Consider the following 53,089-nt stretch of genomic DNA (forward strand, 5'->3'; position numbering starts at 1 on the left):
CCGCGGGGAGAGGGGGTGCTGCTGCGCGTTGAGGGGCAGAGCGGCCTGGAGCGGGAACGCTGGCTGGATCCGGCGGCTTACGGCCTCTGTGGTGCTGCCGAGCCGGTGGACATGGCGTCTGGACTGCCCGGCGACGCGGGGGGCAGCAAAGAGGCCCTCGATCTGGATGCCGTCGAGCCGAGCAGCATCGGGTCTGGCGGTGAGGCTCCTCTGCAGGAGGTCTCCATGGAGCCTGGCTCCGCCCCAAAGCCGCTGAGCGGTGCGGACGCTTCTGGAGGATCCAGTGATGGCCAGCCCTGAGACAAGCTCCGGTCAGGTGGCCGGTTACACCCTGGTGGAGGCGCTGCTGGCGGTGGCGATCCTGGCGCTGATGGCCGCGTTGGTGCTCGGTACTGGCCGGCAGCAGCTGGCTGCTGGCCGGGTGGAGGCGGCGGCAAGGCGGCTGGGCAGTGAGCTGGAGCGCAGCCGCCAGCAGGCCGAGCGGAGCGGCACCCCGCTGCTGCGGGCCCTGGAGGGCCCGGGTGGGCTGGTGGAGGAGATCCGTAGCGGCGACGCCAGCCTGGAGCTGCACCACAACCTGCCGGCCCAGCTGCGCTTCACCGCGAATGGCCTGGTGATCGATGGCGGCACCGTGGTGATCAGCAGTCCTGGAACGACGTTGCGCCGCTGCCTGGTGATGGCGCTGCCGCTGGGTTTCACGCGCGTCGGCCGCTACGGCGCTGATCCCGGGGCCGGTCTGAGCAGCAGCCTCTGCCGCCCCGACCCCACACTCTGATTCCGATGCGCAAGGCCATGGCCCCACAACGGTTGCGTTGCTCTCGTGCCGGAGGCTTCACGCTGGTGGAGCTGCTGTTGGCCCTGGTGCTGGGAGGCATGCTCAGCGCGCTGATGCTGCAATGCCTGCTGGCGGAGGGTCGTGGCGGCCAGCGATTGGCGCGGTTGCTGCGGGAACGCCAGGCTTCGCAACGGGTGCTGGAGCTGGTGCGCTCCGAGCTGCAGCTGGCCAGCGTGGTGGAGCTGGGAGATTCTGGTGGGGGTGTGTTGGTGCCGGCCTGCAATCTTGGTGGGCGGACCCTGGTGATGCAGTTCCAGACCCCTGCCGGGGTGATCAGCTACACCCAGGGGGCGGCGCCGGATCCGATCTGGCGGGGGGAAGTGCTGATGCGCTGTGGGCCGGCCTATGGTCTAGACGGGACTTGGAGCGGCGGCTCGCCGCTGACGCGGGTAGTCATCGATGCGTTGCCGTCCGATGGGGGATTGATGGTCAACTCAAGCCCAAATGCTGGGTTTCTGCAACTGGAGCTTGTACGTCGATTCGCAGATGGGACTCTCCTCCGTCAGCGTCAGGGGGTTACAGCTAGGGCAGCGTTTGCAGGGAATTGAAACCGTCGCTGATAAGAAGTGGCTGTTAAGCGTCAAAGTTGTGATATAGGAATGAGCCGTCTGGGCGCCTCACTAAATTTCCTTGGTAAGCGCCGGTTCTAGAGATGCGGTCCCAGTACTGCATCTTATCGGTTCCAAAGGTGAAGGAGAGTAGTTCTACGGGAGGGGCGCAGATTCCAGGCTCGGTTGAGTGCACAAATTTGTCGCCGAAGATAATACCTTTGCCAAGCTTATAGGGATATCGCCCTTCCGATCCGTCTGTCTTCCGGTAAAGAAGTGCCGCAGGAGGCTCGCCGAGTTGTAGGGGTGTGATCAGGGTGAAGGCCTGCTGATAGGTGTCGACCCAGTCTTCATGGAAGGTGGGCGCTGAACAATGACCTCGCCTAACTAGGAATCCCGAATAAAGGCGTGGTCCCTGTTCAAGGTCGAGAAGGGGCCTGACGGTGTCGGCAATGTGCAGAGCCTCGAAAAGATCTCTAAAGGCTTTGAACATCGTCAATGTATTGGGAGAAATCCACTGGATATCGCTTTGCCAGGGAGGATGCTCAACGTGAAAATCCGCAGTGTTGAGATTGGAAGCCAGGGAGGGTTTGAACTTGTTAATGTGTCGCAAGTCGATATCGACTTCCAGCACATTAAGTGCATCGAGTTTGGCGTTGTGGAAGGGAAACACGATTTTGCAGCTGTCAACACTGGGATGATGATTTATTGTACATGCCCAGTGACCTCAGATATCCAAAGCGCTGGCTGATAAAACGATCAATACCCTCTTGCAGTGTGTTGATCTGGGTGGCGGTTTTCTTGATAGGATGACCGTCTTGATCTGTGATCTGGATTCCTCTAGAGGCAAGTTCCATAAGCAAGCAGCTTGCTAGGAGTTCGCCTTCCAAGCCCTCGGCCAAGCCTTGTGCCATCAGCTGCTCTTGGGTGCTCACGAATACTGCTTGCCCAATACAAGAAGCGAGCCTCCACTCGAAGATTATTCCTTCCTCTCGCAGCTGCTCGAGTTCTCGGTTGACTTGCTCACAGATCTGGCTTGCAGCTCGTCCGGGTTGGCCTCGGTCCAGCCCAAGTCTGCCTCCATGCAGCAGCAAACCGATCTGAGTGAAGAGATTCTCCGGGTTGCTTTCCCACTCTGGTAGGGAGGAGAGGGATCTTGGACCATCCGCAAAGTGCGCTTCAATGGTTTTGTAAACTTCAAGATCACCGGTGAGCTTTCCATAGCTGGTACGAAATTCGTAGTTTTCCGTTTCAGGCGCTTCTTGCTGCCTCACTGCAAGACGGGCCAAAAGACGAGCTCTTTGGCCCGGCGGAAGCGGGCATGGGCCGCGGGAAAAGATGTCGTATCGAAATCCTTTGTTGGTAGCCAAATCCACCATGAGCTCTCGCAGAAAGGGGCTGGGCTCCTCTTGGAGCAACTTCTTAAGCTGATTGGAGAGCAGCTGCGGAAAGAGTTCGCTGAAATTTGCGGGGCCGATGTAACTCAGTTTCTCTGCATGGCAGCGCTCATGGAACTCATCAACGTAGAGGGGCTGCCAGCCATCGTTGGCATACTCCTGGCTCAGATATGTGGGATCCTGTTTCTGAAGGTAAGTGAGTTCATCCCGCAACAAGGGAAGTGCATTTGCCAGAAGACTTGGTTCTTCAGGAGTGCTGAGCAATGACTCCAGGGTCGCAGCTGCACGCCGGGTTGCTAAAAGAGCTGAGCTTGGGTCACTTCGTCGGCGCTCATGGGTAATAAGTCTGTGAAGACTTGTTCTTCCTAGCCAACCTGGTAGGCAGTTGTAAGAGCAGTAAAAAAGTCCGCCCGGTCGAAGAGCAGCCGCTGCAGTGGAAAGCAGCGCCCGCTGCACAGGATGTACCACCCAGGTTGCGACACCATGAGAAACGACATAGTCGAAGCGTGGCGATGTAGTATGATTAGAACTTACTGTGGAGAGATCGCCGGCCAAGGCGAGGAAATCAGCTTCGAGAAAGCGGATGTTGCTCAGTCCCAGCCGCTTGGCTAGGGCTTCAGCCTCGGCTATGTGTACCGGTAGGAAGTCTACGCCGACGAATGTGCCCTCTGGGTATAAGGCTGCGAGCATGCAAAGGCCGTAACCAGTGCCGCAGCCCAGATCGAGATAGCTAAAAGGCAGGCCTTCCTCTAAGCGGCCTGGAGTCACCCCCTTGACTAGAGCCGCAAAATCTATCCAAGAAGGGGTTGTCTCACGGAAGTAGCCTCGAATATAGGAGGCGTGGGAAAAATACCCGTGATCCCAGCTCATGGAAGTAAGAATCGGATTGTGATGCTAAAGGTGATTGGGGAGATATTTGAACTCAAGTCTCCATGTGCCGAAAGAAGCTCAATAAGCGGATTGGTTATCATTGCATCCAACTCCGGCATATTGCAAGCGCAGGGCAATGATGTCGCTTGTGGGGCTTGCCTTATGGATTTTATGGCATTGAAGGCGGACGGCGCAGCTTTTAAGGCGCATTGCTCCATGCTCGAATGCGGATTTGTCTTATTCTACATTCTGCCGACTTCAAAACAAAAAAGCAGCCGATTGGCTGCTTTGGAACGGTGTGGTTGAAAGAAGCGTGTCTTCGGGGTTTGAACACCAGGGTAGGGGAGCTTATCCCCTTGCTGGCTGGCAGCCGTCGGTAAGCACACCCTTGGTCCATCCAGTAGCCGTGGCGCATGTGGTTAGTTCCACGGAACCGTCAGACCCCAATTCAGCAATGGGGGCTGTAATCAGGCCAAACGATGTGATAGGGGTACTGTACTTTGCACCGGTCCCTGCAGCAGGGCATCCAGGGGCTGCAGCAGTGGAGGTGATATTTTTCGCAAGTTTATATGAGGCTTCTTCGCCTGTGATCTGCAATGCAGTGCAAGCTCTGGCAGCATCCACTACGGCAGTCTGGGCTGAACTTACCCTCGCCCGGCCTTGCTGGTTCAGGAAGGCCGGGATGGCGATCGCTGCGAGCACCCCAATGATGATCACAACGATCAGCAGTTCAATCAGGGTGAAACCTTGATCGCCTTGCATCTTGTTGAGCTTATGCAGAAGGCTGCGCTTGAGAAGCAGTGCGCTGCGGTCGGGTCTGGCCATGGTGCGGGGGGGCGCTTCCAAATGGTATCTCGATCAAGTATGAAGCACATGCAGGGGGTTTGCCAGTCGGTTCCAGGAGACTTGTCTGAGAATTCCCTGAAGATGTGGCCATTAGATGTCTACCCAGTCGCTGAGGGTGTGGTTGCAGAGCGGTTTGGTGCTGGCGGTGCTGGCCGGTTACGGGCTGCTGCTCCTGCTGAACCAGGCCGTGGCGAGGCAGCAGCGTCAGTCGGCCCATCAGCAACTGGTCGCCGGGTTGGCCGCCAACCTCCAGGAGCGTCTTGACGCCGGCGAAAGCTGGGCCCACCTGCGGGAAGTCACGCCGATCCCAGGCCTGGAGCTGGAGCTGCTTGCTGATCCAGTGCCCGAGCACCCTGCCGCGCCATGGCTGGAGCAGCGTGGCGTCGACACCTGGATGGTGAGTCGCGTGCCCCTGTCTCTTCCACAGGGCCGAGCCGGCGAGTTGGTCGTTGCTCAGGACATCAGCCTGTCGCTGCTAGGAGAGCAGCTGGCCTTCTGGGTGACGGTGATTGGGGCCGGCACGTCCACGTTGATCACCAGCAGCCTGATGCGCCTTGTCCTGCGTCAGGGGCTGGTGCAACCCCTGCGCCATTTCACCCGCCTGCTGGATGCGATCCAGCCGCCGCCCGCCCAGCTGCAGCTCATCCGTCTGCAGGAGCAACCGGTGGAGCTGAGGCCCATTGCCCATGCCTTCAACAGGATGCAGACCCGTCTTCTCGACTCCTGGGAGCATGAACGCCTGTTCGTGGATGGGGTGGCCCATGAGCTGCGCACTCCGCTCACTCTGATCAGCGGCCACGTGGAGAGGCTTCAGCGTCAACTGGCTACCACTCCCCAGGAGGCGGAGCTTCGGCTGATTCGCACTGAGGCTGATCGCATGGTGCGGATGGTCAAGGATTTGCTCGACCTCGCACGCCACGATGGCAATCGGCTGTCACTCGCCTGCCGTGAAATCGTGGGAGAGGAGGCGCTTCTGGCCGTTTTTGAGCGCATGATGTCTGTGGCTCCAGGCCGACTGCGCCTTCAGGGGCCGTCTCCGGAAAACGACCCCCCTGCCACTGGTTTCGGGGATCCGGAACGGCTGGAGCAGTGCCTGATATGCCTGGTCGATAACGCCCTCCGCTACAGCCCTTCCTCCTCTTCAGTGACGCTGGCCTGCGAGCCAGCCGCCGGGGGGGGGCTGCTCCTGCACGTGCTGGATCGTGGACCCGGCGTGGCTCCAGCCGAACGGGACCTCATCTTCGGACGTTTCGTGCGTGGGTCGGCAGCAGCTGCCGCAGGGGCTCGCAGCAATGGCATCGGACTGGCCCTGGCGAAGACTCTGATCGAGGCGATGGGCGGAACCGTGAGGGTGGTGGGGCGTCCTGGCGGTGGAGCGGACTTCCAGCTGGAGCTGCCACCACCGGTCAGGACTTGGGTGGCCCCTCCTGCAGCATGAAGCCCACCCCGCGCACTGTCTGAATCAACGTGGGTTCACCTGCGGGTTCCAGCTTGCGGCGCAATGTCCGGATGTAGACATCGAGCACGTTGTCGTCGCCGACCCAGCACTCGCCCCAGATCTCTTCCATGATCGCGCTGCGTTCATGCACCTGCTCTGGCTGTCGCAGCAAGTAGAGCAACAGTACATACTCCGTGTTGGTGAGGTGCACCGATTGGCCCCCACGGCTCACCGATCGACTGGGCAAGTGGAGTTCCAGATCGGCCAGCCCCAGGGTCGCATCAGCCTTGTTTTCGCTCCCATCCCGCCCGGTGCGCCGCAGCCGGGCCCGCACCCGGGCCAGCAGTTCCTCGATCGAGAAGGGCTTGGTGAGGTAGTCGTCGGCGCCGGCATCGAGCGCCTCCACCCGTTCACGCACGTCATCACGGGCGGTGACCATCATCACGGCGGTGTCGTCGCCGGTGGCGCGCAGCCGGCGGCAGATCTCCACCCCGCTGAAATCCGGCAAAGACCAGTCCAGCAGCACCAGATCCCAGCGTTCGGCACGGATCAGGCTCAGGGCCCGCTGGCCGGTGGCCGCCTCGCAGCACTGGTGGCCATCCAGTTCCAGTTCGGTGCGCAGGAACTCCCTCAGCTCGGCGTCGTCATCGACGATCAGCAGTCGGGCTGTAGACACGGCGGCGGACTGGGGCTCCTCGGCCTCCAGTCTGGCGGTGAGGTTGACGGTTGAATGGGCCAAGCTTCTTTGCCCCCGTGCTCCTGAGCTGGCGCCCCACCACCCTCTCGGCCCGCATGGCCCGCTGGGGCGTGCTGATCGTGGTGAGCTATGCCCTCGTGGCGGTGCTGACGCCGCTGCTGGTGCAGGCCGGCTGGCTGCCGGATCCCAACGCCGGTCTGCATAACCCCATCTATGCCCCGCCCTCGCTGCAGCACTGGTGCGGCACCGACCGGCTCGGGCGTGATGTGTGTGTGCGCACCCTGGCCGCCAGCGGTGTGGCCCTCCAGGTGGTGGTGCTGGCGCTGGTGGTGGCCCTGCTGGTGGGGGTGCCGCTGGGGATGGTGAGCGGCTATCTGGGCGGCTGGGTGGACCGGCTGCTGGTGCTGCTGATGGACACCCTCTACACCCTGCCGGTGCTGCTGCTCTCGGTGGTGCTCGCCTTCCTGCTGGGCCGGGGCCTGCCCAATGCGGCCGCGGCCCTGTGCGTGGTCTACATCCCCCAGTACTTCCGGGTGGTGCGCAACCAGAGCGCCCAGGTGAAGGCGGAGCTGTTCATCGAGGCGGCCCGCTCGCTCGGGGCCGGGCCGGTGTGGATCCTGCGCCGCTACCTGCTGCGCAACGTGATCACCTCGGTGCCGGTGCTGCTCACCCTCAACGCCGCCGACGCGGTGCTGGTGCTCGGCGGCCTCGGCTTCCTGGGCCTGGGGCTCCCTGAAACCATCCCCGAGTGGGGCGGGGATCTGCAGCAGGCCCTCACCGCCCTCCCCACCGGCATCTGGTGGACCGCCCTCTATCCCGGCCTGGCCATGTTCGTGCTGGTGCTGGGCCTCTCCTTCCTGGGCGAGGGGCTGGAGAGCTGGCTGAGTGGCAACGCCCAGGCCGGCCGGGCTGCCAGCTGAGGGTTGCCGCGCCAGAATCGAGTTCTGCAGCAGGCTCCGGCGGAGCCCTTCGCCATGCCCTGGTGGTTGGATCTGGTTCTGCTCTCCGCCGCCGTGATCCTCTGGTTCAGCGGCAGCGCCGATCAGGATGACGTCTGGAGCCTGCTCCAGCGGATGCTCGCAGTCGTCGCCCTCGCCGTGGTGCTGCTCGGCGGCCGGCAGATCCCCCTCGAGCTGCTGGCCCTGGGGGTGGCCCTGTGGTTGCCCAGTGCCGGCAGCCGCCGGCTCTCCAGCGGCGGCCTCATCCCCACCGATACCGCCGCCGAAGAGCATCCCGAGCAGCACGGTGGCGGGCGGTTCAATGGCGGAGCCGCACGGTCCGCGGCAGCGCCTCGCTGATCGCCCCTTCGGCGTCCAGCGGCGGATAGGCCCGTCCCTCGCGACGGCACCAGGCCGCCACCTCCGGGTAGGCCCACTCGAACAGCCGCCGCTGGTAGTGCTCCGGCGCCAGCCCCTCCCCCTGGCACGGCACCAGGCCGGCGGCCTGGCGCTGGCGCAGGGCCTCGAACAACAGCGTCGCGGTGGCCACGCTCACATTCAGCGACTGCACCATGCCGCTCATCGGGATCACGATCGCCTGGTCCACCAGGGCGGTGGCCTCGGGGCTCAGGCCCCACTTCTCCGCCCCCAGCACGAAGGCGGTGGGGCCGGTGAAGTCGCACTGGCGGTAATCCACGGCGTCGGCGCTCAGGTGCGTGCCGTAGAGGCGGAAGCCCTGCCGCTTGAGGGCCGCCACGGCGTCGGCCGCGCTGGGGTGCCGGTGCAACGGCACCCACTTCTGGCTCCCCTGGGCGGTGCTGTTGAAGGTGGGCAGCCGCCCCTCCAGCCACACCGCATGGGCTTCCAGCACGCCCACGGCATCGCAGCTGCGCAGGATCGCCGAGAGGTTGTGGGGCTTTTCCACGTGCTCCAGCAGCACGGTGAGGTCGGCCATGCGGCGATCCAGCACCGCCTTGAGGCGCTCGAAGCGGCGGGGCAGCAGGGGCATGGCCAGGATGCGGGCATGGAGCTTCCCAGCTTCGATCAGCGCGTCTACGCCATGGTCCGGCGCATCCCCCGCGCCCGGCTGGCCACCTATGGCCAGGTCGCCGAGGCGATCGGGGCCTATGGCTGCGCCCGCCAGGTGGGCTGGGCGCTGCGCCGCCTGCCCCTGCCTTCGCCGGTGCCCTGGCACCGGGTGGTCAATGCCCGCGGGCAGATCAGCTTCACCCCCAGCCGTGAGGGCAGCGACTGGATCCAGCGCGAGCTGCTGCTGGCCGAAGGCATCCCGGTGGATGCCGAGGGGCGTCTGCCGCTGGGGCGCTATCTGTGGGTGCCGCCCCTGGACCCGCCGCCGCTTGGCTGAATCCGCTTCCATCGGCCTGGAGCCGCGCCAGCTGGCCTGGCAGGTGCTGCAGGCGGTCGCCGCTGGCGCCTATGCCGATGTGGCCCTGGAGCGGGCCCTGCAGCGCAGTCCGCTGGAGGGGGCGGACCGGGCCCTGGCCACCGAGCTGGCCTACGGGGCCATCCGCCAGCGGCGGCTGCTCGACGCCTGGCTCGATGCCCTCGGCCGGGTGCCGGCCGAGCGCCAGCCGCCGCGGCTGCGCTGGCTGCTGCATCTGGGCCTGTACCAGCTGCTGTTCAGCCAGCGGGTGCCCGCCTCCGCGGCGGTGAGCACCACGGTGGAGCTGGCCAAGCGGGCGGGGCTGGGACGGCTGGCCCCCGTGGCCAACGGCCTGTTGCGCCAGGCCCAGCGCCGTCGCGAGGGGCTGGCCGCCTCCGCCGGCAGCCTGGGCCTGCGCCACTCCCTGCCGGACTGGCTGGCACGGCTGCTGCTGCAGTGGCGCCCGGCCGATCAGGCCGAGGCCTTCGCCATGGCCTGCAACCAGGCTCCGGCCCTGGATCTGCGGGTCAACCCGCTGCGCACCAGCCGCGCGGCCCTGCTGGAGGCCCTGCCGGCGGCCGGGGTGGAGGCCACGCCCCTCCCCGATCTGCCCCAGGGCATTGCCCTCTCGGGACGGGTGGGAGAGCTGCGCCGTCTGCCGGGCTATGCGGAGGGGCACTGGAGCGTGCAGGACCGCACCGCCCAGCGGGTGGTGCCCCTGCTGGATCCCCGGCCCGGCGACTGGGTGCTGGACGCCTGCGCCGCCCCCGGCGGCAAGAGCACCCACCTGGCCGAATGGATCGGGGACAGCGGCGTGGTGTGGGCGGTCGACCGTTCCGCGGCGCGCCTGCAGCGGGTGGAGCGCAACGCCGCCAGGCTGGGCCTCGGCAGCATCCAGACCCTGGCCGCGGACGCGACGCGGCTGGCCGAGCTGCAGCCCGGCTGGCGGGGCCGCTTCGATCGCATCCTGCTGGATGCCCCCTGCTCCGGCCTCGGCACCCTGGCCCGCCATGCCGATGCCCGCTGGCGGCTCCAGCCGTCGGCCATCGACGAGCTGGTGGTCCTGCAGCGTCAGCTGCTGGACGCGCTGATGGCGCTGCTGAAGCCGGGCGGCTCCCTGGTGTACGCCACCTGCACCGTGCATCCGGCCGAGAACGGCGAGCTGGTCGACGCCGTGCAGGCGGCCAACCCCGGCTGGACCCTGATCAGCCGCTGGCAGGTCTGGCCGTCGCCCGGCAGCGGCGATGGATTCTTCGCGGCGCTGCTGCGGGCCCCCGGCTAGCCAGCCGGGGCTGGTGCCGGTGGAGGGGGTGGCGGCGGCGGTGGGGCGGCAGGAGCTGGTGCCGCAGGGGCCGGGGCGGATGGGGCCGGAGCCTCGGGGCGGGGACTGGCGCTGGGCCGGGGCGTGCTGCCCGGTTTGGGCAGCGGTCCCGTGGCCCCGGAGCTCGGCCGTGCTGGCTCGGGGGAGGAGGGGCTGGGGGGAGCGGGAACTTCACCCTCACCTGGCTCGGCATCCACGGCGGGTTGAGGGATCGGATCCTCTCTGGGGGGTGGTGCCGCCGGACGGGGGGCGGGGGCTGGCGTGGCAGGGCTGGAAGCGCGGCTGGGCTTGGCCGGCTTGGCGGGTTTGTAGCTGCCCGTGAGCGTGGGTTTGGGCGGGAACGGCAGCACCGGCATGTCCTTGGTGATCGCTGCCATGAAGCGCCGCCAGGCATAGGTCGCCACGACGCTGGTGCTCTTGGTTTCGCGGCTGTTGTCGTAGCCGAGCCACACCCCGGTGGTGAGCTGGGGGATCGAGCCGATGAACCACAGGTCGCGGCCCCCTTCCGAGGTGCCGGTCTTGCCCGCCACCGGCCGGTCCCCCAGCGCGGCGCCCCCACCGGTGCCGTTGAGCACCACCTGCTGGAGCATCCAGAGCATGGCGTCGGCGATGTCGCTGTTCACGGCCCGGCGGCCCTGCTCCCCATCGACCCGGCGGCTCCAGAGCAGCTCGCCGTCGGGGCCGAGGATCTCCTCGAACGGGGTGGGTTTCACGTACACGCCGCGGTTGGTGATGGCGGCATAGGCGGCGGTCATGTCGAGCACGGTCTGCTCCTCGGATCCCAGCGCCATGGGGTAGAAGCGACCCAGTTCCCGCGTGATCCCGAGGCTGCGGGCGGTGGCGATCACCTTCTCGAAGCCAAGCTCCTGCAGGAGGCTCACGGCGACAGTGTTGAGCGAGTTCTGCAGCGCCTTCACCATCGTGACGGTGCCGTAGTAGCGGTTGCCGAAGTTGCGGGGGCAGTAGCCGCCGAAGCAGCGGGCCTTGTCCACCACCGTGCGCTCCGGCAGCATCCCCTCCTTGAGCGCCGTGAGGTAGACGAACAGCTTGAAGGTGGAGCCCGGCGAGCGCAGCGCCTGGGTGGCCCGGTTGAACTGGCTGCTCTCGTAGTCCTTCCCCCCCGACATGGCCCGCACCAGGCCCGTGCCCGGTTCCATGGCCACCAGGGCCCCTTCCAGGCTCCCCGGGGTGGAGGCCTCGACCGTCTTCTGGGCCTGCTCCTGCCAGGCCAGGTTGACGCTGCTGCGCACCGTCACCCCCCCCACCTCGAGCTGCTCGGGAGTGAGCACCTCGGCCAGCTCCTGCTGCACCCAGCTGCTGAAGTAGGGCGCCCGGCTCACCCAGTACTTGGGCTCGGCAGGCTTGAGGGCCAGGGGAGCCGCCTCGGCCTCCAGCCGCTGCCCCTCGGAGATGTAGCCGGCTTCCTGCATGCGGCGCAGCACCACGGCGCGGCGCTGCAGGGCCAGATCGGGATTCACCAGGGGCGAATAGACCGACGGCGCCGGCGGCAGTCCCGCGATCAGGGCGGCCTCGGGCAGGGTGAGCTGGCTGGGATTCTTGGAGAAGTAGATCCAGGCCGCGTCGGCGACGCCGTAGGCGCTGGAGCCCAGATACACCAGATTGAGGTACTCGGTGAGGATCTGGCGCTTGGTGAGCTGCCGCTCCAGCTTCCCTGCCAGGGCAGCTTCCTTGAGCTTCCGCACCACCGTGCGGTCCTGGCTGAGAAACACCGTGCGGGCCAGCTGCTGGGTGATCGTGCTGGCGCCTTCCTCCACCGAACCCTGGGAGATGTTGCGCACCATGGCCCGGGCGATGCCCAGGGGATCGATTCCGTCGTGCTGGTAGAAGCGGCGGTCCTCGGCGGCGATGAAGGCCTGCTCCACCAGGGGCGGGATGGAGCTGCTGGAGAGCTTTTCGCGTGAGACGGGCCCCACCTTGTGGACCACCTGGCCATCCGCCGAGAGGATGGTGAGGGTGCCGGGCCGGTTGTAGTGGTTGATGCCGCGGGCATCCGGGAGCATCCCGTCGAGGCCCGCGAAGATCGCCGCCTGTCCCACCGCGACGCCGCTGCCGAGCACCGCCGCCACCAGGCCGGTGAGCACGAGCCTGCCCTTGCCGCCGCGGTTCTGGCGCTGGCGGTCGTCCTGGGTTCTGGCGGGAACGGTGCGGCTCACATCACGCCACCAGGGCGCTGTGACCGACCGCCAGGGCCGTCACCAGCATGCCGAGCACCAGAAAGGGCTGGGCACTGGCCTGGTACTTGACGTCGTAGGTAACAGGATCGCGCAGCAGCCAGATGTCCTGGAAGGTGATCTGGGGCACGATCAGCAGCACCAGGAGCACGGCAGCGAAATGCTGCCCGATCGCGACCAGCACCGCAACCATGGCCAGCTGGAAGAGGTCGATCATGGCGGCGCTGATCCAGCTGGCCCGGCTGACACCGAACACCACGGGGAGCGACTGGAGGCCCAGGGCCCGGTCGCCTTCGACGCTCTTGAAGTCGTTGACCACCGCAATGCCCAGCCCGGCGAGGGAGTAGGCCAGGGTCAGCAGGGCCGTGGTCCAGGTGAGGTGGCCGAAGAGGGCCTGACCGGCCCACCAGGGCAGGGCGATGTAGCTGGCCCCGAGGGCGTAGTTGCCCAGCCAGCCGTTCTGCTTGAGCTTGAGCGGTGGGGCGGAGTAGATGAAGCTCACGAACGATCCCCCCAGGGCCAGCAGCAGCAGCACCGGGGTGGTGTGAGCGGCCCAGCGGTCGAGGCCATAGGCCACCCCCAGCCCCGCCAGCAGCAGCACCCAGATCTGGATCTTCACCTGGCCCAGCGGGATGGCCCCGGAGGGGATGGGCCGGTAGGGCTCGTTGATCGCGTCGATCTCGCGGTCGTAGTAATCGTTGATCGTCTGGGTGTAACCGGCCAGCAGCGGGCCGCTCATCAGCATGCAGGCGATCGAGGCCCCCACGTTCGGCAGGGTCCAGCTGAACTGGCCGGACGCAGCGGCACCACAGAGGACACCCCAGATCAGGGGGATCCAGGTGACCGGCTTCATCAGCTGCAGCCGGATCTTCCAGATGTTGGTGGTGCCCGAGGCACCTTTCATGCCCAGCAGCTGGCGGGCGGCGGAGCCGCTGGCCGCCTCGGGGTTGGGGCTGTTGGTCAAGGCCGGGGGGTCAGGCGAGGGTGACTTCGTCGTCGAAGAACCAGGCGCCCTTGCCGGCGCCCAGGTCCACCTCCAGGCCGATGCCCTGGCCGTCCACCGTGCGGAAGCCGGTCACCGTGCCGGTCGGGTCGGCCTTCAGGGCCTCGACCAGATCGGCAGGGATGCGGTCGCGGACCCGCAGCACGCGAACCTTGGAGCCGATGGTGATCGTGGCAGCCTGGGCCATGGCCATCGCGACGGGGAAAAAGTGGCGCAACCCTAACAGCGCCTGCCTGCGCTCCCGGCAGGCCTGCCCCTGCCCCAGCCACCACTGACCTCCTCCCTGCCCCCGAGCGCCCATGGTTGCCAAACGGATCATTCCCTGCCTCGACGTGGCCGATGGCCGGGTGGTGAAGGGGGTGAACTTCGTCGGGCTGCGTGACGCCGGCGATCCGGTGGAGCTGGCCTGCCGCTACAGCGCCTGCGGCGCCGATGAGCTGGTGTTCCTCGACATCGCCGCCAGCCACCAGGGCCGCTCCACCCTGGTGGACCTGGTGCGCCGCACGGCCGAGGCGGTCACCATCCCCTTCACCGTCGGCGGGGGGATCGCCAGCGTCGAGGGCATCACCGAGCTGCTGCGGGCCGGTGCCGACAAGGTGAGCCTCAATTCCTCCGCCGTGCGGGATCCCGACCTGGTGGCCCGCGGCGCCGAGCGCTTCGGTTGCCAGTGCATCGTGGTGGCCATCGATGCACGGCGGCGCCCGGAGGGCGACGGCTGGGACGTGTTCGTCAAGGGGGGTCGGGAGAACACCGGCCTCGATGCCGTGGCCTGGGCCCGCCGCGTGGCGGCCCTCGGGGCCGGCGAGATCCTGCTGACCTCGATGGACGGTGACGGGACCCAGGCGGGCTACGACCTGGCCCTCACCCGCGCCGTGGCCGAGGCCGTGGAGATGCCGGTGATCGCCTCGGGTGGTGCCGGCTGCATCGACCACATCGCCGCGGCCCTCAGCCGTGAGCCCGGCGGCGGGGCGGCTTCCGCGGCGCTGCTGGCCTCCCTGCTCCATGACGGGGTGCTCACGGTGGAGGCCATCAAGGCCGAGCTGCTGGCCCGGGGGCTGCCGATCCGGCCGCTTGACTGATCGCGGTCGGTTGTTACGCCTCGTTACCTTGGAAGCGGTTCCGGTGCCGCAGACCTCTCTCCTCGGCCGGCCTCTTGCGGTGTCTGCTTTTCATTCCCTGTCGCCGACCCTGGCCACCGGCCTGGCCCTGTTGATGGTGGTGGCCGTGGTGGCACTGGTGGCGTGGGCCCTGCAGCTGATGCAGGCCGCCAATGACCGTCAGGAATTTTCCCTGATGCTGGCCGGCTGCATGGTGTGCTCCGCCGCGGTCGGGCTGGCCACGGTGATGGTGATCACCTTCACGGCCCCCGACCGGCTCCAGGCCAGTGGGCTGCGCTTCGCTCCCGATGCCGGTGTGAGTCTCGATTCGATCTCCCTGCCCGACCAGCTTCCAGACTCCCTCGTGCTGCCCTGGGATGGGCAGTTTTAAGCCGGGGGATCCCGACCAGGTTCAGCGCCTGTTCGAGCAGATCGCACCGCGCTACGACCTGTTCAACGATCTGCTCAGCCTGGGACTCCACCGCGTCTGGAAGCGTCAGGCCGTCGCCTGGCTGCGTCCCCGCCCGGGCCAGACCCTGCTGGATCTCTGCTGCGGCACCGGCGATCTGGCCCTGGTGCTGGCGGCGCGGGTGCGGCCGGCCGGGCGGCTGATCGGCATCGACGCGGCCGCCGCTCCCCTGGCGATCGCCGCCGCCCGCTCGGCCCGCCAGCCCTGGCTGGCCGTGGAGTGGCGCCAGGGCGATGCCCTGGCCTCCGGTCTCGGGGCCGGCAGCGCCCACGGGGTGTCCATGGCCTACGGACTGCGCAACCTGGCCGACCCGGCGGAGGCCCTGGCCGAGGTGCATCGCCTGCTGCGGCCCGGCGGCCGGGCGGCGTTGCTCGATTTCAACCGACCTGCGCCGGGAACGCTCCCCGCTGTCCTGCAGCGGTTGTGCCTGCGCCGGGTGGTGGTGCCGGCCGCCGGCCTGGCCGGCCTGCGGGAGCATTACGCCTACCTCGAGGCGAGCCTGGAGCGCTTTCCGACCGGGGCCGAGCAGGTCCGCCTGGCGGGCAGGGCCGGCTTCCGGCAGGTGCGCCACCGTCCCCTGGCCGCCGGGCTGATGGGGCTGCTGGAGCTCGAGGCCTGAAGCCGCCCTCCCCCGGACCCCCAGGAGGACAATGGGGTCCAGGTCAGACCCCTCCCGCAGGGCGCGTTGCGTGCACTTCCAGGACATCATCAGCACCCTCAACGGCTACTGGGCGGCGCAGGGTTGCCTGATCCTGCAGCCCTACGACACCGAGAAGGGCGCCGGCACCATGAGCCCCCATACGGTGCTGCGGGCGATCGGCCCGGAGCCCTGGGCCGTGGCCTACCCGGAGCCCTGCCGCCGCCCCACCGACGGCCGCTACGGCGACAACCCCAACCGGGCCCAGCACTATTTCCAGTACCAGGTGCTGATCAAGCCCAGCCCCGACGGCATCCAGGAGACCTACCTGGCCTCCCTCGAGGCCCTGGGCATCAGGGCGGCCGAGCACGACATCCGCTTCGTGGAGGACAACTGGGAGTCCCCCACCCTCGGCGCCTGGGGCGTGGGCTGGGAGGTGTGGCTCGACGGCATGGAGGTCACCCAGTTCACCTACTTCCAGCAGTGCGGCGGGCTCGACTGCCGGCCGGTGTCGATCGAGATCACCTACGGCCTCGAGCGCCTGGCGATGTACCTGCAGGATGTCGAGAGCATCTGGGACCTCAGCTGGAACGCCGAGCGCAGCTACGGCGATCTCTGGCTGCCCTTCGAGAAGGGGCAGTGCACCTACAACTTCGAGGCCTCCAATCCCGAGCGGCTGCAGCAGCTGTTCGCGCTCTACGAGGCCGAAGCCGCGGATCTGGTGGCCCGTGGGCTGCCGGCTCCGGCCCTCGATTTCGTGCTCAAGTGCAGCCACACCTTCAACCTGCTGGAGGCCCGCGGCGTCATCTCCGTGACCGAGCGCACCGCCACGATCGGACGGATCCGAGCCCTTGCCCGCCAGGTGGCGGAGGCCTGGCTGGCCGAGCGGGAGGCCCTCGGCTTCCCGTTGCTGAGCCCGGAGCGGCGGGAGACCCTGGCCGCCGCGGCATGAACCCCCTGCGCGCGCGGCTGCTCACGGCGGTGCTGGTGCTCGGTGCCTTCCAGCTGGGCCGCCTGAGTGAACGCCAGATCTGGCCCTGCCGGCTGCGGCCCCTGGCCGCCCTGGTGGCCCCCCTGCTGGATGGGGCGCTGCCGAGCGAGCAACTCTGCGATCTGCTCCTGAGGATCCCGGGCGCCTGAGCTGGCGGGCCTTGCCCCCGCAGCGGCTGGTGCCCGCTGTGGCAACGCTGCCGGCATGGAGCATGTGGCGGCCAGGGCCCCGGAGCCGCGGGGAGCGGCAGGACCCGCCGGACGGCTGGTCTGGAGCCGGCGGCTGGTCTGGGCCGGCCTGCTGGCGCTGATCCTGCTGCGGGCCTTTTGGCTGGGGATCGCCCCGCCGCCGCCCGTGGCGGGGGATCCGCTCGAGCGCCTGGCCGCTGCGGCCTCGGCCGGAAGCCGCGACAGCCGCCTGGAAGTGACCCTGCGGGGCACCCTGCTCGGCGATCCCCAGCCGACTGGTCCGGACGGTGCCTGCCGGGCTCTGCTCCAGCTGCCGGCGGGGCGGACCGAACTGCGCTTTGCGCACTGTCCGTCCCTGCACCAGGGCTGGCGGCTGGCCGTTTCCGGGCTTTTGCGCCGGCCTGAACCTGCCCCCCATCCCCTGCTGGCGGGGCCGGCGGAGCGCCTCCAGCGCCAGGGCGCCACGACCCAGCTTCAGGTGGCGCGTCACGAGGTCCGCTGGAGTCCGGCCACGCCGATCGCCGACCTGCGCCGCCGCATGGCCCGGCAGCTGGTGCAGCGGGCCGGGGCGGACCGGGGCGGGGTGCTGGCGGCGCTGGTGCTCGGCAGTGCCCGGGTGCCGTTGCCGGCGGAGGTGCGGGAGGCCTTCCGTGCCGCCGGGCTCTCCCATGCCCTGGCGGCTTCCGGCTTCCATCTCAGCGTCCTGCTCGGGGTGGTGCTTCCCCTGGGGCGGCGTCTGCCCTGTCTCCCCCGGCTGGGCCTGGCGGCGGGGGCGATGACCCTGTTCGTGCTCCTGGCGGGGCCCCAGCCCTCGGTGCTGCGCGCCGTTCTGATGGGCGCCCTGGCCCTGGCGGTGCTGGAGAGCGGCCAGCGGGGCCGTCCCTTCGGCATCCTGATGGCCAGTGCCCTGCTGCTGCTGCTGCTCCGGCCGGACTGGCTGGCCGACGTGGGCTTCCAGCTGAGCGTCGTGGCCACGGCGGCCCTGGTGCTCGCCGCGACTCCCCTGGAGCAGGGGCTGCGCGGGCTCCTGCCCGGCTGGTGCCCCGGCTGGCTGGCGGCCGCCACCGCCGTTCCCCTGGCGGCCTCGCTCTGGACCCTCCCCCTGCAGCTGTTCCACTTCGGGGTGGTGCCGCTCTATGCGGTGCCGGCCAATCTGGTGGTGGCCCCGTTGCTCACGCCCCTGACGCTCGGGGCGATGGCCATGGCAGCGGTGGCGGCGCTGCTGCCCGGGTTGCTGGCCTGGCTGCTGCCCCCGCTGGCCTGGCTGTGCGGCGTGCTGCTGGCGGTCGTGCAGGGTTTCGCCGCCCTGCCGATGGCCCAGATGCAGCTGGGGCGGCCGACCCCCCTGCTGGTGCTGCTGCTGGCCGGGGGGCTGCTGGGCCTTTCACTGCCGGGGCTGTGGGGGCGGCTGCGGTGGCGCGGGCTGGCACTGGCCCTGGTGGGCGCGGCGGTGGTCGGCCATCTGGCCCTGCTGCGGGCGGATCGGCTGCTGCTGGTGCACCAGGGCAGCCGCGACCTGCTGGTGGCACGCCATCAGGGTCGGGCGGCTCTGGTGAGTCTCCAGGCGGACCCGTTCAGCTGCAGCCGCGCCCGTCAGCTGGCCACGGGCCTTGGGGTTCGGCGCTTCGACTGGGTGCTGCTGCTCGATCCGGTGGCTCCCGAACAGCCGGCCTGCTGGGGCGAGCTGGGCGGCGTGGTGCTGGCCAGCGAGGACGGCAGCCTGCCGCTTCAGCCCGGCCAGCGGCTCCACAGTCCCGGGCTTTCGGCCGAGGCCCTGAGCCTCGACAGCCGCGCCATCCGGCTTGGGGTCGGGGGGCGGCCCTGGCTGTTGCTGCCCGATCGCCAGGCCCTGTGGGCCTGGCGGGATCAGCCCGGGGCGGGCCGGGCCGAGGGGATCTGGCTGGGTTTTGTGCCCCGGCGTTCCGAGGGGCACTGGCTGCACGCCACCGGCGTGGCTCCCGTCTGGCTGAGCGGCAACCGCTCCACCCAGCTGCCCGCGGCCTGGCACGCCAGCGGAGCCAGTGGCTGGTTGGAGCGGGGATGGGGCTGAGGCTTCCTTACAGTGCGCCAGGCCCGCAGGGCCACCACCTGGAGAGGTGGCTGAGTGGTCGAAAGCGAACGACTCGAAATCGTTTGAAGGGCAACCTTCCGTGGGTTCGAATCCCACCCTCTCCGTTTCCGTTGCATCCGTTCCGGTCGCACGCTGCTGCGGCAGGCCTTCCGGCCGGTTCCGGTGGGCTCAGTTCCGGTTGCGCCGAAACAGGTTGCTCCGGAACAGGTCGCTCCGGGACAGGTTGCGCCGGAACAGGGCCCAACAGGGCTAACCCGTGCCAAAGGCCAAAAAAAAGCGAACACCGAGGGGTGTCCGCCGAGGAACGTCTTAATGAAAATCTTATTACAGACCGTGAACCCCCGTCCTCAGGGTTCTGCTGCCGCTGCGCCACCCCGACAGCGTGCCTAGTCTCATTGGAGAACCACGCAACAGGGGGCGGTGATGCGGATCACCCGGTGCGATGGGGAGTTCCTGGTCTCCCTCAACGCTCAGGAGGCCTCGCGTCTGATGGATGCCTGCGCCATGGTCGTGCTGGCGGCCGACTCGGTGCCCACCGCCACCCTGCCCAGCGCCATGGCCACCGTTCTGGGCGATCTCTTCGAGGGGCTGCGCGGCACCGGCACCTGTCCCGCCACCCCCGATCCCCTGGCCGTCGATCCCATGGCCGTCGACCATCCTGACGCCTGACGGCCTCCCCCTGCGTTCGGCCCATGCCCTGGTTCGTCAAGCTGGAGGAAGGCATCGTGCCGAAGCCGAGCTTCGATGTGGTGGTGCCGGAGCACCTCTCCTGGCTGGCGGAGCTCGAGCGCCGGGGTCACCGCCCGATGAGTGGCTACTGGGCTGATCGCCGCGGCTGCTCAGGCGATGGAGCCGGTGGCATGCTGCTGTTCTGGGCCGGCGACTGGGCGGAGGCCGAGGCCCTGGTGCGCCACGACCCCCTGATCCTGGCGGGATGTGTGCGCTGGACCCTGCACGAATGGGCCACGGTGTTCGGCGCAGGCCACCTCGACTCCCCCTGAGGCTGCCGGGTTCGAGCCCGGCCGGATCAGGAATGGAACAGGAGCACCAGTCCGGAACTGATCTGATGGAATTCCCGCTCCTCGCGGCTCAGGTCCAGGCCGACCTGCAGGGCTTCCTTGAGGGCGTCGTCGTAGGGGGGAGCGGTGGGGGCCTGGCCCGCATGCCACAGGGCCGCTATCCCCACCGGCGTGGCGTGCCAGCGAAAGCGAGGGGTGGTCCCGATGTCGGGCTCCTTCATCGCTTCTTCGAGGAGTTCGCGAATCGGCATGGGCCCATGGACGTGGGAAAAGCTTCGGCAGATCCGCCCTGCTGGGCAATCAGCTGAGAGCTTTCGTGATGAACGTCGCGCCGATCGCTGCCAGCACCGCCACCGCCAGCCAGAGCAGTTCGAGTCTTCGGCTGAGCCGGAGCATGGTGTCCACCGCTGCCCGCTCCGGCCTTGGGCATCCCGCCGCCAGCAGCGGTTTGCGGCTCCGCACTCCCCCATAGCTGTTGCTCCCGCCCAGCTGCACCTGCACGGCATGGGCATAGGCGGCCTGGGAGACCCCCGCGTTCGGCGAGGGGTCGGGTGCGCCGTCCTGAAGGGCTCGCTTCAGCAGGGCCAGGCCAGCGGGGAGGCCATGGCCCTGCACCAGCGGCAGGCTGAGGGCCACCAGCCGGCACGGAAGCCAGACCAGCAGGTCATCCAGGCGTGCCCCGGCGGTACCCAGCCAGGTGAGGCGTCCCCGCCGGTAGCCCAGCATGGAATCGAGCGTGCTGGCGGCCTTGAAGGCCCAGGCCAGGCTCAGGGGGCCGGGGGCCAGGGGCCAGAGGCCCATCACCCCTGCGCCCACCAGCATCCAGAACAGGGGGGCGAACAGTCCGTCCACGGCGTTCTCGCTGGCGGTCTCCGCCAGGGCGCGCAGGATCTCGCCCCGCCCCAGGCCCGCCGTGTCCCGACCCACGATCCAGCCGAGCGTCCGGCGGGCCGGTTCGAGCTGCGGCCCGCGCTCGTCGGGGGGGGCGGCGGCCGGGGGGAGGGCGTTCAGTACGGTCTGCACGCCCTGCTCCAGGCTGCGCCCGGCCAGGGCGCTCGCCAGGGCCACCACGAGCACGACGCGCCCGAGCGTGCCGACCAGGGACAGGCGCTCCACCATCCAGCCGGCCGTCGCGCTGAGGCCCACCACCGCCAGGGTGATGCCGATGCCGGCCAGCCGTAGCCGGCCGGGGCGATCGCCTGCCCAGTGCTCGGCGGCCCGGCGCAGGCCGCCGATCCACCAGCCCATCACCTGCACTGGATGCAGCCAGGCGCGGGGGTCACCGAGGACGCGGTCCAGGGCTGCGGCCGCCAGCACCAGCAGCAGGGGATCAGGGAGCATGTTCAGCTGGGGCGACTGCCCCAGCCGCTCAGGCGGCCTTCAGCCAGCTGAACATCGCGCGCAGGCCCTTGCCGACCTGCTCGATCGGATGCTGGGCATCGCGCTCGCGGATCCGGTTCATCTCGGGCTTGCCGGCCTCGCATTCCGCCACGAAGTTGCGGGCGAAGGTGCCGTCCTGGATGTCGGCCAGGATGCGCTTCATCTCGGCCTTGGTGTCGGCGGTGATCAGTCGCGGGCCGCTCACGTAGTCGCCGTACTCGGCGGTGTTGGAGATCGAGTCGCGCATGGCGGTGAGGCCGCCCTTGACCATCAGATCCACGATCAGCTTCACCTCGTGGAGGCACTCGAAGTAGGCCAGCTCGGGCTGGTAGCCCGCTTCCACGAGGGTCTCGAAGCCGGCCTTCACCAGTTCGCTCAGCCCGCCGCACAGCACGGCCTGCTCACCGAACAGGTCGGTCTCGGTCTCCTCCTTGAAGTTGGTTTCGAGGATGCCGGCCCGGGTGCCGCCGATCCCCTTCGCATAGGCCATGGCCAGGTCGCGGGCCTTGCCGCTGGCGTCCTGCTGCACGGCGAAGAGCGCCGGCACGCCCATGCCGTTCTGGTACTCCCAGCGCACGGTGTGGCCGGGACCCTTCGGCGCGATCATCACCACGTCCACATCGGCGGGGGGCTGGATCAGCCCGAAGCGGATGTTGAAGCCATGGGCGAAGCTCAGCACCTTGCCGGCGCTCAGGTGGGGCGCGATCTCCTTCTCGTAGATCGCCTTCTGGATCTCATCGGGCAGCAGCACCATGATCCAGTCGGCCTTGGCACAGGCGTCGGCGACGCTGAGCACCTCGAGGCCGTCGGCCCGGGCCTTCTCGGCCGAGCGGCTGCCTTCGTAGAGGCCGACCACCACGTTCACGCCGCTGTCCTTGAGGTTCAGGGCGTGGGCATGGCCCTGGGAGCCGTAGCCGATGATGGCCACCGTCTTGCCCTCCAGCAGGCTGAGATCGGCGTCGGAGTCGTAGAAGAGCTGGGCCATCCGGGCAGGTGCGCAGGCAGGGAGCAGGGATCGAGCTTACGCATGTGCCCGGCCCCGGTCCGGGCTGGTTCAGGCCTCGCTGGGATGGGCGATCACCCGGTCGATCAGGCCGTAGTCCTTGGCCTCGGCGGCGCTGAGGAAGTAGTCGCGGTCGGTGTCCTTCTCGATCTTCTCGAAGGGCTGGCCGGTCATCTCGGCCATGCTGTGGTTGAGCATGTCCTTGATCCGCAGGATCTCCTTCGCCTCGATCTCGATGTCACTGGCCTGGCGCTGGCTGGTGCCGCCCAGGGGCTGGTGGATCATGATCCGGCTGTGGGGCAGGGCGAGCCGCTTGCCCTTGGTGCCGGCGCCGAGCAGGAAGGCACCCATCGAGGCGGCCAGACCCACGCAGATGGTCACCACGTCACTCTTGACATACTGCATGGTGTCGTAGATCGCCAGACCGGCGGTCACCGATCCCCCCGGGGAGTTGATGTAGAGGTAGATCGGCTTGGAATTGTCGTCGGAGTCGAGGTAGAGCATCTGGGCGACCAGGGCATTGGCCACTGCGTCGTTGACCTCCGAGCCCAGAAACAGGATCCGCTCCACGCCCAGGCGGGTGTAGATGTCGACCCAGCGCTCGTACTGGCTGCCGGGCAGGCGGTAGGGAACGCTGGGGGTGCCGATGGGCATGGCTTGGAAGCGGCGGGTCGGGGATGGAAAGGGGAAAAGGGGCGGGGCTGGAGCCGGCTGGGCTGGGTGGGCTCAGCCGATCCCGGCAGGGCTGCGGTCGGCGGCGAGCGGCACGCCCTCCGGCAGCTCCTTCTGGCTGGTGAGCACCCGGTCGATCAGGCCGTAGTCCCTGGCCTGCTCGGCGGTGAGGTAGGTCATCCGGTCGGAGTCCCTGGAGAGCTCCTCGACGCTCTTGCCGGTGTTCTCGGCCAGCATCTCGAGCATGGTGCGCTTGTTGTGCAGCACTTCCTGGGCCCGGATCTGAATGTCGCTGGCCTGGCCCCGGGCGCCGCTGCGGGGCTGGTGCAGCACGATCGTCGCGTGGGGCAGGGCGGCGCGCTGGCCCTTGGTGCCGGCGCTGAGGATCATCGCGGCGGTGCCCATGGCCTGGCCGATGCAGATCGTGTGCACCGGTGGTTTCACGTAGCGGATGGTGTCGGCGATGGCGAAGGCCTCGGTCTCGAAGCCGATCGCGTCGCCGGTGAACCAGGAGGTGCCGGTGGAGTTGATGTAGAAGAAGATCGGCTTCTCCGGGTTGTCGAACTCCAGATAGAGCAGCTGGGCAATGATCAGCTCCGTCACGTCGATGCCCATCTGCCGCTTGGCCTCGTCGTCGCTGAACAGCGGCAGGCCGAGGTAGACGATCCGCTCCTTGAGCAGCAGCGAGGGCAGGTCCGGTGGTGGCGTGCGCATCACGGCGGAATCGCCGTAGTAGGGGGCTGACACCGACATCCGTGGACCCTGGCAGGCACTGGGCTGGAGCCTAGCGGGGGGGCCTCGGCTTGCGCTTGCCGTTGCCGGGATCCCTGCGCGGGGGCCGAGCCTCGACGCCGTGGCCGTCGCCCTCCGCCTCCGCCGCGGCCGCCGGCTGCATCACCGCCTCGCTGCGGGCGAAGACGATCCTGCCGGTCGGGTTCTGGAGGGCTCCGGTGACGATCACCGGCAGGCGCTCGCCGATGCGGTCCCGGGCTCCCTCCACCACCACCATGGTGCCGTCATCGAGGTAGCCCACCCCCTGGTCGGCCTCCTTGCCCTCCCGGGCGATCTTGAGCTGGAGTTCATCGCCCGGCTGCACCTCGGGCCGCAGGGCGATCACCAGTTCACTGAGGTTGAGCACCCGCAGCCCCTTCACCTCCGCCACCTTGGCCAGGTTGTAGTCGGCCGTGAGCAGGGTGCCGCCGGTGTCGGCGGTGAGGGCCTGGAGCTTGTCGTCCACCCCCTTGCCCTCGTAGCGGGTGCTGTTGATCACGAGCCGGCGTCCGTACTGGTCGCGCAGTTCACTGAGCAGCTTCAGGCCGCGGCGGCCCCGGCCCCGCTTCTCGGCGTTGGCGGAGTCGGCCAGGGCCTGGAGCTCATCGATCACGCTCTGGGCCACGATCACCTGCCCCTCCAGCAGTCCGGAATCCAGCAGGCCCCGGATGCGGCCGTCGATGATCACGCTGGTGTCGAGAATCTTGGCGGTGGCGGGCTGCAGCACCCCCTCGGCCACCAGCAGGGCCTCGGTGCTGCCCGGGCTGAACAGGCGCAGCAGGGTTCGGCCGTGCACCTCGGCGAGGTTGTAGCCCGACACGCCGAAGAACACGTTGCTGAGCACGGCGGCCAGCGGCTTGACGAACACCACCTCCCAGGGAAGGGGCAGCAGCAGGATCGGGGCGAGCAGCAGGTTGGCCACCAGCAGGCCGAGGATCAGGCCCACGGCCCGGCTGATCAGCAGGTCGGTGGGCATGCTGCGCACCTGCTGCATGAGCCGCCGCCGCAGCTGGGAGAAAAAAAAGCCGGCGATCAGACCGAAGAAGGCGCCGAATCCCCCCAGCACGGTGCGCAGGCCCTCGGGCCTGTCCACCTGCAGCAGCAGGTGCTCTGGCAGCAGATCGACGCCGAGCCAGCCGGCGGCGGCGCCGGAGATCACGAACAGGATCAGGATGAGGGAGTCCACCATTCCCGCCTTGCGTGGCTGCCCGATCAATCCACATGGCAGCATGCCTGAAACCGGGACATTTGGCCGGAGGGGGTAACCGCCCTTGATCGGACCCGCACCGTTGAGCGCGTCAGACGCGGTGTGCCAACCCCTGGCCTGGCCGCCCCGCAGTGCCTACCTCCACATCCCCTTCTGCCACCGGCGCTGCTTCTACTGTGATTTTCCCGTGGTCCCCCTGGGTGACAGGGCCGGCGCCGTTCCGGGCCAGCCCGGGGCAGCCTCGATCGCGACCTATCTCGCCCTGCTGCGGCGGGAGATCGCCCTCGGCCCGGCGGGGCCGCCCCTGAGCACGGTGTACCTCGGCGGGGGCACGCCCTCGCTGCTCGAGCCGGCCCAGGTGGGCACCCTGCTGGAGGATCTGGACGGACAGTTCGGCCTGGCGGCCGCGGCGGAGATCACCCTCGAACTGGATCCGGCCAGCTTCGACCGGCAACGGCTGGCCGGTTACCTGGCGGCTGGCGTCAACCGCGTGAGCCTGGGAGGCCAGAGCTTCGATGATGCGGTGCTCCTGGACCTGGGCCGCCGCCACCGCGGGGCTGACCTGCGGCAGGCGGCGGGGTGGCTGGCCCAGGCCCGTGCCCGGGGGGCGCTGCGCAGCTGGAGTCTGGATCTGATCCAGGCGGTGCCGGGCCAGACCCTCGCAGCCTGGCGTCAGCAGCTGCGCCAGGCCGCGACCCTGGAGCCGCCCCACCTCTCGGTCTACGACCTCACGATCGAGCCGGGCACCGTGTTCGCCCGCCGCGAGGCCCTGGGTGAGCTGGAGCTGCCGGATCCCGATCTCGCCGCCGATCTGATGGAGCTCACCTGGTCAGAGCTGGAAGCCGCCGGCTACGGGCACTACGAGATTTCCAACTACGCCATCCCCGGCCATGCCTCCCGGCACAACCGGGTGTACTGGAGCGGCGCCGGCTGGTGGGGCTTCGGACTCGGGGCCACGGCAGCCCCCGACGGCCGGCGCCAGGCGCGCCCCCGCACCCGTGCGGCCTATGCGGCCTGGCTGGAGGCCCTGGCCGAGGGGCAGGGGGGAGCGCAGCCTGGACGGCAGCCGGCCGGCGCCCTGCCCCTCGATGAACGGCTCCTGGTGGGCCTTCGGCGCCGGGAGGGGGTGAGGCTGCCCCGCCTGCTGCAGGAGGCCGGTCTGGACCCCCCAGCCGTGGATGGGGCGCTGGCTGCCCTGGCGGCACGGCTCCGGCCGTGGCTGCAGCGCGGACTGCTGCTGGTGGAGGGTTCGCGATGGCGACTCAGCGATCCCGCCGGCCTGGCGCTCAGCAATGCGGTGTTGCGGGAGCTGTTGGTCTGGTGGGATGGGGCTGGGATGCCAGCCAGCGACGCAGGGCCTCCACCGCCAGGCTGCGGCCCGGAATCAGCGGGGGGCTGAAGGGCGGCTGGCGGCTGGTGAGGCCCAGCAGGTCGGCGGTGACCCGCACCTGGCCGTCGCAGTCCTCCCCGGCCCCGATGCCGATCACCGGGATGCTCAGGCTGCGGCTGAGCTCACCGGCCAGGTCGGCCGGCACGTGTTCGATCACCAGGGCGAAGCAGCCGGCTTCCTCCAGGGCGCGGCCGTCGCGCAGCAGCCGCTGGCGGCTGGCCGCGTCGTTGCCCTGTCGCCGGTAGCCGGTGCGATGCACCGCCTGGGGGGTGAGGCCCAGATGCCCCATCACGGGGATCCCACTGCGGACCAGCCGATCGATCACGGCCAGGGTCTCGGGTTCAGCGCCCTCCAGCTTCACGCCGGCGGCGGGGGTCTCCTTGAGCACCCGCCCAGCCGCCGCCACGGCGTCATCGGCGCTGCACTGGTAGGTGAGGAACGGCAGATCGCAGATCAGCAAAGGCTCCTGGCCGCTCGAGCAGGCACTGGCCATCCCCCGTGCGGTGGCACGGCAGTGGTGGAGCATCTCGTCGAGCGTGACCGGCAGGGTGGTGGGGTGGCCCAGCACCACCATGGCGAGGGAATCCCCCACCAGCACCGCATCGGCGCCGGCCTCGGTGACCAGCGCGCCGGACAGGGCGTCCCAGGCGGTGAGCACGCTGATCGGCAGGCCAGCCTGCTTGCGTCGGGCCAGATCGGCAGGGCGCAGGGGCACGGTGCTCGGAAGGCGGGGAGGCCATTGCTAGCATCCACGCGACTCGGACCCACGCGGCCCTGACGCCCAAATCTGGTCAGGACCGGAAGGGAGCAGCCACACGGGATGCTCGGGGCAGGCGTGGATTCCGGGTCACCCTCTTCAGCCGGGCGCTCAGCCGCATCCGTGGCTCACCCCGCGGGAACTGACGACCCGGGAACTGACGACCCGGGAACTGACGGCGCGGATCGGGAGCTCACCACTCAGGAGTGGGGATGGTCAGGGGGCACATCCTGTGGGGTCTTCCAGGGCTGCTCCCGGGGCCGATCAGCTGTCCTGGTCGGAGCCCCTGCCCTGACGGTTGAGCAGGAAGGGGGGGATCTTGGCGCCGCGTTCTTCCGGCTGGGGGTTGAAGGCGGTGGCGCTGGTGAAGCTGACCGCGGGCCGCTCGGTGCGGTAGGCGGTGCCGCCGTCGAACCCCGTGGCGATCACGGTGACGTGGATCTCTCCCTCGAGGCGCTCGTCCACCACGGCCCCGACGATGATGTTGGCATCGGGATCGACCACCTCGTAGATGACCTCCGAGGCCGTGGTCATGTCCTCCAGGGTCATGTCCTTGCCGCCGCTGATGTTGATCACGCAGCCCTTCGCCCCATCGATCCGGGCGGACTCGAGCAGGGGGCTGGTCATGGCGGCCTGGGCGGCCTCGAGGGCGCGGCTGCGGCCGGAGCCCACACCGATCCCCAGCAGCGCTGTGCCGGCATCGGACATCACCGAGCGCACATCGGCGAAGTCCACGTTCACCAGACCGGGTTTGGTGATGATGTCGCTGATCCCCTTGACCCCCATGCGCAGCACGTCGTCGGCGGCGCGAAAGGCTTCGTTCAGGGGGGCGCCGGCGATGGCATCACGCAGCCGGTCGTTCGGGATCACGATCAGGGTGTCGACGTGCTCGGCCAGCCGAGCAATGCCCTCTTCGGCCTGCCGCAGCCGCTTGCGGCCCTCGAAGCCGAAGGGTTTGGTGACGATCCCCACGGTGAGCGCGCCGACCTCCTTGGCCACTTCGGCCAGGATCGGGGCGGCCCCGGTGCCGGTGCCACCCCCCATGCCGGCCGCAATGAAGACCAGATCGGCTCCCTCGAGGGATTCCTGCAGTTCGGCGCGCGATTCCTCCGCCGCCTTCTGGCCGATCACCGGATTGCCGCCGGCTCCGAGGCCACGGGTGAGCTTCTGACCCAGCTGGGTGCGTTTCTGCGCCGCTGACTGCAACAGGGCCTGGGCATCGGTGTTCAGCACCCGGTAGCCCAGCCCCTGGAGATCCGAGGCGATCATCCGGTTGACCGCATTGCTGCCTCCACCACCCACTCCGATCACCTCGATGCGGGCCGATTGGCTCGGAACGATGCCCGCAGGGGTGGGGGAGCTCTGGGTCATGACGGCACTGTGAAGGGAGGCACCGTTGGCGGTCAAGCCTTCAGCTTTCAAGGTGGAGATACCGGTATGGATCGGCGGCTCGAACAAAGTGCCGTCGTCTTGCGCCATGGGGCAGGATTACCGGTTAGCTGCGCAGCATTATGTCCGCAGTGAGGCTCCCTGAGTCCGCTGCCTGGCGTGTTTTGCTGGTTTGCTGGCACTGAGCGCTCGAATGGGCTTGCTCTGAACCTTTTCGATGGGCTCGCCCTGACCTTCCGGGCTCCCTGGCCGGGACCGCTCCGCCCGGGGCCCGTCAGGGGCTCTTGGCCGGAGTGGGTGCCGGACCGGCGATGGCGAGTTCGGGCTGTTCGGGATCGCTGAGATCCAGGCTCCTGAGCTGACGGCCCTTGAGCTGGGGCGGCAATTCCTTGACCAGGTGCTCCAGCACATTGAGGCGACGCTTGAGCTGGGCGTCGGCGGGGCCCAGCCGTACGTCGCCCAGGCTGGCGCTGCGCAGCCAGAGGGTTCCGGCCGGCTCGAACCGGATCTCGAGCAGGTCCTTGCCGAGGCTGGCCCGCTGCTCCAGCACCTCGGTGAGGGCGGCGCGGTGCCGGGGATGCCAGCCTTTCACCAGCAGTCCGGCGGCCTCCTCGCCATTCAGCAGCTGTCCCTGGCTGCTGTTCATCCACTGGCCGAGGCGGTCCACGTAGCCCTGTTCCATCCCGCGCGGGGTGCGGCGCTGGGCGCGGGCCACCGCCTCCCGGTCCACCAGGGTCACCCGCAGGCGCGGCGGGGCCATCAACCGGATCACCTGGACCTGCTCGACGGGCAGGGTCGCGGCGAGCTCGTCGGCGATCCGGCGGGGTTCCAGGCCGAGCAGCGTCTGGGGAAACCGCAGTTTCGCCGCCTGGATGACCTGATCGGCTTTCACCTGCCGGCTGCCGAGCACCTCCACCTGTTCCGGGCCGGTGAGGGTCCAGCCCTGGCGCAGCAGGCCGTAACCCAGAGCCGCCGCCAGCCCCGCCAACACCAGCAGGCGCCAGAGGTTGCGCAGCCGTTCGCGGCGCCGCTGCTGGCGCAGCTGGCGCCGCCGTTCGGCCCCGGGGGGAAGCGGACGGGTCTGGGTCTGGCTCACAGCTCGCAGCGGGAGCGGGCCATCAGCTCGTCGATCCAGCGACGGGCCCGCTCCGCGTCCGAGAAGGGGAGGTCCTTCTGCTGGCCGCCGCCCACGAGGCGCAGACGGCAGGCCCCCTGGGCCTCCTCGGTGAGGGGGGCCTCACCGGAACCCAGCGCCAGCAGCTCCACCAGCTCCAGCTGCTTGATCACGAAGCTGTCGCGCACCACGAGTTTGCCGGCCTCGAAACTGCTCCAGCTCAGGACGCCATCCAGGAGCCGGGCCGCACCGCAGCCATCGAGCTTGGCCAGTTCGGAGCCCTCCGCCCACTCGCGGAAGAGATGCTGACGGCGTCGCTCCAGCCACCCGAGGGTGGTGAGCAGCACGAACACCAGCAGCAGCGGCAGCCAGAGCAGCCCGTGACTCATACCGATGCGCCTCCATCCGGGGGGGAAGACTGCCACTCTCTCGCCCCCTGGATCAAGGCATCCACCAGGGTCGGCAGAGGCACACCCGTGGCCGCCCAGAGCATCGGGTACATGCTCTGGCTGGTGAAGCCGGGCAGGGTGTTGATCTCATTGATCCAGAGGGATCCGGAGGCCTCGGCGTAGAAGAAATCGACCCGGGCCAGCCCGGAGGCATTCACCGCCTCGCAGGCCTGCAGCGCCATGCGGCGCGCCTGGTCGGCGATCGCCGCCGGCACCTGGGCCGGGATCACCGTGTGGCTCTTGCCCTCGCTGTACTTGGTGTCGTAGTCGTACCAGTCCGCATCGAAGAGGATCTCCCCCAGCACCGAGGCGCTCAGGGGGCTGGGGCCGCCGCCGCGCACGGCGCACTCGAGTTCCCGGGCGGTCACCCCCTGTTCCACCACGACGCGGGGATCGAGCTGGACGGCGGCCAGCAGGCCGGCCCGGAGGGACGCCCGGTCGGTGGCCTTGCTGATGCCCACCGAGGAGCCCAGGTTGGCGGGCTTCACGAAGCAGGGATAGCCCAGATCGCCTTCGAGCCGATCGAGCAGCCCCTCGGGATCACGCTTCAGCTGGGCTTCGCTCACGCAGGCGTAGGGAACCTGCGGCAGGCCGGCGGCGGCAAAGGCGGCCTTCATGGCCTGCTTGTCCATGCCGACCGCCGAGCCCAGCACCCCGGAGCCGACGAAGGGCACCTGCATCAGGCTGAACAGTCCCTGGATCGTGCCGTCTTCTCCGTTGGGGCCATGCAGAACGGGAAACCACACCTCCATGGCCAGGGCGTGCGGCGGAAAGCCCTGGAAACCGCCCCGATCGCCCCCTGTGGCCAGCTGCTCCTCGCTGGCCGGGGTGCCCTGGGCCAGAACGGCATCGGCCAGATCCGGACCCCACCAGCGGCCGCGCCGGTCGATGTAGAAGCAGCTCACCGCATAGCGGTGGGCGTTGGCGCCCTCCCGCAGGGCGCCGGCCACGGTGATGGCCGAGCGGATGGCGATCGCATGCTCCCCGGAGGCCCCCCCGAAGATCAGACCGACCCGGATCGGCTTGGGGCTCGGGGCGGGGGTCATCGGGGCGCGGGTGCCGGCCGGGCTGGAACTCAGGCCAGTGTGCCGCTCAGGGAGAAGGCGCGCACCTCCTCGATGGACACGTTCACCAGATCGCCGGGTTCCAGTCCGCGACCATCCCGGCCCGATTCCGGGAGGGGGGCGCCGAAGAAGGTGAGCCGGTTGGTGCGGGTGCGGCCCATCCACTGGGCCGGGTCGCGGGGGTTGATCCCCTCCACCAGCACCTGCTCGACGCGCCCTCGGTAGCGTTCGCTGCGCTGGCGTGCCACGCGCTCCACCAGGGCGTTGAGCGCCTGGAGGCGCTCCACCTTCACCGCCTCGCTCAGCTGGTCCGGCCAGTCGGCGGCGGGGGTGTTGGGCCTCGGCGAGTAGGCGGCGGTGTTCACCTGGTCGAAGCCGATCTCCTCGACCAGCTCGAGCGTGCGGCGGTACTGGGCGTCGGTTTCGCCGGGGAAGGCCACGATCACATCGGCGCTGATCGCGGCGTCGGGCATGCGGCTGCGGATGCGCTCGATGATGCGGCGGTAGCGGTCCACCGTGTAGCCGCGGGCCATCGCCCTGAGCACGGCGTCGTCGCCGCTCTGGAAGGGGATGTGGAAGTGCTCGCACACCTTGGGCAGATCGGCGCAGGCGTCGATCAGCCGCTCGGTGAAGTAACGCGGGTGGCTGGTGGCGAAGCGGATCCGTTCGATCCCCTCCACGTCGTGCACGGCCTGCAGCAGGTCGGTGAGCGTGTGCTGCCGGCGGCCCTCCGGGGTGATGCCCGGCAGATCGCGGCCGTAGGCATCGATGTTCTGCCCCAGCAGGGTGATCTCCCTGAAGCCCCGGGCGGCCAGCCCCTCCATCTCCAGGCGGATGGCCTCGGGCAGGCGGGATTGCTCGCGGCCGCGCACCGAGGGCACCACGCAGTAGGTGCAGCGCTCGTTGCAGCCGTAGATCACGTTCACCCAGGCGCACACCTGGCTGTCGCGGCGGGCGGTGGTGATGTCCTCGAGGATGTGGTGCTCGCCGGTGGCCACCACCTGCTGCCCCTGCTCCACCTGCCCCAGCAGGGTGTCGAGCCGGTTGGCGTGCTGGGGGCCCATCACGAGATCCAGCTCGGGCACGCGCCGCAGCAGCGATTCCCCCTCCTGCTGGGCCACGCAGCCCGCCACCACCAGGGTGAGGTGGGGGTTGGCCCGTTTGCGCTGGGCCTGACGGCCCAGGTAGCTGTACACCTTCTGTTCCGCGTTGTCGCGGATCGTGCAGGTGTTGTAGAGCACCAGATCGGCTTCCAGCTCAGCGTTCGCCTCGCGGTAGCCCATGCCTTCGAGGATCCCGGCCATGCGCTCGGAATCCGCCTTGTTCATCTGGCAGCCGAAGGTGGTGATCCAGTAGCTGCCGCGCCCCGGGCCGCCGAGGGCGGGGGGCGCGCTGGGTTGGGTCGCCGTCATGGCACCAGTTTCCGGCATCGCGGGTCGGGTTCCAGGGCAGCCGGCCCATGCCAGCGTGACGGAGCCACCCCGCCCGGCTGGGGCCCGCCGATCCGATGCGCTGCCACCTGCGTCGCTTCCCCCTCACCAAGGCCGTGCCCCTGGCGATCAGCCGCGGCACCACCCACGCCGTGGACCACCTGCTGGTGGTGCTGGAGCACGACGGCATCCGGGGGATCGGCGAGACCGGCGGGCTGGACACGGGCCATCGCCGCTATGACACGGCCACCATCGCCTGGGAACTGGAGCAGCTGGCGCCCCGGCTGGACGGATGCTCGCCGGCCGCGTTCCAGGCCCTCGAGCCCCTGCTGGCGCCGCTGTCCCCCCCGGCCCGCTGCGGCGTGGATCTGGCCCTGCAGGACTGGCTGGGCCAGCGGCTCGGGGTTCCGCTCTGGCGGCTCTGGGGCCTGGATCCGGCAGCCTGTGTCGCCACCAGCGTGACCCTCGGGCTGGGCGAACCGGCGGTGGTGCTGGCGCGGCTCGAGCGCTGGTGGGAGCAGCTGCCGGCCACGCGAATCAAGCTCAAGCTGGGCAGTCCGGATGGGGTGGCCCACGACCTCGCCCTGCTCGACGCGGTGGTGATGGCCCTGGAGCAGCGGCGGCAGAACACCGGCGTGGCCTGTGAGCTGCAGGTGGATGCCAATGGTGGCTGGAGCCTGGAGACCGCCCGGGCGATGGCGCCGGTGCTGGCGGAACGCGGCGTGGTGCTGCTGGAGCAGCCCCTGCCGCCACTGCTGGATGGGGATGCGGATGCGGCCGGCTTCGCGGCTTTGCGCCCCGTCTGCCCGATTCCCCTGGTGGCCGATGAGAGCTGCTGGAACCTGGCGGACCTGCTCCGCCTGGCCCCCCATGTGGACGGCATCAACATCAAGCTGCTGAAGTGCGGCGGTCTGGCGGAGGGGCTGCTGATGGCCCAGGTCGCCCGCCGTCTGGATCTCGGGGTGATGCTCGGCTGCTACTCCGATGGGTCCCTGCTGAACGGGGCCGCGGCCCAGCTGCTGCCCCTGGTGCGCTGGCCCGATCTCGACAGCCACCTCAACCTGGTGGACGATCCGTTCTCGGGGCTGGAGCGCCGCGCTGACCAGCTGCTGCCGCCCTGCGGCGCCGGCCTGGGGATGTCCGCCCCAGACGCCTGGCTGGAGCCGTTCTGATGGAAAGTGGCCCAGTCGAGGTGGCCCCATGGAGGACCTGATCGCCCCCCTCCATCCCGCGGCGCCCCTGGTGCTGCTGCTGCATGGCGGCATGGACAACCTCTCCGGCAAGACCGGCCTGGCGATGCTGCGCTACCGGCCGGGGCCGATCGTGGCGGTGGTGGATCCGACCGGCGCCGGGCGGACGGTGAAGGAACTCAGCGGCATCGACCGCTCCGTGCCCGTGGTGGCCTCCCTCGCCGAGGCGCTCCCCTACGGCCCCGAGGTGGCGGTGGTCGGCCTGGCCCCGTCCGGGGGGCAGCTGCCCCCCGAGGTGCGGGCCGATCTGGCCGTCGCCCTGCGGTCGGGTCTCTCGGTGGCGAGCGGGCTGCACAGCCGCATCGGTGACGACCCCGAACTGGCCGCCCTGCGGCGGGATGGGGCGTGGATCTGGGATCTGCGGCAGGAGCCGGCAGGCCTGGTGGTGGCGGCGGCCCGGGCCGCCGCGCTCCCCTGCCGGCGCCTGCTGGCCGTGGGGTCCGACATGGCGGTGGGCAAGATGAGCGCCTGCCTGGAGCTGTTCGCCGAGGCGGGCCGGCGCGGGGTGGCGGCCCGCTTTGTGGGCACGGGCCAGGCGGGAATCCTGATCTCCGGCCGGGGTGTGCCGCTCGATGCCGTGCGCGTCGACTACGCCGCCGGGGCCGTGGAGGCTGCCGTGCTGGCGGCGGGGCGCGGGCTGCCGGCCTCCGGGCTGGTGCTGGTGGAGGGGCAGGGCTCCCTGTGCCATCCGGGATCCAGCGCCACCCTGCCGTTGATCCGGGGCAGCCAACCGACCGAACTGCTGCTGGTGCACCGTGCCGGCCAGCGGCACATCAAGGGACTGCCCGAGCTGCCGTTGCCCCCGCTGGGCGAGCTGATCGCCGCGGTGGAGGCCCTGGCGGCCCTGGGCCGCTCCGATGGTCAGCGCCCCAGGGTGCGCGCCATCGCCCTGAACACCGCACGGCTCGGCGAGGCGGAGGCCCGGCAGGCGATGGCGGACACGGCGGCGGCCACCGGGTTGCCCTGCGCGGATCCCGTGCGGCAGGGGGCGGCCGCGCTCTTCGATGGCCTGGGTCTGGAAACCTGGCCGGACACCTGATGAGGCCGGCAGGAAAAAGAGGGCGAGCGAGGGGATTCGAACCCCCGAATGGCGGCGCCACAAGCCGCTGCCTTAACCACTTGGCTACGCCCGCCGTGGTCCGCGCCAATGTACCAACCCGTGCTCAGGCCCGCCGCTGCGATCCACCCGTTCGGTGCCAACCTGGCTCAGCTGTCGCGCCCAGGATCCGGTCTGACCTCCGCCGCTCCCTCTCCCTGGCACTCGCCCTGGCTCGGCGGCACGGTGCTGCTGGCCGTCGCCGCAGGCGCCCTGGCCTGGAGCAACCCTGACCCGGCGGAGTTCGCCGACTATGCCGCGGGGCGTCTGGTCGGTGAGATCTCGCGCGAGTTCTGCGATGGGGACGCGCTCCCCACGATGCTGCGGCTCGCCCTGCCCAACTGCAGGGAGCTGGTGGCCTCCCAGCGCCAGGCGATCGGCGCCGTGGTGAGCCAGCAGACCCGGCGCACCAACCTGGGTCTGCTCAGCGTCTACCAGAGCGATCTGGGGGGCCAGCGGGTGCTGTCCTGGCAGGTGCCGCGCTACAGCACCACGGTGGTGGGGATCGCCGGTCAGTTCATCCTGGTCCGTGGTGGTGAATCCGCCCCATGAGCCACCCACCGGTCCAGACCCTGCGGCTGCGGGTGCCCCGCGCCCTGGTGGATGCCCGGCTGGAGGGGCTGGGGCCTGTGGATGGCGAGGGTCTGGTTCCCCTGGCGGTGAGCTGGGCCGGCGAGAGGATCACGGCCCTGGCCCCGCTGCCGCCGCAGGACCTCGCCGAGCCCCTGCCGCTCGCCCTGCCGCCGCTGGTGGAACCCCATGCCCACCTCGACAAGGCCTTCTCCGCACCGGCCCATCCCAACTGGGGCGGCACCATGGCCGGCGCCCTGGCCCGCAACCAGGAGGAATACGGCCGGCGCAGCGCGGCCCAGGTGCTGGAGCGCGGCGAGCGTGCCCTGCGGCTCGCCTGGAGCCAGGGCCTGCGGGCCATCCGCAGCCATGTCGACAGCGTCGGGCCGGCGGCCCTGGCCAGCTGGGAGGCCCTGCTGGAGCTGCGCCAGCGCTGGGCCGGCCGGGTGGATCTGCAGCTGGTGGCCCTGGCGCCTCTGGCCCACTGGCTGACGCCCCAGGGCCAGGAGCTGGCCCGCTGGGTGGCCGACCGGGGTGGGTGCCTCGGCGGGGTGCTGGGGCCCCCCTTCGCCACGACCCTGACCGATCGCGAAGCCCTGGCGGCTCTGCTCGATCGGGCCGAGTGCTTCGGCACCGCTGTGGATCTCCACGTCGATGAGGCGGAGGTGAAGCCCGGCCGGGGGGTGTCCCTGGTGGCCCGCCTGGCCCTGGAACAGCGCTGCGGCGTGCCGATTGTCTGCAGCCATGCCGCCAGCCTCGCCCTGCTTCCCGAGCGTGCCACCGACCGGCTGGCCGAGCAGGTGGCCGCCGCCGGGATCGGGGTGGTGGCCCTGCCCCTCACCAACCTCTGGCTGCTGGGACGTCGCCCCGGCCGCACCCCGCTGCTGCGGGTGCAGGCTCCGATCCGCAGCCTCCAGCGCGCCGGGGTGCGGGTGGCCCTGGGGGCCGACAACGTGCAGGACCCGTGGTTCCCGGGGGGCGATTTCGATCCGTTCGAGCTGCTGCGCCTGGCGGTGGTCACCAGCCACGTGATCCCGACCCTGCGCCAGGGCCTGGCCCCGTTCACCACGGCGGCGGCCCAGCTGCTGGGGCTGGCCTGGGATGGCGTGCTGCGTGAGGGCGCCCCGGCCGATCTGGTGGTGCTGGCCGCCACCGGCTGGAACGACCTGCTCGCCCGCACTCCCCGCCGGCGCGTGCTGCGGGCCGGCCGATGGCTCGAGCCGCCCGCCGCGGAGCAGCCCTCGCCGCTGCTGCAGGGGCTGGGAGCCCCGCCCGCCCGTGCCTGACGCCGCCCTGCCGCACCAGGCCAGGCTGCCGCCCCGGCCGGATCCGGCCCGGATGGCTGAGCTGGCGGCCGAGCTGGTCCACCAGGACCCTGGCCTGGAGCTGGTGGGGCCGGACCAGCCCGCCGAGCTGCAGCGTCTCTCCCACGACTTTCACGACTACTCGCCGGTGCTGGTGCCGCTGTTCCAGGACCGGCGGGCCCAGCTGGCGGTGCGGGCCCGCACGGTGGAGCAGGTGCAGGTGGTGGCGGCCGCCTGTGGGCGCCTGGCGGTGCCGCTGACGGTGCGGGGGGCGGGCACCGGCAACTACGGCCAGTGTGTGCCCCTGGCCGGGGGGGTGGTTCTCGAGCTCACCGGGCTCGATCGGCTACGCGCCTGCGATGCGGAGACCGGAGTGGTGGAGGTGGAGGCCGGTGCCCTGATGGCGGCGGTGGACCAGCAGCTGGCCCCCCGGGGCCGTGCCCTGCGGCTGATGCCGAGTACCTACCGCAGCGCCACGATCGGCGGCTTCGTCGCCGGGGGCTCCGGTGGGATCGGTTCGCTGCGCTGGGGCTTCCTGCGCGATCCGGGCAACCTGCTGGGCCTCGAGGTCGTGACCCTGGAGCCCGAACCCCGTCTGCTGCGGCTGGATGCCACCGGCAGCGCGCCGCTCAACCATGCCTACGGCACCAACGGCATCCTCACGGCCCTGCGTCTGCCCACCACCGAGGCCGTGCCCTGGCAGCAGCTGGTGGTGGGATTCGACGCCTGGGACCGGGCCCTGGCGGCGGCTGCGGCCCTGCCCGCCACGGCCCTGGTGCTCAATGCCCTCAGCCTGCTGGAGGCCCCGATCGCGGCCCGCTCCCCCTGGCCGGCCGGGTGTCCTGCCGCGGCCGCCGGCGAGCACCGCCTGCTGCTGCTGGCCGCGCCCGACACCCTCGAGGTGCTGCCGTCCTGGCTCGCCGAGCGGGGCGGCATCCTGCGCTGGCAGGCGCCCCAGGGCCAGAGCCGGGGCCTGCCGCTGCGGGAGCTCACCTGGAACCACACCACCCTCCACTGGCGGGCCCAGCAGGCCGGCTGGACCTACCTGCAGATGCTGCTGCCCCAGCCGGAAGCTGCCTGCCTGAACGCCCTGCGGGCCCGCTGGGGGGAGGACCTGCTCTGGCACCTCGAGGCGGTGCGGCAGCAGGGCGCGGCGCGGCTGGCGGCCCTGCCCCTGCTGCGCTGGCGTGGACCGGAGAGTCTGGCGGCGCTCCTGGCGCACTGCCGCGAGCTGGGGGCCTTCGTCTTCAACCCCCACGTGGTCACCGTCGAGGACGGCGGCCTCGGGGTGGTCGATGCGGACCAGGTGGCGGCCAAGGCCGCCTACGACCCGGCCGGTCTGCTCAATCCCGGCAAGCTGCGGGGTTGGCTGGAGCGCTAGCAGCCGAGGCTGAGCCGCGTGTCGGCCCCGGTGATCGGGTGGGTGCCCTCCGCCTCACGGCAGAGCTGGCGCTGGTCCGCCCGGTCGATCAGGGCATCGCTGAAGTCGGCGTTGGTGACCGTGGCGCCGCTGAAGTTGCTGCCGGAGGCGATCACCCCGCGGAGGTCGGCGCCGCTGAAGTCGGCGCCGCTGAAGTCCACCTTGTCCATCAGCACGCCGCTGAGGTCTGCCCCCACGAAGCGGGCCTCGGGGAAGGCCGCCTGGGTGAGGATGGCTCCGTGCAGGTTGGCGCCGGAGAAGTCGGCGTGGCGCCCCGCCGCCCCCGCGAAGGAGGTGTTCGCCAGGTCCTGGCCGCTGAAGTCCTGCTCGTTCTGGTTGGTGAGGGTGTAGTCGACCCCGGAGAACGCGGCCCAGGCGGGCAGGGCACCGGCCGTGAGGCTGCCCACCGCGACGCCCGCTGCAACGACCACCGCCACGACCATGGCCAAGCTCACCGTCACGCCAAACGTCACACCCACCGTGAGGATCCCCTGCAGGGGCTGGAGCAGCCGGGACCGGAGCGGACGGCGGGCCATGGCGCTGAGGCGTCTGCGCTCACTCTGGCGCGCTCGCCGCGAGCAGGTGGCCGATCAGGTACAGGGAGCCGGCCACCAGCACGGGCTGCCCGGAGCCCCCGGCGGCGGCCCTGCGGATCGCCTCCGACAGATCCTCGGCCTGCTCGAGCCCAACCCCCGCAGCGGGGCAGGCGTCCTGCAGCGCCGCCGCGGTCCAGGACGCATGACCCGGCACCGCCACGATCCAGGCCCGATCCCCCGGCCCCAGCAGGGCCTGCAGGATCTCCACCCCCTGCTTGTTGGCCAGCATGCCCAGCACCCACCGGCGGGGGCCCGGCCCCAGGCCATGCCGCTGGCCGTGCTGGTCGAGTTCCCGCCGCAGCCGCTGCGCCGCCGGCGGGTTGTGGGCGCCGTCGAGCAGCAGCGGAACGCCCAGCCGGTGGATCCGCTGCAGCCTTCCGGGCCAGCGGGCTGCGGCGAAGCCCCGGCGGATGGCCGCCTCGGGGATGGTCCAGCCCTGGGCGCGCAGGGCCCGCAGCATGCCGAGGGCCACGGCGGCGTTGAGCTGCTGCACGCCCCCCGGCAGGCCCAGGACCCACGCGCTGGGATCCAGCGGCTCCACCCACTCCAGCCTGGCGCCCATCCGCCGGGCCTGGGCGCCCAGCACCGCCGCCACCTCGGGCTGCTGGGGCCCGCTGACCGCCCAGGCTCCCGGCTGCAGCACCGCGGCCTTCTCGGCGGCGATGCTGGCCGCGTCCGGCCCGAGGAACTCGGCGTGATCCAGGCCGATCGAGGCGAAGCCGATCACCCGCCTGTCGGGGTGGCAGGTCGTGGCATCCAGCCGGCCGCCCAGGCCCACCTCCAGGACCACCAGGTCGAGCCCGGCCTCGGCGAAGGCCAGGAATGCGGCGGCCGTGACCAGTTCGAACGGGGTGAGGCCATGGCGCTGGGCCGCCGCGGCGGCCGCCTGCAGGTGGTGGCGCAGGCTGGCGGCGGCGATAGGTTCGGCCCCAGGTCGGATCCGCTCCGTCCAGCTCACCAGATGGGGGGAGGTGTAGAGCCCGGCCCGGAGTCCGGCGGCCAGCAGGGCCTGGTGGAGCAGGGTGCAGATCGATCCCTTGCCGTTGGTGCCGGCCACCTGGATCGCCGCGAACCGGCGCTCCGGGTGGCCCAGGTCCGCCAGGGCCGCCTGCAGGCGCTCCAGCCCCAGATCGACACCCCGGCGGCTGAAGGGCTCGATCAGGTCGGCGAAGTCGTCGGTGGCGCCCGGCAGGACGTCCGTGGTCTCAGCCAAGGCCGATCAGGGCCTTCTCGAGCCGCTCCACCGCCTGACGCACCTGGCGGGGCTGGATGGTCAGGGGGGGGACGAACCGCACCACATCGGCACCCGCCGGCACCACCAGCAGACCCTCCTCCAGGGCGGCCTTGACCACGGCCGGAGCCGGCGGGGCTTCAGGCCGCAGCACCAGGCCCTGGAGCAGGCCCCAGCCGCGCACGCCGGCCAGCTGCTGGGGGTGCCGCTTCACCAGATCCCCGAGGGTCTGCTGCAGCAGCTGGCCGGTGCGCTGCACGTGGCCGAGCAGCTGGCGCCGTTCGATCTCGGCCAGCACGGTGAGCCCAGCACGGCAGGCGAAGGGGTTGCCGCCGAAGGTGCTGGCGTGATCGCCGGGTCTGAAGTGATCCACCGCCCGCTTCACGGCGAGGGCGCCGATCGGGATGCCCCCGCCGAGCCCCTTGGCGAGGGTGAAGGCGTCGGGTTCGACTCCGAGGGTCTCGTAACCCCAGAGCCGGCCGCTGCGTCCCACGCCGATCTGAACCTCGTCGAAGACGAGCAGGATCCCCCGGGCATCGCAGAGCTCGCGCACCCGCTGGAAGAAGGCCCGATCCCCCGGATGCACCCCGCCCTCCCCCTGGAGGGGTTCGAGCAGCACGGCCGCGACCTGCGGGCCCTCCGCTTCGGAGGAGGCCAGCAGGGCTTCGAAGGCGGCCGTGTCGTTGTAGGGGAAGTAGCGGAAGCCGGAGACCATCGGTTCAAAGCCCCGGTGGTACTTGGGCTGTCCCGTTGCGGTGACCGCGGCGAGGGTGCGGCCATGGAAGCTGGCCTGGGCGGTGAGGATCAGGGGAGGGCGGGCTTCCGTTCCCTGGATCCCCCGCACCGTCTGGCCATGCTTGCGGGCCAGCTTGATGGCCGCTTCGTTGGCCTCCGCGCCGGAGTTGCAGAAGAACACCCGGTCGAAACAGCTCCGGGCGGTGATGGCGCCGGCCAGCTCTTCCTGCTCGGGGATGCGGTACAGATTGGAGACGTGCTGCAGCTTGCCCAGCTGGCGGTTCAGGGCGCGCCGCATCCGGGCGTCGCTGTGGCCCAGGGTGCAGACGGCGATGCCGGCGACGCAGTCGAGGTATCGCCTGCCCCGGTCGTCCCACACCCAGGCACCCCGCCCCCGGGTGAGGCTGATCGGGAAGCGGGCATAGGTGTCCATCACCGGATCGACCTGGCCGACCGGTGCTGCAGGGGGCACCTCAGCAGTGGGAGCGGTGGGACTCGAACCCACATGCCCGAAGGCGCTCGATTTTGAGTCGAGTCCGTCTACCAATTCCGGCACGCTCCCTCGAGCGCGAGCTTACGCGGCCAGGCTGGCCTGCAGGCTGGTCCTCGGGGCATCGGCCGCCGAGACGACCCGCTGGATCGAGGCCCCCACGGCGTTGAGCTTGTCCTCCAGACCGGCATAGCCCCGGTCGAGGAACTCCAGGCCCCGCACCGTGGTGATGCCTTCGGCCGCCAGACCGGCCAGCACCATCGCGGCGGAAGCCCGCAGATCGGTTCCCTGGACCGGGGCCCCGCTCAGCCTGCCCACCCCCTCGATGAAGGCGGTGTTGCTCTGCATGCGGATGGCGGCCCCCATGCGCTGCAGTTCGGCCACGTGCTGGAGCCGGTTCTCGAAGATGTTCTCAGTGATCACGCTGGTGCCCCGGGCCGTGGCCAGCAGGCTCATGAACGGGGCCTGCAGGTCGGTGGGGAAGCCGGGGAACGGCTGCGTGCGCAGGTCGACGGCCTGGATGACATCGGCCTTGATGGTGAGGCCGATGCCGTCGGGCTCCAGGGTGCAGCCGGCCTCCTCGAGCTTGGTGAGCACCGCCCCAAGGTGCTCCGGGATGACGGGGGTCACCCGCAGCTGGGAGCGGGTGATCGCTGCGGCGAGCAGCAGGGTTCCCGCCTCGATCCGGTCGGGGATGACGGCGTAATCGGCGCCATGGAGGCGGTCCACACCCACGATGGTGATCGTCGGGGTGCCGGCGCCGCGGACCCGCGCACCCATCGCCAGCAGCAGGCCCGCCAGGTCGATGACTTCGGGCTCCTGGGCCGCGTTGTCGATCACCGTCTCGCCGTCAGCGAGGACGGCGGCCATCATCAGGGTCTCGGTGGCACCGACGCTGGGACAGTCGAGGTGGATGCGGCTGCCGGTGAGGCGGTGACCACGCCCGGGCACCACGGCGGTGACGACCCCGTGTTCGATGGTGACCTGGGCGCCGAGGGCCTTGAGCCCCTTGACATGCTCGATGACGGGGCGGGTGCCGATCTGGCAGCCGCCGGGCAGCGGAACCTTCGCCATGCCCATGCGGGCCAGCAGGGGACCGATGCAGAAGAAGCTGGCCCGCAGGCTGTTGACCAGTTCATAGGGAGCGGTGGCGCTGTGAATCCCCGAACCGTCGAGGTCGAGGCTGTCGCCATCCCGGCTCACCCTGCCGCCGAGGCTGGTGAGCATCTCGCCCATGCCCGTGATGTCCGTCAGCGGGGGCACGTTGCGCAGCCGCACGGTGTCGCGGGTGAGCAGGCAGGCCGCCATCAGCACCAGGGCGGAATTCTTCGCACCACTCACCTGAACTTCGCCGCTCAGCCGGCGTCCGCCGCTGATCAGCAGCTGGGGATCAGGCGTCTCAGGGGTCGGGGTGGCGGCGTGAATGGCTGAATAGCTCATGATCAGGCCTTCCGGGCTCCCTGGTCGCCGCATCTTGACAACAAAACGTGAGACCGTCTAGACGGCCGCCGCGCGAACTGGCCTGACGGGCGCCGGGACAGCGCGGGGCCGGATCGGGGGCGGGCGGCTCCATGGCGTATCCTTTTCGGGTCGCTGAGCAGCAGCCACGCGGCAGCCACGCGGATGTGGCGGAATTGGTAGACGCGCTAGTTTCAGGTACTAGTGGCAGCAATGTCGTGGGAGTTCAAGTCTCCCCATCCGCATTTTCAATCTCATGATTCTCCTAAAAATATCCAACTCCTCCGAGGTGGTTGCCTCGAAGGTGGGCAAGTTTCTGGAGAGTCTCACCCCTGATGGCCTCGACCAGACCACCGTCGAGGACATCGTCCTGCGCAAGCTGATCGAGAACCTCCGCGCCGAAGGCATCAAGGGGGAGGTGGCGGCGGTGCGGGGCCTCGAGCTCGATGAGGCCGAGCTCGTCATGCACGACGCCCTGCGCGTGCGCCGCCACGAACGGTTCTGAACCCCGGATCGCACCTCCCCGTGGCCCCCTTGCCGGAGGTCATCGCCAGCCGCCGCAACCCTCTGGTGCGCCGGTTGCGGCAGCTTCACCAGCCCCGGGGCCGGCGGGAGCAGGGGCTCGCCCTGCTGGAGGGCACCCATCTGGTGGAGGAGGTGTCGCGCCTGGCCCTGGAACCCCGGGAGCTGGTCGCCACCCCGGCCTGGTTCGATGCCCACGCCGCCCTGCTGGAGGGGCTGGCCGGGTCGTGGCGTCCGGTCGCCGTGACCCCCGAGGTGCTGGACGCGGTGGCGACCACCGAGCACCCCGATGGGGTGGTGCTCACCCTGCCGCTGCCCACGCCCAGCTGGGGGCCGGCGCGGCCTGGCCTGGTGCTGGCGCTCGACGCCCTCCAGGATCCGGGCAATCTGGGCACGCTGATGCGCACCGCCCTGGCCGCCCAGGTGCAGGCCCTCTGGCTCGCCGAGGGGGCTGATCCGCTCCAGCCCAAGGTGCTGCGGGCCTCCGCCGGCGCCGCCCTCGCGCTGCCGACCCGCCGCTGCAGCCGTGCTGAGCTGGTGGACAAGCTCAACGCGCTGGCCGGACAGAGCGCCCTGCAGGTGGTGGCCACCCTGCCACCCCACAGCGGCGCCCTGCCCTACTGGCAGCTCGACTGGCGGCGTCCCACCGTGCTGCTGCTGGGGCAGGAGGGGGCGGGCCTGGCACCCGAGCTGGTGGAGCGGGCCACCCACCGGGTCACCATCCCCCACAGCGCCGCCGTGGAGTCCCTGAATGTGGCGGTGGCCGCGGCGCCTCTGCTGCTGGAGCGGTGGCGGCAGCAGGCCGAATCCTGACGCGCGGCCTGCGACGGGGGAGAATGCCCGCCAGCTGAGTACGGCCCCCGGTGAGCGACGCCCCCTTCAACGGCGCCTTCGACTACGACGTGATCGTGATCGGGGCCGGCTACGGCGGCTTCGATGCGGCCAAACACGCTGCCGACCATGGCTTGCGGGTGGCGATCGTGGAATCCCGCGACATGGGTGGAACCTGCGTGAACCGGGGCTGTGTGCCGAGCAAGGCGCTGCTGGCCGCCAGCGGCCGGGTGCGCGAACTGGCCGATGCCGAGCATCTGGCCGGCTTCGGCATCCATGCGGCCCCGGTGCGGTTCGAGCGCCAGAAGATCGCCGACCATGCCAACCAGCTGGTGGCGACGATCCGCACCAACCTCACCAGAACCCTGGAGCGGGCCGGGGCCACCATCCTGCGGGGCAGCGGACGCCTGGCCGGTTCCCAGCAGGTCACCGTGCGGGAGAGCGGCAGTGGCCTGGAGCGCACCTACAGCGCCAGGGACGTGATTCTGGCCACAGGCTCCGAGCCCTTCGTGCCGCCGGGCATCGAGACCGACGGCCGCACGGTGTTCACCAGCGACGAGGCCGTGAGCCTGGAATGGCTGCCCCGCTGGCTGGCGATCATCGGCAGCGGCTACATCGGCCTGGAATTCGCCGATGTCTACACGGCCCTCGGCTGCGAGGTGACGATGATCGAGGCGCTGGATCGGGTCATGCCCACCTTCGATCCGGACATCGCCAAGATCGCCGCCCGTCACCTGATCGACGGCCGCGACATCGACGCCCGCGCCGGCGTGCTGGCCCGCAAGGTCACCCCCGGCTGCCCCGTGACGATCGAACTGGCCGACATGCAGAGCCGGGAACTCGTCGAGACCCTGGAGGTCGATGCCGTGCTCGTGGCCACCGGTCGGGTGCCGAGCAGCAAGGATCTCAACCTGGCGGCGGTGGGGGTGGAGACCAACCGCGGCTTCGTTCCGGTGGATGAGCGGATGCGGGTGCTGGTGCAGGGGGAACCCGTGCCCCACCTGTGGGCCGTGGGGGATGTCACCGGCAAGATGATGCTTGCCCACACGGCGGCCGCCCAGGGCACCGTGGCTGTCGACAACATCCTCGGGCACGCCCGCGCCATCGATTACCGCTCGATCCCCGCGGCCACCTTCACCCACCCGGAGATCAGCTCGGTGGGGCTGAGCGAAGCCGATGCCAGGGAGCTGGCTTCGCGGGAGGGCTTCGAGCTCGGCAGCGTGCGCAGCTACTTCAAGGCCAATTCCAAGGCCCTGGCCGAACTGGAGAGCGACGGTCTGATGAAACTCCTGTTCAACAAGGCCAGTGGCGAAGTGCTGGGGGCCCACATCTATGGGCTGCACGCGGCCGACCTGATCCAGGAGATCGCCAACGCGGTGGCCCGCCGCCAGAGCGTGGTGGAGCTCGCTCGGGAGGTGCACACCCACCCCACCCTCAGCGAGGTGGTCGAAGTCGCCTACAAACAGGCCGCCATGGCGGTGGACTGAGCGCCCCAGCCCCGCGCTGACGCACCACCCAATCCCCTCACACCGCCTGAGCCATGGAGATCCGTCGCCGACCACCCAACCCCAAGGTGAAGGTGGCCCATCTGGAGTACGCCATTCCCCATGACGAGGCTGAGCCCCGCCACATCCTCGAGCGGATCGTGTGGGAGAAGGACCGGGAGGTCGCCAGCGACCGGCAGCGGGTGCCGCTCGAGAAGCTCCGCCAGCAGGTGGCCGAGCTTCCCCCCACCCACGATTTCCTGGCGGCGCTGCGGGCCAGCTGCCGCAAGCCCGCGGTGATTGCCGAGATCAAGAAGGCGAGCCCCAGCAAGGGGGTGATCCGGGAGGACTTCGATCCGGTGGCGATCGCCCGCGGCTATGCCGCCGGTGGTGCCAGCTGCCTCTCGGTGCTGACCGACCGGTCGTTTTTTCAGGGTGGATTCGACGTGCTGGTGCAGGTGCGCCAGGCGGTGGATCTGCCCCTGCTCTGCAAGGACTTCATCCTCAGCCCCTACCAGCTCTACCAGGCCCGTGCCGCAGGAGCCGATGCGGCGTTGCTGATCGCGGCGATCCTCACCGACCAGGATCTGGCCTACCTGCTCAAGGTCACCCGCAGCCTGGGGCTGACGGCCCTGGTGGAGGTCCACGATGCCGAGGAGCTGGAGCGGGTGCTCGCCCTCGACGGCGTGAGCCTGATCGGCATCAACAACCGCGACCTGGCCACCTTCCACACCGATCTGGCCACGACCGAAGCGCTGATGGCCGGCTACGGCGATCAGCTCCGGCAGCGAGGGGCTCTGCTGGTGAGCGAATCGGGACTGTTCAGCCGGGAGGACCTCGACCGGGTGCAGGGAGCGGGAGCCGATGCCGTGTTGGTGGGTGAAGCGCTGATGCGGCAGGCCGATGTGACGGCGGCCCTGGAGACCCTGATCGAGGGCTGAAGCCGCCGCGCCCCCGGCCCCCACGGAAAAAGCCCCCACCGTTCGGCGGGGGCTGGGTGAATCGAGGGACCGAAGGCCTGGCGCCCTCGACCCCGCCGACAGCGGTGCGGTCTGCTCAGACCTTGCGGGAGTAGAACTCCACCACCAGCAGTTCGTTGATCTCGAGGGCGACCCACTCGCGCTCACACTTGCTGATCACCTTGGCGGTGAGCTTGTTCTTGTCGAGCTCCAGGTGGGGCGGGATGTTGGCCAGACCGGGGAATTCCAGGTTGCCTTCAGCCAGTTGCTTGCTCTGCTTGCGTTCCCGGATGGCGACCACGTCACCGGCCTTGCACTGGTAACTGGCGATGTCCACCACGCGGCCGTTCACCATGACGTGACCGTGGTTCACCAGTTGCCGGGCACCGGGCACGGTGGGGCCGAAGCCGAGACGGAAACAGATGTTGTCGAGACGGTTCTCGAGCAGTTTGAGCAGGTTGGTTCCGGTCGAACCTTCCTGGGCGCGGGCTTTCTTCACGTAGCGGACCAGCTGACGTTCGGAAATCCCGTAGTTGAAGCGAAGCTTCTGCTTCTCTTCCAGACGGATGGCGTATTCGGAGCGCTTGCGACGGGCTTGGCCGTGCTGACCGGGGGGATAAGACCGCTTGGCGGACTTACGGGTGAGACCGGGGAGGTCTCCCAAGCGCCGCGTGATCCTCAGACGAGGGCCGCGGTAACGAGACATGAAAAGAAGGTCGTGGGACGGAACGGCCCCGCCGGATGGGGGCCCGTGGCGACGGTTGCTCGGGCAAGCTGGAGAGCGTCCGCAGCCCGCGCTTTGACGCGCCAACGATCGATCCTATCGGTTGGCCCCGAGGCCCTCGGACTCACCCCGGTCCCTGAGCCGCTCGGGCTGCCCCCGGGGCCCTCCCGCTGGCTGGCCCTGCTCCTGCTGGGGCTGATCGGCGCCTACCGCCGTTTCCTCTCGCCCCTGCTCGGACCCCGCTGCCGCTTCATCCCCAGCTGCAGCGCCTACGGCCTGGAGGCGATCCGCCGCCATGGACCCTGGCGCGGCAGCTGGCTCACCCTGCAGCGTCTGCTGCGCTGCCATCCGTTCACGCCCTGCGGCTGTGATCCGGTGCCCGACTGACCCGCTCCTCCCCCTTCCCCATGACCATGCTGCGGCTCTATTCCCGCCCGGGCTGCTGCCTGTGCGAGGGCCTCGAGGAGAAGCTGCGCGGGCTCGCTGCCGCGCCGGATCTGGAGGTGGTGAATGTGGATGAGGATCCGGCCCTCCAGGCCCGCTTCGGTCTGGAGGTGCCCGTGCTGGCCTGGCAGAGCCCCCAGGGGGAGCAGGTGCTGCCGAGGGTGCCGCCTCGTCTGGTGGACGAAGCGCTGCTGGTTTGGTTGCGGAGGAACGGTTTTCCTGGCCGGAGCGCCTAGAACGGCGCCACCTCCCGGCTGAGCGGCCCATGAACCACCGGCTTCACCCCCTGCTGCGCGACGTGGGACTGCAGGTACCCGCCGACTTTCCCGAGGCGTCTGTCGAAGCGATCAGCTGCGACTCCCGCCGGGTGGGCCCCGGCACCCTGTTCGTGGGTCTGCCTGGCAACCAGGTGGACGGCGGGGCCTTCTGGCGTTCGGCACTCGCGGCCGGCGCCTGTGCCGCGGTGGTGAGCCCTGCGGCCGCCGCCGCCGACCCCCCGGCGGCGGGCGATCCCGTGCTGGTGACGGATGGGGCGATGGCCCGCTGGGCGGGGCTGCTGGCCGCCGCCTTCTGGGGCCAGCCCAGCCAGCGGATGGCCCTGATCGGGGTCACCGGCACGAACGGCAAGACCACCACCACCCACCTGATCGAGCATCTGGCCGCCGCCGCCGGCACTCCGGCGGCGCTGTTCGGCACCCTCGAGAACCGCTGGCCCGGCCATGCCGTCACCGCCCAGCACACCACCGCCTTCGCCGATCTGCTGCAGGCCCAGCTGGCCCAGGCGGCCGATGCCGGCGCCCGCATCGCCGCGATGGAGGTGAGTTCCCACGCCCTCGACCAGCAGCGGGTGGCGGGTTGCCGTTTCGCCGGCGCCGTGTTCACCAACCTCACCCAGGATCACCTCGATTACCACCCCTCCATGGAGGCGTACTTCGCCGCCAAGGCGAGCCTCTTTGCGGCTCCCCTGCTCCTGGAGAAGGGCACCCCCTCTGCCGTGGTGAACCGGGACGATCCCTGGGGGGCCCAGCTGGCCGCCCAGCTGGGGGAGCGCTGCTGGAGCAGTTCCCTGCGCGACGCCGACGCCGACCTGTTCATCGACGCTCTGACCATGGAGAGCAGCGGGGTGCGGGGGCGGCTGGTCACCCCGGTGGGCGAAGGCCGGTTCCGCTCCCCCCTGCTGGGCCGCTTCAACCTGATGAACCTGCTGCAGGCCGTGGGCGCGCTGCTTCAGCAGGGGATGCCTCTGCCCCTGCTCCTCGATGGGCTGGACAGTTTCCGCGGGGTGCCCGGCCGCATGGAACGCGTGATGGGCCGTGGGCTGGAGGGGCAGCCGGCCGTGCTCGTCGACTACGCCCACACCCCCGATGGTCTGGACAATGCCCTGACGGCCAGCCGGCCCTTCACCCAGGGGCGCCTGGTCTGCGTGTTCGGCTGCGGTGGCGACCGCGACCGCAGCAAGCGCCCCCAGATGGGGGCGATCGCGGCCCGTCTGGCCGACCGGGTGGTGGTCACCTCCGACAACCCCCGCACGGAGGATCCCGCGCGGATTCTCGAGGATGTGGTGGCCGGCATTCCCGCCGGGACCGATCTGCAGGTGGAGGGCGATCGGGCCACGGCCATCGCCATGGCGATCGCCAGTGCGCAGGCCGGCGACCTGGTGCTGATCGCCGGCAAGGGCCACGAGGACTACCAGATCCTCGGCACCACGAAGATCCACTTCGACGATCGCGAGGAGGCCGAGAAGGCGCTCATGGCCCGGACGGTCTGAGCGGGATCGTCTGAGCGCATGGCGCTAAGTTCGGCACAATTTCCGGATCGGCATGGCAGCGGCGGTTCCTCTCTCCAAGAAATTTCTCGCCGAATTCATCGGGACCTTCTGGCTCGTACTCGGGGGCTGCGGCAGCGCCGTGCTGGCCGCGGTCTTTCCCTATGCCCAGGCCGATGCCAATCCGCTCGGTCTCGGTTTCCTTGGGGTGGCGCTGGCCTTCGGTCTCACCCTGCTCACCATGGCGTACACGATCGGGCGGATCTCCGGCTGCCACATCAATCCCGCGGTCAGCTTCGGGCTGTGGGCCAGCGGCCGCTTTCCGGGCTCCCAGTTGCTGAGCTATGTGGTGGCCCAGGTTCTGGGGGCCATCGTCGCCGGTGGGCTGCTCTACGGCGTGGCCAGTGGCCGAGCCGGGTTTGAGCTGAGCGGCAGCAATCCTCTGGCCACCAATGGATTCGGTGCCCACTCACCGGGTGGCTACAGCTTCTGGGCCGCCCTGATCATCGAGGTGGTGCTCACCTTCATCTTCCTGCTGGTGATTCTCGGGTCCACCCACCGCGACACCTTCCCGAGCATGGCCGGCGTGCCGATCGGGCTCTCCCTGGTGCTGATCCATCTGATCAGCATCCCGGTCACCAACACATCCGTGAACCCGGCCCGCAGCACCGGCGTGGCCGTGTGGGCAGGAGGCGATGCCATGGCTCAGCTGTGGTTGTTCTGGCTGGCTCCGATCGTGGGTGCCCTGCTGGCCGGCTGGGTGCAGCGCCATCTGCTGGAGGCCGGCGAAAGCTGAGCGCGGCTCACATCGTCTCCCTGCTTCGCAGCCAGCCGTAGCTGCCCAGCGCCAGAGCCAGTGGCAGTGCCAGGCCCCAGAGCCGGGCCAGGGTGGGTTCCAGGGAGGCCCCTCCTGCCTCCTTGGCGGCTGAGTAGGGCGATTCTTTCTCGCTGCCGGCTGCGAGCTTGCCGTTGATCGGGGCGAGCGCCTCGGCGGCCTTCTCCTGGGCGGTTTCGCCGGCACCGGCCATGGTGTCCTTGGCGGAGGCGTAGGGCGACTGCTTCTGGGAGCCTGGCTCCAGCTTCCCCTCCAGCATGGCGATGACGCCCTGGCCGGCGGCGTAGGAGCAGGTGAGGCTGGTCTGGGTGAGGCCGTCGCGGCTCGCCTGCAGCACAACCTCCACCTTCCCATCCACGAGGGAGCGGCTGGCGCTCACCCGGCTTCGATCGGAGCGGAAGCCCTCCTGGGCGGCCTGCTGCAGGCAGGCCTTCTCGGCCGCCTGGCGCTGCTCGGCGCTGGCCTGGGCCGCCACGGCCGGCGGCGTGCCGAGCAAGGTCGCCAGGGTGGCCGCTGCCGCAGCGCTCACGGCAAGGACGGCTCCTGGAGGGAGGGGGAGTCTGGACTGCGGAAGGGCCATGGCGAGGGCCGTGCTGACACCGTCAGTGTGGCGCTGACATCGGCCTGTGGATCAGGTTTTGGCGGTACTTCGCAATGCGTTCAGCAGGGCCTCCAGGTCGGCGGCGTTCGTGGGCAGGTGGGTGCAGGCCCGCAGGCAGGCGGGCTGATCCAGGCTGCGCAGCCACACCCGTTGCCGGCCCAGCTGGCCCACCACTTCGACCGGAGACATGCCGGCCAGGGTGAAGCTCACCAGACCGGCGGGCGGCTCCACCTGGAGCAGCGTGTCCAACCCAGGCACATCCTGCAGTTGCCGCCAGAGATCCCCCGCACTCCTGCGCAGGCGTGCGTGGCGTTCCTCGGCGCTCCCCTCGGTTTCGAGCAGCTGCAGCGAACAGTCCAGTCCGGCGAACAGGGGGATGCAGGAGGTGGCCACCTCGAAGCGCCGCCCATCGGCATGGAAGCCGCTGGCCGGCGTGCCTTCGTGGCTGAGGCTGCGCCAGCCGATCAGGGTGGGCCTGGCTTCGGCCAGCACCCGTTCGGACAGGGCCACCACGCCCAGGCCCTCCGGACCGCAGCACCATTTGTGGCCGGTGCAGGCATAGATGTCGACGACCGCGGCGGCGGCGGCGACGGGAAGGCTGCCGAGGGCCTGGGCGGCGTCGGCCAGCAGCCAGGGCCGGCGGGGGTGATCCTGCAGGTGCGCGGCCACCTGCTCGAGCGGCATGATCTGGCCGGTGTTCCAGAGCAGATGGGAGAGCACCACCAGCCGGGTCCGGGGTGTGAGCGCCGCCTCCAGCCGCTCCAGCACCGCCGCATCCGTGGCCGCGGGGCTGCCGAGCAGATCCGCCACCGGCAGGCTGTGCAGGCTCAGGCCATGGCGGTGGGCCAGCTCCCGGCAGGCGGCCACCACGCCGGGGTGCTCACAGTCGCTGAGCAGCAACGCATCGCCGGCCTGCCAGGGCAGCCCCCACAGCGGCAGCACGCAGCCGCTGGTGACGTTCTCGGTGAAGCTCAGGCGGTGGGGCGGCACCCCCAGCCAGCACCCCAGCCGCCGCCGCAGCCGCGCCACCGTGGATTCCACAAAGGGCCAGACGTCGTCGGTGAATGGGCCGAGTTCCTGGATGCGCTGCCAGGCCGTGACCATGGCCTCCAGGCTCGGCGTGGGCAGAGGGCCCTGGCCGCCGTAGTTGAAGTAGGCCTTGTTGGCCAGGGCCGGCAGCTGATCGCGCAGGGTCGGGGGCATCGGGCTGAACCGGGGGCTGGTGAACCGGGCTGCTGGGAGCCCCGGCCTGCTGGTCAGATCTGACCGGCGCCGAAGGTCACCTGACAGGCCGCATTGAGGAGCTGGGCCTCGGCCGGGGTGCTCGGCACATCCCCGTTGAGGAGCCCTTCGTTGCAGTCAGCCTCCATCTGGTAGGTGCCCATGCCGTTGTAGACCGCGAAGGTCGCGCCGTAATCCTGGACCGGCTGCACACTGCCGTAGTAAAGCTGCCAGTCGGTGTTCGGCACGATCACCGTGGGTTGACGCCGCTCAATGGCCCGGTCGATGGCGTTGTTGATGATCGCCGCCGTAGTCAGGGTGGTGATTCCCCAGACCAGGGACTGACCGAACCACCAGCCCCAAGGCGGCGAGCTCGAGCCCCATCCGCCGTACCAGCCGCCGCCCCAGGGGCGGTTGTTGTACCAACCGCGGTTGCGGGCCCAGCCGGGATTGCCGTAGTAGTTGTTGACCACGGTCCGACGGGTCCAGATGTTGCGGTCGCGGCGGTTGTAGTCCCGCCAACGGTTGCTGTCCCAATCCTTCCAGCGATCCGAAGCGCGCTGGTAGCCACGGTTGTAGCCCTTGTTGTAGCCCCGGTCGTAGCCGCGGTCGCGTCCCTTGTCGAGGCCCTCCCGGTAGCCGGAACGCACACCCTTTTCGTAGCCGCGTTCCTTGCCTTTCTCGAAGCCCTTGTCCTTGCCGTCCTTCACGCCCTGGCGATAGATCCGATCGCGCTCCTTCTGGTTGAGCTCCTTGCGATCCTTGCGGTTCTGATCGGAGGACTTGCTGTTCTTCCGCTTGTTCTCGTTCCTGTTCTCTTGCTGCTGGTTGTCCTTGTTTTTCTTCTTGCGTTTCTTCTTCTCGTCCTTGTCGTCGTCCTTGGCGAGCAGCAGCTCGTGGGGGATGGGCGAGGCGGTCTGAACCACCGCCGCCACGGCAGGAAGGGTGCTGCTGCAGGTCATCACCAGGGCCATGCCCGCAGCGGG

The 53,089-nt window shown here is 69.8% G+C and carries 59 protein-coding genes, 4 tRNA genes and 1 other RNA gene (2 of these 64 only partly in view); 34 read left to right on the forward strand and 30 right to left on the reverse strand.

Annotated elements, in window-relative coordinates; translation table 11 throughout:
* The 3 genes in view from ACLD7X_RS00860 to ACLD7X_RS00870 are tightly spaced (at most 5 nt apart) and all read left to right on the forward strand, a layout consistent with a single transcriptional unit that may run on beyond the window.
* Positions 1–300: the 3' portion of a hypothetical protein gene (locus ACLD7X_RS00860; protein ID WP_411421553.1), read on the forward strand. It extends 246 nt beyond the left edge of the window; 300 of the gene's 546 nt are visible here — the last part of the coding sequence; its start codon lies off the left edge, out of view; its stop codon occupies positions 298–300.
* The gene (locus ACLD7X_RS00865; protein WP_411421554.1) at positions 287–775 is read left to right on the forward strand and encodes a hypothetical protein; all 489 of its coding nucleotides are present in this window, start codon (positions 287–289) and stop codon (positions 773–775) included. Before ACLD7X_RS00860 ends, ACLD7X_RS00865 begins: the two co-directional genes overlap by 14 nt.
* Positions 776–780: 5 nt before the next feature.
* A complete protein-coding gene (locus ACLD7X_RS00870; RefSeq protein WP_425625030.1) occupies positions 781–1,383 on the forward strand; it encodes a prepilin-type N-terminal cleavage/methylation domain-containing protein in 603 nt (200 codons plus the stop codon).
* A 25-nt stretch (positions 1,384–1,408) separates the two neighbouring features.
* Here the strand turns inward: ACLD7X_RS00870 and ACLD7X_RS00875 are convergent, their stop codons facing one another.
* Together ACLD7X_RS00875 and ACLD7X_RS00880 are read right to left on the reverse strand one after the other, a co-directional pair.
* Entirely contained in the window at positions 1,409–2,056 is a 648-nt protein-coding gene (locus tag ACLD7X_RS00875) for a hypothetical protein (protein WP_411421556.1), read from the reverse strand.
* A gap of 13 nt (positions 2,057–2,069) precedes the next feature.
* The gene (locus tag ACLD7X_RS00880; protein WP_411421557.1) at positions 2,070–3,650 is read right to left on the reverse strand and encodes a methyltransferase regulatory domain-containing protein; all 1,581 of its coding nucleotides are present in this window, start codon (positions 3,648–3,650) and stop codon (positions 2,070–2,072) included.
* A 21-nt stretch (positions 3,651–3,671) separates the two neighbouring features.
* Between ACLD7X_RS00880 and ACLD7X_RS00885 the strand changes: the two genes are divergently transcribed.
* Positions 3,672–3,956 carry a hypothetical protein gene (locus ACLD7X_RS00885; RefSeq protein ID WP_411421558.1) on the forward strand — a complete coding sequence of 95 codons (285 nt, stop codon included), beginning with the start codon at positions 3,672–3,674 and terminating at the stop codon, positions 3,954–3,956.
* A gap of 42 nt (positions 3,957–3,998) precedes the next feature.
* On the opposite strand, the gene ACLD7X_RS00890 is transcribed toward ACLD7X_RS00885, so the two are convergent.
* Complete coding sequence (locus ACLD7X_RS00890; protein ID WP_411421559.1) at positions 3,999–4,475, reverse strand: prepilin-type N-terminal cleavage/methylation domain-containing protein; 477 nt, start codon at positions 4,473–4,475, stop codon at positions 3,999–4,001.
* Positions 4,476–4,590: 115 nt separating this feature from the next.
* On the opposite strand from ACLD7X_RS00890, the gene ACLD7X_RS00895 reads away from it, so the two are divergent.
* Positions 4,591–5,934, forward strand: coding sequence for a sensor histidine kinase (locus tag ACLD7X_RS00895; RefSeq protein ID WP_411421560.1), 1,344 nt, complete (start codon positions 4,591–4,593; stop codon positions 5,932–5,934).
* Here ACLD7X_RS00895 and ACLD7X_RS00900 read toward each other — a convergent pair.
* Positions 5,903–6,673 (reverse strand): response regulator transcription factor, encoded by a 771-nt coding sequence (locus ACLD7X_RS00900; protein WP_411421561.1) that lies wholly within the window; start codon positions 6,671–6,673, stop codon positions 5,903–5,905. The two genes, ACLD7X_RS00895 and ACLD7X_RS00900, sit on opposite strands and share 32 nt — an antisense overlap.
* 53 nt (positions 6,674–6,726) lie before the next feature.
* On the opposite strand from ACLD7X_RS00900, the gene ACLD7X_RS00905 reads away from it, so the two are divergent.
* Positions 6,727–7,551, forward strand: a complete 825-nt coding sequence (locus ACLD7X_RS00905; protein WP_411421628.1) for an ABC transporter permease — start codon at positions 6,727–6,729, stop codon at positions 7,549–7,551.
* A gap of 3 nt (positions 7,552–7,554) precedes the next feature.
* Positions 7,555–7,929, forward strand: a complete 375-nt coding sequence (locus ACLD7X_RS00910) for a hypothetical protein (RefSeq protein ID WP_411421562.1) — start codon at positions 7,555–7,557, stop codon at positions 7,927–7,929.
* Here the strand turns inward: ACLD7X_RS00910 and trmH are convergent.
* Complete coding sequence (gene trmH / locus ACLD7X_RS00915) at positions 7,889–8,578, reverse strand: tRNA (guanosine(18)-2'-O)-methyltransferase TrmH (protein ID WP_411421629.1); 690 nt, start codon at positions 8,576–8,578, stop codon at positions 7,889–7,891. The genes ACLD7X_RS00910 and trmH overlap by 41 nt on opposite strands.
* 15 nt (positions 8,579–8,593) lie before the next feature.
* On the opposite strand from trmH, the gene ACLD7X_RS00920 reads away from it, so the two are divergent.
* Both ACLD7X_RS00920 and ACLD7X_RS00925 read left to right on the forward strand, forming a co-directional pair.
* Positions 8,594–8,935 carry an MGMT family protein gene (locus tag ACLD7X_RS00920; RefSeq protein WP_412006777.1) on the forward strand — a complete coding sequence of 114 codons (342 nt, stop codon included), beginning with the start codon at positions 8,594–8,596 and terminating at the stop codon, positions 8,933–8,935.
* Positions 8,928–10,235 (forward strand): 16S rRNA (cytosine(967)-C(5))-methyltransferase, encoded by a 1,308-nt coding sequence (locus ACLD7X_RS00925; RefSeq protein WP_411421564.1) that lies wholly within the window; start codon positions 8,928–8,930, stop codon positions 10,233–10,235. Before ACLD7X_RS00920 ends, ACLD7X_RS00925 begins: the two co-directional genes overlap by 8 nt.
* Here the strand turns inward: ACLD7X_RS00925 and ACLD7X_RS00930 are convergent.
* The 3 genes from ACLD7X_RS00930 to petP are packed head-to-tail and all read right to left on the reverse strand — an operon-like array spanning position 10,232 to position 13,656.
* On the reverse strand, positions 10,232–12,448 hold the full coding sequence (locus tag ACLD7X_RS00930; protein ID WP_411421565.1) for a transglycosylase domain-containing protein: 2,217 nt from the start codon (positions 12,446–12,448) through the stop codon (positions 10,232–10,234). The genes ACLD7X_RS00925 and ACLD7X_RS00930 overlap by 4 nt on opposite strands.
* Before the next feature lies 1 nt (position 12,449).
* The gene (gene chlG, locus ACLD7X_RS00935) at positions 12,450–13,430 is read right to left on the reverse strand and encodes a chlorophyll synthase ChlG (protein WP_411421566.1); all 981 of its coding nucleotides are present in this window, start codon (positions 13,428–13,430) and stop codon (positions 12,450–12,452) included.
* A 10-nt stretch (positions 13,431–13,440) separates the two neighbouring features.
* Entirely contained in the window at positions 13,441–13,656 is a 216-nt protein-coding gene (petP, locus tag ACLD7X_RS00940; RefSeq protein ID WP_411421567.1) for a cytochrome b6f subunit PetP, read from the reverse strand.
* 112 nt (positions 13,657–13,768) lie between these two features.
* Here petP and hisF point away from each other — a divergent pair, with 112 nt between their 5' ends.
* From hisF to ACLD7X_RS00985, 9 genes are all read left to right on the forward strand, one after another.
* The gene (gene hisF / locus ACLD7X_RS00945) at positions 13,769–14,548 is read left to right on the forward strand and encodes an imidazole glycerol phosphate synthase subunit HisF (protein WP_411421568.1); all 780 of its coding nucleotides are present in this window, start codon (positions 13,769–13,771) and stop codon (positions 14,546–14,548) included.
* Positions 14,549–14,627: 79 nt separating this feature from the next.
* Positions 14,628–14,957: a hypothetical protein gene (locus tag ACLD7X_RS00950; RefSeq protein ID WP_412006746.1), complete on the forward strand. Its 330-nt coding sequence runs from the start codon at positions 14,628–14,630 to the stop codon at positions 14,955–14,957.
* Positions 14,944–15,654 (forward strand): bifunctional demethylmenaquinone methyltransferase/2-methoxy-6-polyprenyl-1,4-benzoquinol methylase UbiE, encoded by a 711-nt coding sequence (gene ubiE / locus ACLD7X_RS00955; protein ID WP_411421569.1) that lies wholly within the window; start codon positions 14,944–14,946, stop codon positions 15,652–15,654. The genes ACLD7X_RS00950 and ubiE overlap by 14 nt, the downstream gene beginning before the upstream one ends.
* A 70-nt stretch (positions 15,655–15,724) precedes the next feature.
* Positions 15,725–16,624, forward strand: a complete 900-nt coding sequence (gene glyQ, locus ACLD7X_RS00960; protein WP_412006744.1) for a glycine--tRNA ligase subunit alpha — start codon at positions 15,725–15,727, stop codon at positions 16,622–16,624.
* Entirely contained in the window at positions 16,621–16,812 is a 192-nt protein-coding gene (locus ACLD7X_RS00965) for a hypothetical protein (protein WP_411421571.1), read from the forward strand. The genes glyQ and ACLD7X_RS00965 overlap by 4 nt, the downstream gene beginning before the upstream one ends.
* 55 nt (positions 16,813–16,867) lie before the next feature.
* Positions 16,868–18,901 (forward strand): ComEC/Rec2 family competence protein, encoded by a 2,034-nt coding sequence (locus ACLD7X_RS00970; RefSeq protein WP_411421572.1) that lies wholly within the window; start codon positions 16,868–16,870, stop codon positions 18,899–18,901.
* A gap of 40 nt (positions 18,902–18,941) precedes the next feature.
* Positions 18,942–19,026: transfer RNA gene (locus ACLD7X_RS00975), tRNA-Ser, on the forward strand.
* A 319-nt stretch (positions 19,027–19,345) separates the two neighbouring features.
* Entirely contained in the window at positions 19,346–19,591 is a 246-nt protein-coding gene (locus ACLD7X_RS00980; RefSeq protein WP_411421573.1) for a hypothetical protein, read from the forward strand.
* Positions 19,592–19,614: 23 nt separating this feature from the next.
* Complete coding sequence (locus ACLD7X_RS00985; RefSeq protein WP_411421574.1) at positions 19,615–19,923, forward strand: YciI family protein; 309 nt, start codon at positions 19,615–19,617, stop codon at positions 19,921–19,923.
* Positions 19,924–19,949: 26 nt separating this feature from the next.
* Here ACLD7X_RS00985 and ACLD7X_RS00990 read toward each other — a convergent pair whose 3' ends face one another.
* The 6 genes from ACLD7X_RS00990 to ACLD7X_RS01015 all read right to left on the reverse strand — a co-directional run bounded on the left by ACLD7X_RS00990 (position 19,950) and on the right by ACLD7X_RS01015 (position 24,956).
* A complete protein-coding gene (locus ACLD7X_RS00990; RefSeq protein WP_411421575.1) occupies positions 19,950–20,192 on the reverse strand; it encodes a hypothetical protein in 243 nt (80 codons plus the stop codon).
* A gap of 49 nt (positions 20,193–20,241) precedes the next feature.
* Positions 20,242–21,282 (reverse strand): adenosylcobinamide-phosphate synthase CbiB, encoded by a 1,041-nt coding sequence (gene cbiB / locus ACLD7X_RS00995; RefSeq protein ID WP_411421576.1) that lies wholly within the window; start codon positions 21,280–21,282, stop codon positions 20,242–20,244.
* A 28-nt stretch (positions 21,283–21,310) separates the two neighbouring features.
* The gene (ilvC, locus tag ACLD7X_RS01000; protein WP_411421577.1) at positions 21,311–22,306 is read right to left on the reverse strand and encodes a ketol-acid reductoisomerase; all 996 of its coding nucleotides are present in this window, start codon (positions 22,304–22,306) and stop codon (positions 21,311–21,313) included.
* Between the two features lie 69 nt (positions 22,307–22,375).
* Entirely contained in the window at positions 22,376–22,978 is a 603-nt protein-coding gene (locus ACLD7X_RS01005; protein WP_411421578.1) for an ATP-dependent Clp protease proteolytic subunit, read from the reverse strand.
* A gap of 72 nt (positions 22,979–23,050) precedes the next feature.
* The gene (locus tag ACLD7X_RS01010) at positions 23,051–23,749 is read right to left on the reverse strand and encodes an ATP-dependent Clp protease proteolytic subunit (RefSeq protein ID WP_411421579.1); all 699 of its coding nucleotides are present in this window, start codon (positions 23,747–23,749) and stop codon (positions 23,051–23,053) included.
* 31 nt (positions 23,750–23,780) lie between these two features.
* Entirely contained in the window at positions 23,781–24,956 is a 1,176-nt protein-coding gene (locus ACLD7X_RS01015) for a PIN/TRAM domain-containing protein (RefSeq protein ID WP_411421580.1), read from the reverse strand.
* 100 nt (positions 24,957–25,056) lie between these two features.
* Between ACLD7X_RS01015 and hemW the strand changes: the two genes are divergently transcribed.
* Positions 25,057–26,373: a radical SAM family heme chaperone HemW gene (gene hemW / locus ACLD7X_RS01020; protein ID WP_411421581.1), complete on the forward strand. Its 1,317-nt coding sequence runs from the start codon at positions 25,057–25,059 to the stop codon at positions 26,371–26,373.
* Here the strand turns inward: hemW and panB are convergent.
* Positions 26,261–27,079 carry a 3-methyl-2-oxobutanoate hydroxymethyltransferase gene (gene panB, locus ACLD7X_RS01025; RefSeq protein WP_411421582.1) on the reverse strand — a complete coding sequence of 273 codons (819 nt, stop codon included), beginning with the start codon at positions 27,077–27,079 and terminating at the stop codon, positions 26,261–26,263. The two genes, hemW and panB, sit on opposite strands and share 113 nt — an antisense overlap.
* Before the next feature lie 40 nt (positions 27,080–27,119).
* On the opposite strand from panB, the gene ffs reads away from it, so the two are divergent.
* Positions 27,120–27,216, forward strand: an RNA gene (gene ffs / locus ACLD7X_RS01030) — signal recognition particle sRNA small type.
* A 169-nt stretch (positions 27,217–27,385) separates the two neighbouring features.
* Here the strand turns inward: ffs and ftsZ are convergent.
* The 5 genes from ftsZ to miaB all read right to left on the reverse strand — a co-directional run bounded on the left by ftsZ (position 27,386) and on the right by miaB (position 32,549).
* Positions 27,386–28,600, reverse strand: coding sequence for a cell division protein FtsZ (gene ftsZ / locus ACLD7X_RS01035; RefSeq protein ID WP_412006743.1), 1,215 nt, complete (start codon positions 28,598–28,600; stop codon positions 27,386–27,388).
* Between the two features lie 184 nt (positions 28,601–28,784).
* Positions 28,785–29,606, reverse strand: a complete 822-nt coding sequence (locus ACLD7X_RS01040; RefSeq protein WP_411421583.1) for a cell division protein FtsQ/DivIB — start codon at positions 29,604–29,606, stop codon at positions 28,785–28,787.
* Positions 29,603–30,013, reverse strand: coding sequence for a hypothetical protein (locus ACLD7X_RS01045; RefSeq protein ID WP_411421584.1), 411 nt, complete (start codon positions 30,011–30,013; stop codon positions 29,603–29,605). Before ACLD7X_RS01045 ends, ACLD7X_RS01040 begins: the two co-directional genes overlap by 4 nt.
* Positions 30,010–31,119, reverse strand: coding sequence for a D-alanine--D-alanine ligase family protein (locus tag ACLD7X_RS01050; protein ID WP_411421585.1), 1,110 nt, complete (start codon positions 31,117–31,119; stop codon positions 30,010–30,012). Before ACLD7X_RS01050 ends, ACLD7X_RS01045 begins: the two co-directional genes overlap by 4 nt.
* A gap of 29 nt (positions 31,120–31,148) precedes the next feature.
* On the reverse strand, positions 31,149–32,549 hold the full coding sequence (gene miaB, locus ACLD7X_RS01055) for a tRNA (N6-isopentenyl adenosine(37)-C2)-methylthiotransferase MiaB (RefSeq protein ID WP_411421586.1): 1,401 nt from the start codon (positions 32,547–32,549) through the stop codon (positions 31,149–31,151).
* A gap of 95 nt (positions 32,550–32,644) precedes the next feature.
* Between miaB and ACLD7X_RS01060 the strand changes: the two genes are divergently transcribed.
* Together ACLD7X_RS01060 and ACLD7X_RS01065 are read left to right on the forward strand one after the other, a co-directional pair.
* Entirely contained in the window at positions 32,645–33,739 is a 1,095-nt protein-coding gene (locus ACLD7X_RS01060) for an enolase C-terminal domain-like protein (RefSeq protein ID WP_411421587.1), read from the forward strand.
* 28 nt (positions 33,740–33,767) lie between these two features.
* Positions 33,768–34,856: an N-acetyltransferase DgcN family protein gene (locus ACLD7X_RS01065; RefSeq protein ID WP_412006742.1), complete on the forward strand. Its 1,089-nt coding sequence runs from the start codon at positions 33,768–33,770 to the stop codon at positions 34,854–34,856.
* 21 nt (positions 34,857–34,877) lie between these two features.
* Here ACLD7X_RS01065 and ACLD7X_RS01070 read toward each other — a convergent pair.
* Positions 34,878–34,950 (reverse strand) — tRNA-His (locus ACLD7X_RS01070).
* 14 nt (positions 34,951–34,964) lie between these two features.
* On the opposite strand from ACLD7X_RS01070, the gene ACLD7X_RS01075 reads away from it, so the two are divergent.
* The 3 genes from ACLD7X_RS01075 to ACLD7X_RS01085 are packed head-to-tail and all read left to right on the forward strand — an operon-like array spanning position 34,965 to position 38,168.
* On the forward strand, positions 34,965–35,465 hold the full coding sequence (locus ACLD7X_RS01075) for a DUF4359 domain-containing protein (protein WP_411421588.1): 501 nt from the start codon (positions 34,965–34,967) through the stop codon (positions 35,463–35,465).
* Positions 35,462–36,769, forward strand: a complete 1,308-nt coding sequence (locus tag ACLD7X_RS01080) for an amidohydrolase family protein (protein ID WP_411421589.1) — start codon at positions 35,462–35,464, stop codon at positions 36,767–36,769. The genes ACLD7X_RS01075 and ACLD7X_RS01080 overlap by 4 nt, the downstream gene beginning before the upstream one ends.
* Entirely contained in the window at positions 36,762–38,168 is a 1,407-nt protein-coding gene (locus ACLD7X_RS01085; RefSeq protein ID WP_411421590.1) for an FAD-binding oxidoreductase, read from the forward strand. Before ACLD7X_RS01080 ends, ACLD7X_RS01085 begins: the two co-directional genes overlap by 8 nt.
* On the opposite strand, the gene ACLD7X_RS01090 is transcribed toward ACLD7X_RS01085, so the two are convergent.
* From ACLD7X_RS01090 to murA, 5 genes are all read right to left on the reverse strand, one after another.
* Positions 38,165–38,743 (reverse strand): pentapeptide repeat-containing protein, encoded by a 579-nt coding sequence (locus tag ACLD7X_RS01090; protein ID WP_411421591.1) that lies wholly within the window; start codon positions 38,741–38,743, stop codon positions 38,165–38,167. The genes ACLD7X_RS01085 and ACLD7X_RS01090 overlap by 4 nt on opposite strands.
* A gap of 19 nt (positions 38,744–38,762) precedes the next feature.
* Positions 38,763–40,016 (reverse strand): bifunctional folylpolyglutamate synthase/dihydrofolate synthase, encoded by a 1,254-nt coding sequence (locus ACLD7X_RS01095; protein WP_411421592.1) that lies wholly within the window; start codon positions 40,014–40,016, stop codon positions 38,763–38,765.
* Positions 40,009–41,241: an aspartate aminotransferase family protein gene (locus ACLD7X_RS01100; RefSeq protein WP_411421593.1), complete on the reverse strand. Its 1,233-nt coding sequence runs from the start codon at positions 41,239–41,241 to the stop codon at positions 40,009–40,011. Before ACLD7X_RS01100 ends, ACLD7X_RS01095 begins: the two co-directional genes overlap by 8 nt.
* Positions 41,242–41,249: 8 nt before the next feature.
* Positions 41,250–41,331 (reverse strand) — tRNA-Leu (locus ACLD7X_RS01105).
* A gap of 12 nt (positions 41,332–41,343) precedes the next feature.
* Complete coding sequence (murA, locus tag ACLD7X_RS01110) at positions 41,344–42,699, reverse strand: UDP-N-acetylglucosamine 1-carboxyvinyltransferase (RefSeq protein ID WP_411421594.1); 1,356 nt, start codon at positions 42,697–42,699, stop codon at positions 41,344–41,346.
* 179 nt (positions 42,700–42,878) lie between these two features.
* Between murA and ACLD7X_RS01115 the strand changes: the two genes are divergently transcribed.
* The 5 genes from ACLD7X_RS01115 to trpC all read left to right on the forward strand — a co-directional run bounded on the left by ACLD7X_RS01115 (position 42,879) and on the right by trpC (position 46,495).
* Positions 42,879–42,962: transfer RNA gene (locus ACLD7X_RS01115), tRNA-Leu, on the forward strand.
* A gap of 44 nt (positions 42,963–43,006) precedes the next feature.
* Positions 43,007–43,222 carry a hypothetical protein gene (locus tag ACLD7X_RS01120; RefSeq protein ID WP_412006741.1) on the forward strand — a complete coding sequence of 72 codons (216 nt, stop codon included), beginning with the start codon at positions 43,007–43,009 and terminating at the stop codon, positions 43,220–43,222.
* 20 nt (positions 43,223–43,242) lie between these two features.
* Entirely contained in the window at positions 43,243–44,052 is an 810-nt protein-coding gene (locus ACLD7X_RS01125) for a TrmH family RNA methyltransferase (RefSeq protein ID WP_411421596.1), read from the forward strand.
* A 50-nt stretch (positions 44,053–44,102) separates the two neighbouring features.
* Positions 44,103–45,557: a dihydrolipoyl dehydrogenase gene (gene lpdA / locus ACLD7X_RS01130; RefSeq protein ID WP_411421597.1), complete on the forward strand. Its 1,455-nt coding sequence runs from the start codon at positions 44,103–44,105 to the stop codon at positions 45,555–45,557.
* 53 nt (positions 45,558–45,610) lie between these two features.
* Positions 45,611–46,495 carry an indole-3-glycerol phosphate synthase TrpC gene (gene trpC / locus ACLD7X_RS01135; protein ID WP_411421598.1) on the forward strand — a complete coding sequence of 295 codons (885 nt, stop codon included), beginning with the start codon at positions 45,611–45,613 and terminating at the stop codon, positions 46,493–46,495.
* Between the two features lie 115 nt (positions 46,496–46,610).
* On the opposite strand, the gene rpsD is transcribed toward trpC, so the two are convergent.
* A complete protein-coding gene (gene rpsD, locus ACLD7X_RS01140) occupies positions 46,611–47,219 on the reverse strand; it encodes a 30S ribosomal protein S4 (RefSeq protein ID WP_411421599.1) in 609 nt (202 codons plus the stop codon).
* A 93-nt stretch (positions 47,220–47,312) separates the two neighbouring features.
* Between rpsD and yidD the strand changes: the two genes are divergently transcribed.
* Genes yidD through aqpZ form a run of 4 tightly spaced genes read left to right on the forward strand, consistent with a single transcriptional unit; the run spans position 47,313 to position 50,242 of the window.
* Complete coding sequence (gene yidD / locus ACLD7X_RS01145) at positions 47,313–47,624, forward strand: membrane protein insertion efficiency factor YidD (protein WP_411421600.1); 312 nt, start codon at positions 47,313–47,315, stop codon at positions 47,622–47,624.
* 20 nt (positions 47,625–47,644) lie between these two features.
* A complete protein-coding gene (locus ACLD7X_RS01150; RefSeq protein ID WP_411421601.1) occupies positions 47,645–47,917 on the forward strand; it encodes a glutaredoxin family protein in 273 nt (90 codons plus the stop codon).
* Between the two features lie 29 nt (positions 47,918–47,946).
* Positions 47,947–49,449: a UDP-N-acetylmuramoyl-L-alanyl-D-glutamate--2,6-diaminopimelate ligase gene (locus ACLD7X_RS01155; RefSeq protein WP_411421602.1), complete on the forward strand. Its 1,503-nt coding sequence runs from the start codon at positions 47,947–47,949 to the stop codon at positions 49,447–49,449.
* A 52-nt stretch (positions 49,450–49,501) separates the two neighbouring features.
* Complete coding sequence (gene aqpZ, locus ACLD7X_RS01160) at positions 49,502–50,242, forward strand: aquaporin Z (RefSeq protein WP_411421603.1); 741 nt, start codon at positions 49,502–49,504, stop codon at positions 50,240–50,242.
* A 7-nt stretch (positions 50,243–50,249) separates the two neighbouring features.
* On the opposite strand, the gene ACLD7X_RS01165 is transcribed toward aqpZ, so the two are convergent.
* The 3 genes from ACLD7X_RS01165 to ACLD7X_RS01175 all read right to left on the reverse strand — a co-directional run.
* The gene (locus tag ACLD7X_RS01165; RefSeq protein WP_411421604.1) at positions 50,250–50,810 is read right to left on the reverse strand and encodes a hypothetical protein; all 561 of its coding nucleotides are present in this window, start codon (positions 50,808–50,810) and stop codon (positions 50,250–50,252) included.
* Positions 50,811–50,912: 102 nt separating this feature from the next.
* Positions 50,913–52,085, reverse strand: a complete 1,173-nt coding sequence (locus ACLD7X_RS01170) for an aminotransferase class V-fold PLP-dependent enzyme (protein ID WP_411421605.1) — start codon at positions 52,083–52,085, stop codon at positions 50,913–50,915.
* A 53-nt stretch (positions 52,086–52,138) separates the two neighbouring features.
* Positions 52,139–53,089: the 3' portion of a FliH/SctL family protein gene (locus ACLD7X_RS01175; RefSeq protein ID WP_411421606.1), read on the reverse strand. Its footprint extends 45 nt past the window's final position; the window shows 951 of its 996 coding nt (coding positions 46–996); its start codon lies beyond the right edge, outside the window — the gene reads right to left on this strand; its stop codon occupies positions 52,139–52,141.

The sequence above is a fragment of the Aphanothece microscopica RSMan92 genome, from assembly GCF_046613545.2.
Taxonomy (GTDB): domain Bacteria; phylum Cyanobacteriota; class Cyanobacteriia; order PCC-6307; family Cyanobiaceae; genus NIES-981.

Bases quoted from the DNA above. Each gene is read 5' to 3' on its own strand.
- ACLD7X_RS01065 (WP_412006742.1), top strand. From the start codon at position 33,768: ATGGAGGACCTGATCGCCCCCCTCCATCCCGCGGCGCCCCTGGTGCTG.
- ACLD7X_RS00980 (WP_411421573.1), top strand. From the start codon at position 19,346: ATGCGGATCACCCGGTGCGATGGGGAGTTCCTGGTCTCCCTCAACGCT.
- ACLD7X_RS00880 (WP_411421557.1), bottom strand. From the start codon at position 3,650: ATGAGCTGGGATCACGGGTATTTTTCCCACGCCTCCTATATTCGAGGC.
- ACLD7X_RS01010 (WP_411421579.1), bottom strand. From the start codon at position 23,749: ATGTCGGTGTCAGCCCCCTACTACGGCGATTCCGCCGTGATGCGCACG.
- ftsZ (WP_412006743.1), bottom strand. From the start codon at position 28,600: ATGGCGCAAGACGACGGCACTTTGTTCGAGCCGCCGATCCATACCGGT.
- ACLD7X_RS00920 (WP_412006777.1), top strand. From the start codon at position 8,594: ATGGAGCTTCCCAGCTTCGATCAGCGCGTCTACGCCATGGTCCGGCGC.
- ACLD7X_RS00870 (WP_425625030.1), top strand. From the start codon at position 781: ATGCGCAAGGCCATGGCCCCACAACGGTTGCGTTGCTCTCGTGCCGGA.
- ACLD7X_RS00890 (WP_411421559.1), bottom strand. From the start codon at position 4,475: ATGGCCAGACCCGACCGCAGCGCACTGCTTCTCAAGCGCAGCCTTCTG.
- ACLD7X_RS01170 (WP_411421605.1), bottom strand. From the start codon at position 52,085: ATGCCCCCGACCCTGCGCGATCAGCTGCCGGCCCTGGCCAACAAGGCC.
- trpC (WP_411421598.1), top strand. From the start codon at position 45,611: ATGGAGATCCGTCGCCGACCACCCAACCCCAAGGTGAAGGTGGCCCAT.
- ubiE (WP_411421569.1), top strand. From the start codon at position 14,944: ATGGGCAGTTTTAAGCCGGGGGATCCCGACCAGGTTCAGCGCCTGTTC.
- ACLD7X_RS01015 (WP_411421580.1), bottom strand. From the start codon at position 24,956: ATGGTGGACTCCCTCATCCTGATCCTGTTCGTGATCTCCGGCGCCGCC.
- ACLD7X_RS01045 (WP_411421584.1), bottom strand. From the start codon at position 30,013: ATGAGTCACGGGCTGCTCTGGCTGCCGCTGCTGCTGGTGTTCGTGCTG.
- ACLD7X_RS00905 (WP_411421628.1), top strand. From the start codon at position 6,727: ATGGCCCGCTGGGGCGTGCTGATCGTGGTGAGCTATGCCCTCGTGGCG.
- cbiB (WP_411421576.1), bottom strand. From the start codon at position 21,282: ATGCTCCCTGATCCCCTGCTGCTGGTGCTGGCGGCCGCAGCCCTGGAC.
- ACLD7X_RS00990 (WP_411421575.1), bottom strand. From the start codon at position 20,192: ATGCCGATTCGCGAACTCCTCGAAGAAGCGATGAAGGAGCCCGACATC.
- ACLD7X_RS00985 (WP_411421574.1), top strand. From the start codon at position 19,615: ATGCCCTGGTTCGTCAAGCTGGAGGAAGGCATCGTGCCGAAGCCGAGC.
- murA (WP_411421594.1), bottom strand. From the start codon at position 42,699: ATGAGCTATTCAGCCATTCACGCCGCCACCCCGACCCCTGAGACGCCT.
- trmH (WP_411421629.1), bottom strand. From the start codon at position 8,578: ATGCCCCTGCTGCCCCGCCGCTTCGAGCGCCTCAAGGCGGTGCTGGAT.
- miaB (WP_411421586.1), bottom strand. From the start codon at position 32,549: ATGACGGCGACCCAACCCAGCGCGCCCCCCGCCCTCGGCGGCCCGGGG.
- ACLD7X_RS01080 (WP_411421589.1), top strand. From the start codon at position 35,462: ATGAGCCACCCACCGGTCCAGACCCTGCGGCTGCGGGTGCCCCGCGCC.
- ACLD7X_RS00895 (WP_411421560.1), top strand. From the start codon at position 4,591: ATGTCTACCCAGTCGCTGAGGGTGTGGTTGCAGAGCGGTTTGGTGCTG.
- ACLD7X_RS00865 (WP_411421554.1), top strand. From the start codon at position 287: ATGGCCAGCCCTGAGACAAGCTCCGGTCAGGTGGCCGGTTACACCCTG.
- ACLD7X_RS01050 (WP_411421585.1), bottom strand. From the start codon at position 31,119: ATGACCCCCGCCCCGAGCCCCAAGCCGATCCGGGTCGGTCTGATCTTC.
- ACLD7X_RS01005 (WP_411421578.1), bottom strand. From the start codon at position 22,978: ATGCCCATCGGCACCCCCAGCGTTCCCTACCGCCTGCCCGGCAGCCAG.
- ACLD7X_RS00970 (WP_411421572.1), top strand. From the start codon at position 16,868: ATGGAGCATGTGGCGGCCAGGGCCCCGGAGCCGCGGGGAGCGGCAGGA.
- petP (WP_411421567.1), bottom strand. From the start codon at position 13,656: ATGGCCCAGGCTGCCACGATCACCATCGGCTCCAAGGTTCGCGTGCTG.
- ilvC (WP_411421577.1), bottom strand. From the start codon at position 22,306: ATGGCCCAGCTCTTCTACGACTCCGACGCCGATCTCAGCCTGCTGGAG.
- ACLD7X_RS01060 (WP_411421587.1), top strand. From the start codon at position 32,645: ATGCGCTGCCACCTGCGTCGCTTCCCCCTCACCAAGGCCGTGCCCCTG.
- ACLD7X_RS01090 (WP_411421591.1), bottom strand. From the start codon at position 38,743: ATGGCCCGCCGTCCGCTCCGGTCCCGGCTGCTCCAGCCCCTGCAGGGG.
- ACLD7X_RS00885 (WP_411421558.1), top strand. From the start codon at position 3,672: ATGCTAAAGGTGATTGGGGAGATATTTGAACTCAAGTCTCCATGTGCC.
- hisF (WP_411421568.1), top strand. From the start codon at position 13,769: ATGGTTGCCAAACGGATCATTCCCTGCCTCGACGTGGCCGATGGCCGG.
- aqpZ (WP_411421603.1), top strand. From the start codon at position 49,502: ATGGCAGCGGCGGTTCCTCTCTCCAAGAAATTTCTCGCCGAATTCATC.
- ACLD7X_RS01150 (WP_411421601.1), top strand. From the start codon at position 47,645: ATGACCATGCTGCGGCTCTATTCCCGCCCGGGCTGCTGCCTGTGCGAG.
- rpsD (WP_411421599.1), bottom strand. From the start codon at position 47,219: ATGTCTCGTTACCGCGGCCCTCGTCTGAGGATCACGCGGCGCTTGGGA.
- ACLD7X_RS01075 (WP_411421588.1), top strand. From the start codon at position 34,965: ATGTACCAACCCGTGCTCAGGCCCGCCGCTGCGATCCACCCGTTCGGT.
- ACLD7X_RS01155 (WP_411421602.1), top strand. From the start codon at position 47,947: ATGAACCACCGGCTTCACCCCCTGCTGCGCGACGTGGGACTGCAGGTA.
- ACLD7X_RS00965 (WP_411421571.1), top strand. From the start codon at position 16,621: ATGAACCCCCTGCGCGCGCGGCTGCTCACGGCGGTGCTGGTGCTCGGT.